This is a genomic window from Blastococcus sp. SYSU D00813 (assembly GCF_054050735.1).
The window spans coordinates 56,534-113,233 of record NZ_JBJGZX010000014.1; the positions used below are offsets into that span (position 1 = coordinate 56,534).

A 56,700-nucleotide genomic window follows, 5' to 3' on the forward strand; every position below is an offset into this window, starting at 1 on the left:
GCCGCGCCGCCGTCCACCGGTCCGGTGCCGATCGCCCACTGCGACCGGTGCTCCTGGCAGCCGCGCTGCGCCGACGAGCTGCGCACCGCCGACGACCTCAGCCTCGTCGCCGGCATGCGCCGCGACCAGCGCGCCGGCCTGCTCGCCGCGGGCGTCACCACCTTGGAGCAGCTCGCCGCCGCCGACGACGACACGCTCAAGACCACCGGCATCGGCCGCGGCAGCCGCGAACGGCTGCGCGACCAGGCACGCGAGCAGCTCCGCGGCCGCCAGGTTGGGGCGCCCACCCGCACCCTCCTCGACCCGCAGCCCGCGCAGGGTCTGCTCCGGCTGCCAGCCCCCAGCCCGGGTGACCTCTACCTGGACTTCGAGGGCGACCCGCTCTCCGGCGACGGCGCCGGCCTGGAGTACCTCGCCGGCCTCGGCGACCGCGCCGGCCGCTTCTCCGCCCTCTGGGCGCACGACGCCGCCGAGGAACGCCGGATGGTCGCGGACCTGCTCGACCGGATCGTCGACGCCTGGCGCGCCGATCCCGGCATGCACGTCTACCACTACGCCGCCTACGAGGTCAGCGCGCTCAAGCGGCTGACCGGCCGCTACGGCGTCCGCGAGGCCGAGCTCGACCAGCTGCTGCGCGCCGAGCGGTTCGTCGACCTCTATCCGGTCGTCCGCCAGTCGATGCGGATCAGCAAGGAGTCCTACTCGATCAAGAAGGTCGAGGCCTTCTACGGGCGCGAGCACACCGGCGACGTCGCCGACGCGATGTCCAGCGTCGTCGAGTACGAGAAGTGGCTCGCCGACCGCGACCCGGCCCGGCTGCAGGCCATCGAGAACTACAACAAGGACGACGTCGACTCCACCCGCGAGCTGCACGACTGGCTGGAGACCCAGCGCACCGAGCTGGAGACCGCGCACGGCGAGCTGCCCCGCCCGGTGCTGTCCGAGCTGGACGCCCCGGCGCCGCGGTCGGACGCCGAGGTCGCCGAGCTGGCCCTCGTCGAGCACCTGCAAACCGCCGGCCAGGCGCTGCTCGGCGACCTGGTGCAGTGGCACCGCCGCGAGGCCCGGCCCGGCTGGTGGGAGTTCTTCAGCCGCGGCGACCTGGAGGACGAGCAGCTCGTCGAGGACCGCACGGCGCTCGGCGGGCTCTCCGCGGCCGTCGAGATCGGCGCCGAGAAGCGCAGCAAGCTGTACGAGCTCACCTTCCCGGCGCAGGACACCAAGTTCTCGGTCGGATCGAAAGCGTTCGACGTCGACACCCGGGCGCGGGTCGGCGAGGTCCGCGAGATCGACCCGGTCGGCGGCCGGGTGGTCGTCAAGAGCACCAAGGCGCCGGAGTCCGTGCGCGGTCTCGGCCCGGAGGGGCCGCTGGACGACAAGCCGATGCGCGAGTCGATCGCGGCCACCGCCGACGACGTCCTCACCGGCCGGTCGTGCCTGCCGCGGGCGCTGCTCGACCGGGCCGTCCCGGCCGACTGCCGGCGGCTGCCGGGGGAGGAGGCCGGCGACGCCGTCGTCCGGCTCGGGGCCGCGCTGGACGGGCAGGTGCTCGCCGTGCAGGGCCCCCCGGGCAGCGGGAAGACGCGGGCGGCGTCCCGGCTGATCCGCGAGCTGCTGGACGCCGGCAAGAAGGTCGGCGTCACGGCCACCTCGCACGCGGTGATCGGCAACGTGCTGAAGGCCGTCGACCGGCCGGCGCTGCAGAAGTGCGACGAGCACCAGGCCTGCGGCGCGCCGGGCGTGGAGTGGTCGAAGGACGCCGCGGATGTGGCCTCCCGGCTGCTCGACGGGTCGGCGACCCTGGTCGGGGGGACGTCGTGGTTCTGGTGCCGGCCGGACCTGGCCGAGGCCGTCGACGTGCTGGTCATCGACGAGGCCGGGCAGTTCTCCCTGGCCAACGCCGTCGCCGTCGCGCGGTCGGCGAGGTCGCTGGTCCTGCTCGGCGACCCGCAGCAGCTCGCGCAGCCGACGCAGGCGGTGCACCCGGGGGAGTCGGGGGTGTCGGCGCTGGAGCACCTGCTCGAGGGGCACCCGACCGTGCCGGAGGACCGCGGCGTGTTCCTCGACCGCACCTACCGGATGCACCCGGCATTGACTGCGTTCGTCTCCGACCTGGCGTACGAGGGGCGGCTGGAGTCGGCGGCCGGCCGGGAGCGGATCGCGGTCGACGGCCGGGCCAGCGGGCTCGCCGTTCGGTTCGTCGCGCACACCAGGCCGGCCGCGGCCGCGTCGGACGACGAGGCGGCGGCGGTCGCCGAGCTGTGGCGGTCGCTGCAGGGCGTCGGCTGGGTCGACGCGGCGGGGAAGCGGGCGCTGATCGGGCCGGAGGACGTGCTCGTGGTCGCGCCGTACAACAACCAGGTGGCCCGCATCCGCGGCCTGCTGCCGGCCGGCGCCCGGGTTGGGACCGTGGACAAGTTCCAGGGGCAGGAGGCGCCGGTCGTCGTCTACTCGATGACCTCGACCAGCGCCGAGGACGCCCCGCGCGGGATCTCGTTCCTCTACGACCTGAACCGGCTCAACGTCGCCGTCTCCCGCGCCAAGGCGCTGGCCGTCGTGGTGATGAGCGAGGAGCTGCTCGACGCCGCTGTACGGACGCCGGAGCAGCTGCGCCAGGTCAACGCGCTGTGTCGACTCGTCGAGATGGCGACCGTCGTCCGCTGACGCCCGGGCTGCCAGAAGCCACATCGCATGAGCAGTCGCACGGTGAACGCTTCGACCGTCTTGTCACCCGGTCGGCGGTCCACCTGCTGACGCTCATGCGCGGAGTCGGGGCCCGTGCGGCGTGATGTCCGTGGGTCCGATGGTGGAGCGGAGGAATGCGTCGTCGGCCGGTTGGCGTGGCTGCCGTCCATCGTCGACGAACGTGTCTCACTGTGATGACGAGCCAATACGTCAACGGATAGTCGGTCAACGCATCTCGGAGGTGCAACGGTGGTCCTGCCTCTCATCCCGCTCGCCCTCATCGGCTTGGGCGCGAGCACGGGAATCGGTGGCGTGGTCACCGGCGTTCTCGGCGGACTCAAGATGAAGGATGCTCAGTCGATCGCTGAGGCGGCTCGGAAGCGCTACGACAAGTCGACATCCATGACCGAAGGCCGTGTGAGCGACACGAATGAGCGCATACAGCAGTACGGGCGCGAGCAGGACGACGCTCGGCGGTTGGTGGTCAACCGGATGGGTTCCTTCATCGAGCGGCACCATAAGCAGGTCAAGCAGAGCGCTGCGCAATTGCTGGACGGGATCGATGCCGAACAGCGGGACATCGAGGCCTTCGCCGGTGCGCTGACGGCAGACGTCAACTGGATCAAGGGCGCCGGGATCGCCGCCTTGACCGGCGCGGGCGCCTATGCCGGCATTCCAGGCGCCGTCACCGCCCTGGGGGCCGCGAGCACTGGGACGGCCATCAGTTCGCTGTCCGGAGCCGCTGCCCAGAGCGCCACCATGGCCTACCTCGGAGGGGGATCCCTGGCGGCCGGCGGGGGAGGTGTCGCCTTGGGAACCGCTGCTCTCGGCGTGGTGACCATAGGCCCGACGATGCTCATCGGCGGTCTCACTCTGAATGCGCAGGGTGAAAAGGCAATGACCAAGGCGAAGGAGTACGAGGCGAAGGTCGCCGTCGCGGTCGAGGAGCAGGTGGCCTTCCGTTCCTCTCTGGACACCCTCGACGCGCGACTCGCAGAAGTGAGCGGGGTCCTCACGGGGCTGGTGCAACGAGGTCAGGAGGCTCTGTCCACCTTGGAGCAACTGCACTTCGACCCGGCGCAGCACGCCGCCGAGTTCCAGCGCGCGATCTCTCTGACCTTCGCGGTCCGCGACATGTGCAAGGTGGCCCTGATCGGCGAGGACGGGCAGATCAACTCGGACGTGACCCGCGTAGTTCTCAAGTACAAGGAGCAGAAGTGACGGCAGCCAAGAAGCCGATCGAAGGTGACGTGCTACCGCCGGCGGGGAAGTCCGCGCCGCGCGCCATCGATGCACTAGGTGCCCTCAACGGTGTCATCGACGGAACGCTCGACTATCTCCGACTGCGTGAGGAGCAGCAGACCAAGCGCGCGACGATCGACGCCTACGCGACGGTCGAGGTCACTCGAATCCAGGAGTCGAGCTCGCTGCTCAGGCAGTACTTCGAGCAGGTCTTCGCGGAGCGGTCGAAGACCATCGACGGGCTCTTCCGGCATCTCGATGACGCCATGGCCGGCGGCGACGGGACGGCCGTCACCGCCGCGCTCCAGGGCATCGTGGACCTGGCCAAGTCGTCACCGCTCGCCGATGTCGGTGACCTGAGCCAGGTCCGTAAGGCGCTCGACGACCCGGACCACGTCTGGGAGCTGTAGCTGCTGCCGAGGGACGCTCAACCGGCGACTCGGCGAGGAAGTTCGGCTCGGGGCGCCGAGGACGTCGAAGTCAGCTGCGCGAGGTCAGCGTGTTGCCATCTCATCGAGATGGCAACAGGAACCAGCTGAAGCTGCAGAGGTCGCTCGGCTCGTTTGGCTGATCGGTCCGTGCCATGCTCGCTGCGCGCGCCGACGACTACCAAATCTGTCCTCTGAGGAGATCCAGTGGTGTCCCACCGAGCTGCTCCCGGACGACAGCGGCGATGTCCGGATTGAACTACGAACGGCCGTCCTACAAGGTGATGGCCGCGGGCGGTGGCGAACGAGTCCGGACGATCGCAGAAGAGCTCGAGTCGGCTCGCATGGAGTCCTCTCGGGATCAGAGGACGATGAACGGTCATTGTGGGCTCTGCGGATCGATGAAAAGGGTGACAGGGGAACCGCCGCGATGTGGGCAGTGCCGCGATCAGGTCCGGACGATCCGGGCCGCGCGGCAGCAGCACGCCCACTCCACCGACCGACAGGCGGCGACTGCTGCGCCCAGAGGTACTCGCCGAGGCTTCTGCTCCGGGTGCCACACCCAGCTGCCGGTCACAGGAGTGTGCGGAATCTGCGAGTAGGCGCTGGAGTGACGGCTGGGCGGGCATCATGCGCGCCCGCGGCCGCTTGATTTGGTCGAACGTCACGGCTTCGCGCGGGCAGCCGAGACGGCTGGTCCTGAGCGGTCCCCGCCAGAGGACGCCTGGCCACTTCGGCGCTCACCGTCGTCCGCAAGGCCCTCGAGTACATGGGGCAGCCACGACTGCGGCGTCGCCGCCCGGGCTTGACAAGGGCCCCTTAGAGGCCAGCGAAGTTGCAAAGGAGCAGGCGTAGCGATGCCGAAGAGACACGGCTCCTGTTTCAGCAGGCTCAGTCGCAGGTCGTCCAGGATGGCCTCCGTGACAGGTCACGTCTTCGTCGTCCCCGGAACGTTGCAGTCGCTCGTCTATGACGACGTTCTCATCTCAACCGACTACCACGGTGGGGTGGGGGCTCACTTCTGGCCCGTCTTCGGTTGGACCGAAGCTGAAGGAGCCGCTCGCCACCGGCAGCTCCCGCGGCTCACCGCTGATCACCGCGTCGAGCGCGTGCCTCCAATGGAGGGCGTCGATGACGGTGTCCGGCGCTGGCTCGTTGCCGTGGGTGCCGACTTCGGCGAGCCGGTGTCGTGGCTTCTCGACGGGGCGCGCCAGGCATTAGCCGCTGTTGCTGAAGCCGGGGCGACCGAGCCGCAACTGGGGCGCCCGCGCCGAGTGGCCATGCCGGTCATGGGCGTGGGGCGAGGTGGCTTCAATGGTGAACGTGGGCTGGTCATCCACGGGCTCCTTGAGGTCGCGCAGGACGCTGCCGATCGGCTCGGGCTCGACGTGGTGTTGGTCGCCGCCAACCCGTCGGACTACTCCGCGCTGCAATCGCTTCGGGCCGCCGACCACGGCCGGCCCCTCGAAGCGGCGCGCGAGACGCAGGCCGAGCGGCTCGGTCAATTGGCTCGCGCCGGACAGTTGGCGGTGTTCATGGGCGCCGGAACTGGAGTCGCGGCCGGGCTGCCCACCTGGTCTGGGCTGCTCACAGTGTTGGCCGAGCGCGTGGAGCTCGAGACCGGCACCGGATTTTCCGACCTCGGGCCGCTCGACGCTGCGGAGTTGCTGCGCCGAGCGGCAGAGCGCCGAGAGCAAGAGTTGCCCGAGTCGGAGCGGCGGAAGAACCCACTGGGAGCTCATGTAGCCGAGGCGATCGGGCGGCCCGCTCGATACGCGTTGAGCCACGCGCTGCTGGCGGCGCTGGACGCCGACCAGGTCATCACCACGAACTTCGACCGACTCTACGAGACCGCGGTCCGGGAGATCCGAAAGGAGGAGATGCTCGTCGTCCTGCCGGATTCCAAGTCCGACGAGCTCGGCAACGAGCTGGGACGTCGGCCGTGGCTTCTGAAGCTCCATGGCGACGTGGAGCGGCCGGAGTCGATCGTCCTCGACCGGCGTTCGTTCGTTCGCTACGACGCAACCCGCCGGCCGCTCGGAGGTGTGCTCCAGACGACTCTCCTGACCAAGCACTTGCTGGTCGTGGGTGCCTCCATGACGGATGACAACGTGATCCGGCTCGTACATGAGGTCGCCGAGCTGACGGAGGACCCCAGCGCGGCTCCTCGGGCTCTGGGTACGGTCCTCAGCCTTCGAGCGGATCCTGTCCGGGCTCAGCTGTGGGATCCAGAGTTCCAGTACGTGGACCTGGGCAACGACGTGGGCGACGTCATTGCCGCCGGACGCGAGCTCGAGATATTTCTCGACCGGGTCGCGATGCTCTCTGCCTCGCGTACCGCTCATCTACTGGACCCGCGCTATCGGGAGCTCTTGAGCACTGACGAAGAGCGCGAGGTCGCCGAGCGCTTCAGCAGTCTGGCAGCCGACCTCGCGAAGCTCCCTGCCGAAGCGCGACAGCGCGCGGGATGGGACGAGGCGATCCGCCTGCTGGGTCGCCTGGGCGCCTGACACGGGAGGGCGGCGCTCGTGGGCTCACTCCAGTGAGTCGTGGTCGCCGTCCACGTCGGACGGGCGTTCGAAGGTGATCCTCATCGACCGGCATCCGCAGAGTCGACCAGTTCGCCCACCGCTCGGCTGAGTGTCACAGCGATCGAGCTGTCGGGCAGCCGCCGTAAGACGACGTCTCGGACGCTTGTGTAGTACCAGACCAACGGCTCCCGGCCGGCGTTGAACGTCGACCAGAAGCCCTGGCCGTAGCGGCGGACGTCTGAGGCGATGCAGAGCGCGTTGTGCGTCTTGTCCGCCGCAGTGACCAGCAACGCCTCGCGCGACTTCGTGTCAAGCCCGGCGACGTAGGCCTCCTTGCGCTCCCGCCACGAGCCGCTGCGGTTGCCCGCCTCGTCGAGCCCGTCCGAGCACGCCCGCACGATGTCGGCGACGGCGTCACCGAAGCGCGCCCGGATCTCCGCGAGCACCGCCCCGTCCTGGCCGGTTGGGGCGTCCTCGACCGCGTCGTGCAGCAGGCCGGCGATCGACTGGTCCTCGGAACCGCCGTGCTCGAGCACCAGCGCGCTGACGCTCATCAGGTGCGACATGTACGGCACCTCCGACCCCTTGCGCAGTTGCTTCCTGTGGTGCCGCGCGGCGAACAGCAATGCGTCGTCGAACCGCTCGCTGAGCGGCCCCGCGCCCATGCGGGCGCGCTCCTCCAAGGTCGTCATGAGTTCTCCTTGCTGGTCTTGACGGCGGCGAGGATCGCCTCGACCTCCGCTGGCACCGTCGTCGTCCGTGAGGCCGCGCTGATGGCGGCCCACTGGCTGTACTCGTCGTCGCCCCCCGCGGCCCAGTCCGGGTCCGGGGCCCAGTAGCGGGTGACGCGCACGGTCGCCGCCTCCGGTGCGCGGGTCACCGTGGCCCAGTCGTCCGCGCTGAGCCGAAGCTTCAGCTCCTCGGGGCCGGCCACCCGGGTCAGTGAGCTGTCCACCGGGTCGGAGGCGGCGCTCAGCACGGACAGCAGCAGCGGATCGGACCCGATCCGGTCACCGCTGGCGCCCATCCACCGCAGCCGGACGACCGTTGTCCCGTTCCGGTCCTCCCGCGTCAGCACCCGGTACCGACCGCCCGTGACCAGTTCCTGCTCCTCGGCCTTGATCCCGGAGTGGACCCAGGCCGGGACGGCGGGGAACGGACCGTCCAGCTCGAACCGGAAGCGGGTCCCGAAGCCGGCCGCGACGGCGGGGGAGAGGGAGACGCCCCACAGCGGCATCTCGATCTGCCCCGTGCGCAGCCGCCGCTCGATCTGCGGGTCCTCGGCCGGCTTCGATGCGATGCCCCGACCGACGAAGCCACCCGCCGGCAGACCGACCACGGACGCCCAACCGTCGGCGTTCCGGAACGGCGCTGCGTTGACCGACCGCAGCAGCGCTATCCCGGCCGCTAGGACCTCCGGTGACGTCCGCGCCTGCTCGTCGTAGGCGCTGATGAACGGCGCGGAGAAGTAGTGGCGCACCCCGCTGAGCACCCGGGCGGCGGCGCGCACTGGCGAGGAGCCGACGTCCCGGCCGCCCTGCCACAGCGTGCACGCCTCGGCCAGGTCGTCGTCGGCAACCGGCGGCTGCTGCGCCGGTCGGGCACGGGCGGCCTGCCTGCCCTGCAACTCCCGCAAGTAGGAGAGGGCGTCCCTCACCTCGCGGACGACGAGCGCCACGGCCTCGTCGGTGGAGGTCGCCGTTCCCGCGGTCGTGCCCTTCGCGGCCGGCGAGGTGAAGCCGTCGTCGGGCGCCGGCAGGTGCACGGTGCCGTCGGCGCGCAGGTCCACCCACTGGGTGTAGTAGGTGCCCGGGTGCTTGCTGCTGATGGTCACGTGCAGCTCGCCGGCGGCGTGGTCGCCGACGCGGACGGCGACGTCCTCGTCGTCCTCCCCGCTGATGGCTTCGGCGACTCGACGCCGGGCCCCGGCGACGTCCACGGGGCTCACGCTGTCGCCGCGGTCGGCTGGTTCTTGGCCCACCACAGGAACGCTGAGGCGTGGCCGAGGTCGTCGAACGCCCCGGCCAGCAGGTCCACGAGGAGGTCGTTGCTCCAGGTGACCAGCCGGCCGATGGTCCAGGACACCTTCTCCCGGGCCGGCAGGTCGAGCCCGTAGACCAGCGCGGCGATCTCCTTCTTGCCGCCGGACGGCGTCGAGTACTTGAGGATCGGCAGGAAGCGGTCGGGCTCCACGATGCAGAGCACGCGGGTGAGCAGGGACTCCTTAAATCCGGTCATCCCCAGGCCCTTGCGCTCCTCGACCAGATCGGTGAACCGGTCCTCTAGCCTCGTGCCCTCCGGCCCGCGGAGCAGGTACTCGATGGTGCCGCGCAGCCGCGCTGCGGCCTTGCCCGGGCCCATCGCGTTCCAGGCGTCGTTGAAGACCGACATGTTGCCCGGGTGGGCGACGACGGAGTTGTTTGCGAAGGCCTTGAGGTCGTCCGGGTCGGCTTGGGGGAGTCCGTCGGCGCTGAAGATGGCCTGGTACTTCGCCCGGTAGGGCATGACCTGCGGGTCCAGCTCGGGTGTCTTCTGCAGGAAGGCGTCGACGAGCTGAACCACGCGGTCGCGGGCGTGGGGAAGGACGTCGTCCGGCTGCGGGAAGGCGACCTTGAGGCTCTCGTACGTGGCCGCGACCGCGGGCTGTCGCGGGGCGCGGCTCTCCCCGCGGATCCACTCGTGGTCGCAGACGAGGCACCGCACGACGAGTCGACCGTCCGCGAGCTTCTCGACGCCGTCGAGGTCGGAGCTGTCGCAGACGGGGCAGGTGATCAGGGCCATGACGTCTCCTCAGTCGTTCTTCTCGGCGAGGCGCTCGAGCGCGGCGGTGAAGCTGGCGTTCCACAGGCCCAGGTGCGGCCAGCGCTCGGCGACGTGCGCCGTCGCCTCCTCGACCGACATCCCCTGCTCCCGCACCAAGTAGCCGCGCAGCACCAGCCCGGTTCGCGAGGCGCCGCCGTGGCAGTGCACCAGGATCCGGTGCCCCTCGTCGTGCAGCGCCTTCATGTCGTCGAGCACGTCGGCGAGCATGACGTCGAGGTCGGCGTTGTAGTCGTTGTCGGCGATGTAGGCCATCCGGTGCACCGGGTGCGGGAACGGCTCGCCCAGCCGGCACAGGGAGATGACGGCGAAGTCGGTGTCGCTGTACCGCGCGCCGTCCAAGTTGCCGGCCCAGATGCCCGGCAGGACCTCCGTCGGACCGATCCGCGGGATGACCCCGGGGTCGTAACTCTGCTGCACCCCGGAGTCCAGCGCCGCGGCCAGCTGCTGCAGGTCGGCCAGCCGCCACACGCGATCGTCGTGGCCGGGCACCCGCCCGTGCACGGCCGACGCCCACCGGCTCGGGATGCCACCCATTCCGTACACCGCCCCGGCCAGGCCGCCGGCGACGCAGGCGACCGTGTCGGTGTCCCCGCCCAAATCGATCACCAGCCGCAGCACCTCGGCGAAGTCGCGTCCGGTGCGCAGCGCCCACACCGCCTGGCCGAGCGTCGGCCACACCGCGCCGTTGCGCTCGGTGGCCTGGTCCGGCGTCCAGCCGGGCGCGAGCACGGTCGCCCAGCGGTCGCGGTGGTCAGGGAGCATGAGCTCCAGCGCCGCCGGGATCGCCGCCAGCGGGTCGCCGCCGTCCAGCGCCACGCGCATCAGCTCGTGGAAGACCGCGCAGCCCTCACCGGCCGACGGGTCGCCGTGGGTGAGTGCCGAGATCCGCCGGGCGGCGTCCACGGTCGCCGCGGTGCCGTCCTTCGCGAACCGGATGGCCGCCGGCGTCGTCCGCATCAGGGAGCCGTTGCCGGCCGCGTGCCCGGACCGGGCGAAGTGCTCGGCCGCGGCGACGTCCCACGGCCGCCCGGAGCTCAGGACGGCGCGGGTCTGGTTGCCGATGTCCGGCGGGTTCGCCGCCGCCCACGCGCGGAACCGGTCGAAGACGTCGGCCTCGTCGAGTCCGTCGTGCTCGACCAGCGACTGCGCCACGAGCAGCGCCATCTGGGTGTCGTCGGTGAACTCACCCGGCTCCCAGCCGATCGCCCCGCCGCCGCACATCTCGGTCTTCGCGCCTCGGGCCGGGGTAGGGAAGCGGGCGCTGAACGCCCCGGGCTGGCCGAACTCGAACGGCGCGCCCAGGGCGTCGCCGACGGCCGAGCCGACGAGCGCGCCGGCGACGCGGGACGAGCGGTGGATCTTCGGGGTCATTCAGGCCTCCGAGGCGACGGCGGAGAGGTGGATGGTGCGGTCGTTCCAGCGGACGGCGTCCACGCTCACACGACGACCGCCGCGGACACGCGCACCGAGCCCGGCGGGTCCCGCATCGGTCAGGGAGGTCGCCTCGACCCGCTCGGCGAACGAGCGGGCCAGCGCCGCGGGGGTGCGGAACTCGGGTCGACCGAGAGCGTCCAGCGTCGCCGCGTGCAGCAGCGCCGACCAGTGCGCCGCGAGCGACCGGCCGCTGTCGAACAGCTCCAGGGACACGGGTCGACCGGCGATGCCGATCAGCACGCCTCGCTGACCGGCGAGCGGCCGGAGGCCCCGGGTGAGGTCCTCGGCCACCGCGGCCGTCACGTCGAGCCGGTCGGCGAGCGACTCGGTGGGGGAGGAGCCGGCCACCGCGGCGTACCCGCGGACCCGCCTCCACACCTCCTGCTGCGACTCCACGGCCCGGCGGACGCCGACCGGTGCCCGGCGAGCCCGGCGGACGTGCGCAGCGCCGCCGGCCCAGCGGCCCTGCTCGACGCAGACGACCGGCTGCACCGTCCGCTGCTCGGGTGCCAGCAGGGTGGTGGCGGCCAGCGCACGCGTCTGCCAGCCGCCCTCGAGCAGCTCGCCGGCGAGCAGGAGGGCGGGGCGGCCCGACCGGTTGGTGAGGACGAGCTCCTCGACGACGGGGCTGCCGGCGCGCTCGGCGACGTCCACCGCGGCGGCGGTCCCGGTGAGGTAGTCGGCCCGAGCCGACGGAGCGTCCGTCCACACGGGGAAGACGGTGAGGGCGCCACGCGAGGTGCCCTGACCGACGTGGAGCCGGCCGCTTAAGCGCAGATTCGAGCTAACTGGCATGAGGCGAAGTTAGACGGAGTCTGCGCTAACGTTAACCTCGTGCACACCGACTCGTCCGGAAAGGCCCTCACCGACTACCCGCGGCCGTCGCTCGCCGTCGACACCGCGGTGCTCACTGTGCCGGACGGCGAGCGGGAGCTGGGGGTCCTGCTCGTGCGCCGCGACGGCGCAGAGAACCACAACGGTTGGGCCCTGCCGGGGACCTTCCTGCACGAGGGGGAGACCCTCGCGGAGGCGGTCGGTCGGTCCCTGCGCGACAAGGTGGGGCTGCCCGCGGACGTCGTCCCCCAGCAGCTGCACGTCTTCGACCGGCCGGACCGCGACGACCGCGGGTGGGTGCTGTCCGTGGCGCACGTCGTCGCGCTGCCCTGGCAGGTGGTCGCGCCGGTGCTCGACGCGCGGCCGGACGAGCTCGACGTCCGCCCGGTGGACCGAGCCCACGGCCTCCTGTTCGACCACGACGACATCGTCCGGCGGGCCACCGAGTGGCTCCGCGACGCCTACGCCAAGCGCCCGGATCCGGCGCACCTCCTGCCGGACGAGCTGTTCCCCATGCGGCGGCTGCAGCACCTCCACGAGGCCGTGAGCGGGCGACCGGTGAGCTCCTCGGACACCTTCCGGCGGGCGATGGAACCGCACCTGGTCAAGACGGAGCGGCGCACGGCGGGCTCGATCGGCAAGCCGGCTCACCTCTACCGGCGGCGCTGAGCCGCTGGCAGGCGGGTGGTTGTGGCTCGTGTGCCCGTGCTGGTCGGTGAGCCGGGCGATGCCATGCGGACGCCTGTGCCGTGCGGCGGGCGTGGCGGTCCGGACCGAGCCGTATCCGTACCTACCGTCCGCTCATGGCTACCGATGACGGCCCCCGGGGCACCTGGCGACGGAGTGACGGCACACCCGTCCCCTTCTCCGAGGCCAAGCCGGCTTGGATCGCCGCGGCCCGCGAGGAGCTCGTGGCGACGGCCGGCCGGTACGGCGCATACGTCACCTACGGGCAGCTGGCCGAGCGGGTGTTCGAAGTGACCGACATCGAGACCGGGATGCAGCTCCGGAACCTGATGCCGCAGATCCTCGGCCCACTGGCGGAGGACGGCCACCAACGCGGCGAGCCGCCACTCACGGCTCTGTGTGTCCGGCAGACCGAGGAGGTCGGAGCCGGCTACGAGTACGTCCCGAAGCTGTACGGGGAGGAGGTCCCTGAGGATCTCGACCTGCACGCCGCCGAGGCTCGCCTGCGCTGCTACGAGTACTTCGGCGCTGAGCTGCCTCCGGACGGCGGGCGTCCTGCGCTCACCGAGAGGCTCGCCGCGTCGCGACGGCGGGAGGCCGAGCGCAAGCCGCGCCCCGTCGCGATCTGCCCGTCCTGCTACATGCAGCTGCCGCCCAGCGGCCGGTGCGGGAACTGCGTCGCATGAGCACCGACATCACCTACGTCGCGTCGGACGACGCGGTGACCCGCCGGGAGCGCCGGCGGCAGTCGGCCTACCGCGAGGAGGTGCTCCGCCTCCCCGCGGGGGAGGGGCACGGCCGGCCGCTCGGCAACTACCTGCCGGACGAGCACTGGCGGCGGAACTTCCTGAGCGATGAGGCGGCCGACTACGCGGACCTCCGCGCGGAGCAGGTGCGGCACGAGGGCGGTCAGCTCGAGAGGACGCGCCTGCGCACCAACATGCTCAGCTCGATGCCGCTGTGCTTCAGCGTCTTCGGCCACCTGCGCGCTCACCCGGACCTGGCCGCGCGGCTCCTCGGCGACCTGCTGGGGCTGGACATCACGACCCTGACCGCGGTCGAGGTCGGGAACCGGACCATCGACGGGATCGAGTGCGAGTGGGCGCCCGACCGCCGCGAGCACACCGGCGACCGCTCGGCGTTCGATGCGGTGGTCTCCGCGACGCTGGCGGACGGCCGGACCCTGCTGGTGGCCGTCGAGACCAAGTACGTCGACAGCTTCAGCCGCGATCCCGAGAACCTCGAGGCGGACCGGCGGTACGAAGGCTTCTGCAGCGACTTCGCCATGACGACCGGCGCCTTCGGCCGGCTCCGTGGGCACGCGACCCGGCAGCTGCTGCGCAACGTGCTGTTGACCGAGAGCGTGCGGCGCGGCGGTACCAGCGGGATGCCGACCTTCGACCGGGCGATCACGGTCGTCCTCGCCCGGGACGACGACGCGGGAGCCCGGTCCGCGGTCGAGGTCCTCGACGCCGACCGCGGCACGATGCCGACGGAGGTCCGCTTCCTCGGGCACGGTGTCCTCGCTGTGGCGGCGGAGCGCCTGCCCGGCCTCGCGGGCTGGGCGCAGGACTTCCGCCGCCGCTACTGCGGCTGACCGCGCCGGCCGGCTCGTCGCCCGTTGAGGTGATCGCTCCATTCGGTGCTCGGCAATCGAGCCGAACGTGCAGCCTGATCGGGTGAATCAGGCGGCGTCCGTTCCGGTTCCTGTCAGTGGCCGCTGCCACGCTGCGCCTCCGCCGTCACCGGGACGGCGCGGAGACACGGGAGTCGCATGAGCGGGTCGGTGGGGATCCAGGCGGGACGCATCTGTCCGGGGTGCGGGCGCGAGGAGTCGATCCCGATCGTGTGGGGGATGCCGTCGGGCGACCTCTTCGAGCTCGCCGAGCAGGGGCAGGTGGCCCTGGGGGGCTGCCTGCTGGACCCCGGGGGCAACCCCGAGTGGTCCTGCCGAGCATGCGGGCTGGACTGGGGTCGGCAGGGTGATCCGACCGCCGACGAGCAGGCCCTTGCCGACGCGCTCCGGGTCAGCTGGCCGACCGTGCTCCGGGCCCTCGGCGCCGGCTGGCGGCGGGAGGACGCCGGCCCGGACAGCGGCCTGGAGTGGTTCACGAGCGGTCAGCCGGCGCAGCTGTCGATCGGCGTCCATGGTGGCGGCTTCGTGCTGGCCCGCCCGATGGTCGACTGGGGGCCGCGGCAGGACGTCTACCCGCCGGGCGAGCACCGCTTGTCCCGCGAGGACCTGCAATGGTTCCCCTCCGAGGTCACCCGGGTCGCCGAGGACATCGCCTCCCGACGGCGCCGCTCGTTCCGCTGGTGCCGCACCTGCCGGCGGCCCGCCGCGCCGGAGGCCTTCCATGGTGCCGAGATGACGTGCACCGCATGCCTCGAGTCGTACGAACGATTCCACGAGTGACCGGCTGGCGTCCTGAGGCTGCAGTGACGGTTGCGGCCGCCACCGGTTCGGAACTCCTGGTCCCGCCGGCCGGCCGTGTCAGGGTCGGGATCCAACGGCCGCGACGGGGCGCGGTCGGGAGCACGAAGGAGCCGTCATGACCGCTCGCCGGTATCCGGACGACCCGAGGTTCGGCTCGGCGGCCGAGGAGCGCTTCGTCACCACGCTGCGGGAGCAGCTGCCCGACGACGCCGTCCTCTTCTGCAACCTGCGCTTCAGCGACCGTTCCCAGGACCGCGAGGCCGACGTCGTCGTCGCCTGGCCCGGCGTCGGCGTGGCCGTCGTCGAGGTGAAGGGCGGCAGCGTCTCCCTGGACCGCGGTGAGTGGCGCCAGCGGAACGACGGCGTCGACGAGGTCATCCAGCCCGTCGACCAGGCCGTGGCATGCAAGTACCTGCTCTGCGAGTACCTGGCCGACCACCCCCGCTGGACGGCGGGACGCCTCCGCACCGCCCACCTCGTCGCGCTGCCCGCGACGACGTTGCCCGACGCGTTCCGCGCCCCGGGGCTGGCGCGCTGGATGGCGGTCGACGCCACCGACGTGCCGCACGCCGCCGCACGGATCAGGACGGCGCTGCAGACGGTGCGCGACGAGCCCGACCCGCCGAGCGCTCAGGACGTGAAGGACCTCGTCGACTGCCTCGCCGGGGCGGCGATCCCGCAGCAGCACCTGCTGGCTGAGCTCGCCGAGCGCGAGGCTGCCTGCGACCTGCTGACCAGGGACCAGGCGAAGGTCCTCGACTACCTGAAGGCGTTCCCGCGAGTCGAGATCCAGGGCGGCGCCGGGTCGGGCAAGACGTGGCTGGCCGTGGAGAAGGCCCGCCGCCTCGCCGCGGACGGGCAGCGGGTCGCGCTGATGTGCTACTCGCGCGGCCTGGCGGAGTTCCTCCGGCGCCGTGTCGACGAGCTGCCCAAGCGGCAGCGGCCCGACTACGTCGGCACCTTCCACTCCCTCGGCATCGGCTGGGGTGTGCCCGCCGGCTCGGACGACGACAGCGCCTACTGGGAGGAGTTTCTGCCCTCGCGCATGGTCTCGCTCGCCGCGGACCTGCCCGACGAGCGGAAGTTCGACGCCATCGTCATCGACGAGGGGCAGGATTTCGCCCAGAGCTGGTGGGACGCGGTCCTCGCGGCGCTGCGCGACCCCGATCAGGGCTCGCTGTACGTCTTCTCGGACGAGGGGCAGCGCATCTTCGCGCGGCAGGGCCGTCCGACCGTCGACCTCCTGCCGATCCCGCTGACCGAGAACCTCCGGAACACCAAGCAGATCGCCGGGACCTTCTCCAGCCTGGCGCCGGAGCGGATGAAGGTCCGCGGTCGCTCGGGGCTGCCGGTCCGCTTCGTTCTGGCCAGCCCCGAGGAGGCGGTCGCAGCCGCCGACGACGTCGCCGAGGAGTTGCTCGAGCAGGGGTGGCCACCGGAGTCCCTCGCCCTGCTGACGACGCACCACCGGCACCCGGTGCAGGTCGAGCGTCAGGCCGAGGGGCAGGACGCCTACTGGGCCACCTACTGGCAGGACGAGGACCTCTTCTACGGGCACGTCCTCGGCTTCAAGGGCCTCGAGCGGCCGGCCGTCGTCCTCGCCGTCAACGGCTTCCGCAACGAGGAGAGGGCTCGGGAGATGCTCTACGTCGGTCTCTCGCGGGCCCGGGATCTGCTCGTCGTCTGCGGCGACTTGGACCTGATCCGCCGCGTGGGCGGCGAAGGCGTCGTCCGACGGCTCCTGCAAGCGGACGGCGCCCGATGAGCCGAGCGCCGGGCGTTCCGTGGGCCGAGGCGACGCGCCGGGCGGAGACCTCACCACCTCGAGTGGAGACGCCGTCCATCTCCTCGGTGAGGCTGATGGACCGGAGACGCCGCGGTCGGCAGGCGGCGCAGATCGGTAGGAGCTGGACGTGCCGCTGAACACCGCTGACGCCGTCACCAACCCCTACAGGGAGCGTCCTGACGCCGATGAGCGCGAGCTCTCGGCCATCAGGCTGGTGCAGGCTCTCCTGGCCGCGCCCGATCTGCTGCCGGTCCACCGGCAGGAGATGCTCCGTCTCGCGCTCTACAAGTACAGCGAGGCGCGCACCGGTAAGCATGGCCTCCGCTTCCGGACGGCCGCTGTCATGCGCTCCGGCGCTCCGGCGCGGGTCGAGCACGAGCACGTCCGGTCCCGCCTCGCGGTCGTAACCGACCTGCGGCTCGGTGGGCCGACGCTCGCGCCGCTCGTCCTGACCACGAGCGCGGCTTGCCTGGTGACGAGTGAGGAACACGTACGCTTGCGTGCCGTCCCGCCAGAGGTCGACGGATGGGCCCGCTACGCCGAGGCGGGTCTCGAGGTGGTGGATCACTTGACCGGGCAGTCATTGGATCCGCGAGACCTGGCGGTTGACGAGCCGACCGTCGAGCTCACGCCGGAGCTGGCCAGTCAGCTCCCGGGCGGTTCTGAGCGGATCTGCCTTCTGATGGCCTGTCGACTGGTGTCGCCGGGAACCAGCCTGTCGTGGGCGGTCACTGCCGCCGCGCGGGACTCGGACAGCATCGAGGGTCGATGGATCGAGAACCGGCTCAAGGGACTCGCCGTCGCCGGAGACGATGCGCCAGTCGAGGAGCTGGGCCGAGTACTCGACCTCGCAGGCCGGATCTTCGAGTCGGCAACCCTCCGCGGTGCGGCCGACGGGCTGAGGGACGGTCCTCGGGAGATCCACGCGTCCACGAGTCGGCGGGCGTCGCTGGCGGCCGACCTGGCCCGGCTCGCTGACCGTGGTTGGGGGACGGCGGCGTCGGAGCAGGCAGCGCCACTCGCCCTCGGAGCGATCGCTGCCGCGCGCCGCGGAACCCCACCGCTGTGGGACGACTGGCTGCGCGACCACGGACAGCACATTCCCCCGGGACTCCTCCGGTCGGAGGACACCGAGTCGGCAGCTCGAGCTCTGGTGGAGCACTTCTCGGACCCCGTGCTCGCCGTGGCGTTGACGATCTACGTCAAGCGACTCAGGGACGCGCTGGTCGCGCCGCCGCCGGACGCGGTCGTGCATTGGGTCGAGAGCCGATGCGCGGCGTCGACGAGGGCAGCATCGATGCCGCGCATCGAAGCTGTCCGAGGCGAGGACGACCTTCCGCCGGCCTCCGGGCAGGACACGCTGACCGACGACCTGCGGACGGCCGCCCGGAACCGCGCTGCCCGTGGCCTCCTCCTGGGCCTGGTGCTCGGCGATGCCGTGGACGCCTGCGGGGGCGCCGTCCCACCGGGAGCGGAAGCGCTGCGCGGGACGGTCGCCGGTCAACTGGCTCTCGTCACCACCGAGGGGCTCGTCCGGGCGTCCGTCCGGCACGCGCACAAGGGCATCTGCCACCCGCCGAGTGTCGTCTGGCATGCGCTCGTGAGGTGGGCGCACGGACAGGGGATCGAGGCGCCTGCGGTGTACGAGCGGTGGCGTGCTGGCGCCGGCACGCGCTGGCCTGACGGGTGGCTCGCAGATGTACCGGTCCTGCGGCAGCGACGCGGTTCCGCGCCGGCGACGGTGTCCGCACTCGTCGGTGGCAAGCAGGGGAGCAGGCAGGAGCCGACGACCTCCAGCAAGGGCGCGCACGGTCTCGTGCGGACGCTCCCGACGGCTCTCCTGGAATTCGAGACGGGGGAGGCGTTCAACTTCGCGTCTGACATCGCCGCCCTCACGCATGGTTCGCCGAGAGGCTACGAGGCCGCGGGCTCGGGTGCCGTCATCGTCTCGGCGCTGATCTCCACGGGAGGTCCGCCGTCGGGCCTCGAACAGGCTCTGGGCGCCCTCTCCGACACAGCCGCGACCGAGCACAGCCTGGACCTCTTGCATCGAGCGCTCGAAGACGGTCGGAGCCGTCCCCACGACGTGTCCGTGCTCCGCGGGTACGCCGTGGACAAGTCGGCTCCCGCGACGCTGAGCGCTGCCGTTTACGTGCTCTCGTCGTTCATGGGCAGCGATGACGTCGCCGGCGCCCTGCACTTCGCGGGCCGGGCGGGGGGCTCCGGCGTGGCCGCGGTCAGCGGGGCGATGCTCGGGGCCCTCCACGGCGTGGACGCCCTGCCCGTGGACCTGCTCAGCCGCGCGGAGCTGTCGTGGGTCGCCGACACGCTGGCCCGCGACCTCGTGTACGAGCTGACGGAGAGCCCGAGCGGCCAGCCAACGGCCACGCTGACGGCACCCGGCCACTACACCATGGGGTGGGAGGACGGGCTCGAGCCGAACTGGTGGGCCCGCTACCCCGGCTGGTGACCTCCCCGGTCCGCGTGGGTCCTCGCACGGGTGAGCAGGAGCCTCGGATGGAGAGCGGCAGGGACGCCATCGCCTTCGCCACCCCAGCTTTCGCGGCCCGCCGCGCCCCGCGCCACCCGCCTTGCAGGACCGCAGTTGCTGCAGCCGGCCTCAGCGCAGGAGCGCGTCCTCGTCGCCCTGCGTGGCTGCCTGCGCGACCCGGAGGGCAACCCCGTTTGGGAGTGCCGGGCGAACGCGGCACTCGACTCCGATGCGCCCAGCCCCCACAGCGGCTGGAACCCGTACGAGGTGTGCTGCGACGTGGCCAGCAGGGTCTTGATCGCGGGCACGGCTCCGCCCCGTTCTCTCACGAGCTGGGTGAACCGCGTCGGGTTGTAGCCGCCGCTCTTCAGGCGGTCCAGGCCGCCGAGCAGGTCCTCGAATTGCTGAGCGAGCACCTCATCGGGCTCGTCGGTCATGACGCCCCCTCCGGGGTCAGGGTGGCGACGGCGTTGCGCTGGGCCGTTGTGCGCCGACGCGGCGACACCCAGGACGCCGTCACGATCCGCAGACCGAGCCCGTCGAGGAAGTACGGGTGGCGCTTGGCCAGTCGGGCGTGCAGCCGGCGCATGTCCATGCTCTCCAAGACGTCGGGGAGCAGCGTGAAGTCGAACGCGGCCGACTCCTCCCAGCGGACCTGGCGGGTGTAGCCGATGACCGCCTTCGCCCCGGTCGTCTCGACGAAGGCGAGCAGGTCGTCGTCGGACGCGGCCAGCGTTTCGCAGGCGCCGAAGTAGACGACCCGCTCGGCGAGCTTGCCGGGCACGAGAGCGGCGACCTCGTCGAGGGTCATGACTCCGCCGCCGAGGTCGATCCCGCCCCGGTGGCCGTGGTAGGCCAGGTAGGCCAGGGGGAAGGCGTTGTAGCGCCGCATCGCCCACTTGCCGAAGTAGTGGGCGAACTCCTCCGGTGTGGCCGCGTTGCGGTGGATGAGCCGACCGCCGCGCAGAGTCATCAGCATGTCCAGGGCCGGCCGGACGCTGACCCGGTCGGTCAACCGGTCCTCCCACTCGCCCTCGAGGCAGAAGATCCCCTTGCTCGCCATGACCCCAGGATGCGGACTCCAGGACGGCATCCGGAGCAGGCGCCGCCGCTCCTGCGTCCGGAAGTGGCTGGCGGGACGGGCGAGGACGGGTGTCCGTCCGGAGCTGTCCGACCCGGCTGCCAACCTGCGCCCGTGCCACCGATCTCCGTGTCCCAACTCGTCAGGATCGTCGAGGCCCCGCGGGCGGTCGACGACGTGCGGACGTACTTCGAACCGGACCGGGCGCCTCGGTCGGCTCCCCGTCACCCGGGCAGCCGGTTCGAGTTCCTCGGCGGAGGCGGTGACCGCCCGGAGACGGCCAACCGGATCACCGCCGACGACCTGGTGGCGGTGACGCTGCGGTCGGGCGGTGTCCCCGGTGACGTGGCCCTCGACCTCCTCGAGGGCGACCTGGGGGAGGACGTGGCCTGGTACCTCGAACACATCCCCATGGACGTCGGGATCGAGCACCCCTCCGCCGGCGACTTCTTCGGCACCACGTCGTCCGCGAGGACGGCGTCCTACCTCCTCGAGGAACCCGACGGCATGGACTGGTTCCTCGCCTGCACCCTCCTGGCGCGGAAGCGGCCGCGGATGCTCCCGGTCCACGACCGGGTGGCCCGGTGTCTGCACGGCGGTCCGGACGAGCAGGTGGGGCGACTGCTCGAGGCTTTCGAGGACGACGACGCCCGGCTGCACGACAGGCTCGTCGCCGTTCGCGAGGCGGCCGGCGTCCCGGAGCAGGTCTCGGCTCTCCGCGTGCTCGACGTCATCACGTGGATGCGACACCGGCCGGATCACCTCGAGAACCACTGCCGGGGACTCGTCTGACCCGCTCCGGACCCGCCGGACGCGCGGGCTCCGTACTCTGAGCACAGGCGAGTAGGGGGAGGACCCATCGTGGCGAGGCACCTGAACGACGAGACGGCCGAGTTCAAGATGCCCCGGCCGGGACGTCACGCGGCCGAGGACGACGACGAGGCCCAGGAGCCCGAGGCCACCCAGCGCTTCGACCCGGGCTTCCGCGAGCGGCCCAAGCCCGCGCCGCCGGCACCGCAGGACCGCGACTCCCGGTAGCCCGCGCCCCTCACCGGGACGTCAACTCACGGTGCCGGAACTGTCGTACCGCCGCGGGAGACTCCCGTCGATGACGGGTCGCGGGTGTGTCGGAGGAGCTCAGCCAGCCTGGCGGCGGGTGCGCGTCCGTACGTCCCGGGAGGTCCCGCCGACCGCAGCGGCCGCGCCGCCCGTCGTCGCGGACCTGTCGGATCTGCTCGCGGCCACCGGAACGGCATCGGTCGAGGAGCTCGCCGAGCTCGTCGACGGTGACTGCGACGCCGACCTGTGGGTCGAGGAGATCGACGACGGGGTCGAGATCGGCGCAGGCACCGGCGCCATCGGTCTGCTGTACCCGTTCACCGTCGCCGACTTCTGGGCCACCGTGCAGGAGGTCGAGGACGACGAGATCCGCCGGTGGGAAGCGGCCGCCCTCGCCGACGAGTGACCCCGCCCCCGGGCCGGCTCCGGGTCCCTGACGCCGATCGGGTGAACCAGCCGACGGGTCCTCAAGCTCTGCTCGTCAGCGCTCGACGTCCGACCCATGAGCACCGGACCGGTCACGGCGTCGCAGGAGTCGTCGGACCCGGTCACCGACACCCCTGGCGCAGCTCCTGGCATCGCTCTCCGACGCCGTCGTCGCCCATCACTGGCTCGCCGTCCTCGTCGGGGTGGCCGTCGTCGGCAGGCTGGTCCGTGCCACCCGCGTCCTGGTCCACGGTGGACATCCCAAGGACCCGCAGCGGCTCTTCGTCGGTGCCGAGCGGCGCGCCGTCCTGGCGAGAGCCGGTCACCGCTGCGAGCACCACTCGTGGCTGTCCGGCCGCTGCTCGGCGACGGAACGACTGCAGGCCGATCACGTGCACCCGCACAGCCACGGCGGGGCCACCACGGTCGCGAACGGCCAGGCCCTGTGCGCGCGTCACAACGAGCGCAAGGGGAACCGCATCCCCTGGGCATGGGAGCTGGAGCGGCTCGCCCGGCGCCGCTCGCGCTACGCGCCCGCGGGGATGCTGACCGCGGTGGTGCGGCGAGGCTGACCGGGGGCGGTGGGTGGCTGTGACCTGCGCCATGCCGGTCTGCCCTCGCTAGAGCTGCCACACTTCCGTACCCTCCGTATCCGACCGACTACGGAAGGACGGCGTTCGTGGCCAAGCACCTGCTCGACGAGACGGCGGAGTTCGCCCTGCCCCGCGCCGGGCGGCACGCCCACCCGGACGACGCGGGCCTCGAGCCCACCCAGCGCTTCGACGCCGGGTTCCGCCCCTCGCAGCCCAAGCCGGACCTGCGCCCGGACGCCCGCGCCCGCTGAGGCGCGGGCCGGCTCACGCCGGCGGCTGACCGCCCACCACGCCGGCGACCACCCCGGCCGCCGCGTGGCCGGCCTCGACCGCCGCCAGCACCGGCAGCCCAGCCCGCCAGCCGGCGAGCACGCCGGCGGCGAAGGCGTCCCCGCATCCCGTGGTGTCCCGGAGGTGCGCGACCGGCGGCACCGGCACCTCCCAGGACGCCGACCGCGTCACCACCCGCGTCGGCCGGGCCCCCGCGTGCGCCAGCACGAGCCCGGGCGCCCAATCCGGTAGCGAGTCGCCCAGCCCCAGCACCCGCGCCTCGTCGGCATTGCAGAACAGCACGTCGGCCTCGAGCGCGGCCAGAAGCGCCACGTACTCCGCGACCCCGTGCCGGGCGATCCGGGTCGCCGCGGCGACGTCCGCGCTCACCGGCACCCCGGCCTCCCGCGCCAGCGCAGCGGCCACAGCCAGCGCCCGCGGTGAGCGCAGCAGGTCGTAGCCGTCCAGGTGCAGGACGGCGGCGTCGGCCACCCACGCGCGCAACACGTCACCCACCTCGAGGCCGCCCTCGCCGCGATCGGTGAGCATCGTGCGCTCGGCGTCCGGGTGCACCAGCACCGTTGTCAGCGGCGCCCGTCCCCGGCGCACCACCGCCAGCTCGACACCCCGTGCGGCCAGCCCGGCCAGCAGCCCGTCGGCCACCGGGTCCGCGCCGGCCCAGCCCGCCAGCCGCGCCGGCACCCCGGCCCGCGTCAGTCCTGCCGTCACGTTCGCCGCCGCGCCGCCGGCCGACGTCGACCGCACCACCCGCTGCTGCCCACCGACAACCAGGGGCCCGGACAGCTCCAGCACCTGATCGGCCACCAGCTTGCCCAGCGCCACCACCGGACCCGCCCCGGTCGGCCGCGGCCACGCCGGGCCAGGATCCGAAGTCACCCGCTCAGCCTGCCCGCCGCGCACGCGCAGTGACCAGCCGGGGTCGGCGTTCTCCTTCGGGTGAACGGAGTTCCGATCGACGGTCACGCACGGTAACAAGAGACGGTCCAGTTCCGTAGGGCGAGGAAGTACTCGTGCGGCGCGAGCCGCACGTCGGGGGAGAGATGTTCCGGGAACCGTTGCGCCGTGATCCGCTCGTGGTCGGCTGGGCGCTGTTCATGCTCACCGGCGCGATCGCCGCCCTGGCCGCCAACACCGAGTGGAGCGGCGACCTCGAGGGCGACCGCGTGGTCGGCTTCCTCAAGGACGTCACCGAGGTCTTCCTCTGGTCCTTCTTCGTGCTGCTCTTCCTGGCCTGGCTGCGCGCCAAGGGCTGGCGCGACCGCGGGCCGCGCTACGCGAAGCGGACGGACGACGGCGGACGCGAGAGCACCCTGCCCTGGACCGACCGCTGGATCAGCGACACCCGCCAGGCCGACGCCGAGCGCCGCGAGAACGTCACCGAGCCGGCCGAGCCGCCGGTGGTCACCTGCCGGCACGGCGTCCGCGCAGGGGAGCAGCCCCCGGTCGAGCAGGCGCCGGTGCTGCGGGCGCTGTCGGTCAGCCACAACATCGTCCGCCCGGGCTCCAGCATCAGCGTCACCTGGTGCTTCGAGCACGCCGCCGACGTCGTCGTCGACGGGCGGCGGGGCTACCCGGCCTGCGGCGAGGCCCTGGTGCGCATCGACCGCAGCCGGGCCGTCGAGGTGATCGGCCGCAACCGGCACGTCTCGACGCCGGTCGCGACGTCCACCGTGGTGGCCACGGCCGTGCCGCAGCTCGACCTGCCCACCGTGTCCGCGCCGCCGCCGGTCGCGCTGCACATGGACGTCGCCGCCACCGTCGGCGCCGGCGCCCCGATCGCCGCGCGCCTCGACGCGCTGTGGGCCGCCCAGGACCGGCTGCGGCCGAGGACCCCCGCGCCCGCCGGGCTCGTCGGCGTGCCCGCCTCGCTGCGCGCCCGCTTCCACCGGCCGGAGGAGACCCGATGAGGGCCCGGCTCGGCGAGTTCTTCCTGACCGTCTCCGGCGCCAACCGCGACGTCCTGCGGCAGGCGCCCAAGGAGCGCACCAAGCAGATCGCCATGGGCGCAGTGCTCGCGTCGACGGCGGCGATCGCGGTGGTCGCGGCGACCTACGCGCTGCAGATGGCGCTGGACCTCTGGCTGCCGTTCGCGCTGCTCGGCGGCCTCGCCTGGGGCCTGGTCATCCTCAACCTCGACCGCTGGCTCGTCGTCTCCACACCCCGGCTGAAGACCAAGTGGGGCATCGTCCTCATGGCGCTGCCCCGCGTGGGGCTCGCCCTGCTCATCGGCGCCGTCGTCTCGACCCCGCTCACCCTGGCCGTGTTCGAGTCCGAGATCGACACCGAGATCCAGGTGATGGCCGCCGAGGAGGAGGCGGCCTTCGACCAGCAGCTCGACGAGGACAGCCGGTTCGCCGACCTGCCCGTGAAGCGCCAGCAGATCGTCGACCTGCAGACGGACATCGCGGACGGCGTCACGCAGGCGGACGTCGACCAGGACCCGGCAGTGGTCGCCGTACAGCGTCGGCTGGACGAGGTGCTCGTTCGTTACGACGAGGCGGAGCGGGACTACCAGTGCGAGCTCGACGGCACCTGCGGCACAGGCGACCGGGGACTCGGCCCGGTGACCTCGGCGAAGCAGCAGCGGGTCCAGGAGCTGGCCGCGGAACGCGACCGGTTGGTGGCCGAGCTCGAGGCGCTCAAGGCGACGACGCTCACCGAGCTCACTGCCCAGGAGGCGCAGAACACCGCCGACCAGCAGGGCCGCCTCGAGGCGCTCCAGGCCGACGTCGCCGAGACCGAGGACGAGCTGGCCACGGAGATCGCCAACCACGAGGCGGCGGTCGATGACAGCGACGGCATCCTCGCCCGGCTCGCAGCCCTGGATCGGCTCGGCGAGCGCGACCCCGCGCTGCACACCGCGCACCTGCTGCTCTTCTGGTTCATGACCGCGCTGGAGTGCCTGCCGATCATCTTCAAGACGATGCTCGCGCTCGCCCCGCCGTCGCTCTACGAGCGGCTGGTCAAGCTCGACGAGGAGCAGACCGAGGAGCGCGTGCGGCTGCGGCTGCAGGCCGAGTACGAGGAGGCCGACGCCCTCGCCCGGTCCTCGATCGCCGCGGCCGAGGCGCGCGCCGCCCGCACGATCGAGGCGGAGTCCCGGGCGACCGGCATGGTGCTGGAGGCGCAGCTCGACGTCACCCGGCGCCAGGTCGACCGCTGGCGCGACGAGCAGCTCGGCTTCCCGGCCCCGCGGCACCCCGACGACTCGATGGCCGGCATGGCCTGAGGCGGGGGAGCGGTCAGCTCGGGACGACGACCGACCACGCGTGCCGGTGCACCGTCCACGTGCGGGCGGGCACGTCCTCGGTGATCTCCCCGTCGGCGTCGACGTCCACCGGCGGCCCGGAGTAGGAGACCCTCGACCCGCGCGCCACGGTGACGTCGTAGCGGGACAGGTGGTCCCCGCGCAGCAGCGCCAGCCCGAACGCCGCCCGCGCGACCGGCCCGGTGGCGGCCACGGTCACCACGTCGACCAGGCCGTCGTCGGGCGTCGCGTCCGGCGCCAGCGGACGGCCGCCGGCGATCGTGGGCCCGTTGCAGACGGCGACCATGAGGACGCCGGTGTCGCCGTCGGCGGCCCAGTGGCCCGACGACACGACGCTGCCGTCGACCTCGACGCGCAGCCCGGCGCCGCGGGAGGTCATCCCGGCCGCCACCGCGCCCAGCGGGAAGGACGCCGTCCCCAGCACCGGCTTGACGTGCATCGCCAGCGCCCCGGCCCGGGCTCCGACACCGGCGTGCACGGCGTTGACCACGATGCCTCCCGCGTCGTCGCGCACCAGGTCCATCGGCCGAGCCCGGCCGCTGCACACCACCCGCGCCGCCTCCACCGGGTCGTCGGGCAGGCCCAGCGACTGCGCGAGGTCGTTGCCCGTGCCGAGCGGGACGATCCCCAGCGGCCGCGCGGGGTCCAGCGCCCCGGTCCGGTCCAGCGCCCGGACGGCGGCGTGCACCGACCCGTCGCCGCCGATCGCCACCAGCCGCCGTCCGGCGTGCGCACGGACGGCCGCCTCCAGCTCCTCGGCGTCGGAGGTCTCGACGACCTCGACGTCGGCACCGGCGCGCAGCTCGAGCAGGGCCGCGGCGACCGCGTCGTCGTCGGCCGTCCCGGCCGCGGAGTTGACGGCGACCAGCAGGCCGCTGCTCACGGCACGACCGGCTCGACGTCGCGGGTGCAGAACATGCACACGGTGGCGTCGACGGGGATGAAGCTCTTGCAGTGGTCGCACTCCCGGTTGCCCTGGGCGCCGGCGGTCTCCCGGCCGGTGGCCTTCCGGACCGCCTGGACGAGGAACATGATCGTCAGCGCCAGCAGCAGGAACGACACCAGCGCGGTGAGGAACGACCCGTAGCGGATCACCGCGCCGTTGACCGTCAGCGTCAGGGCGTCGAAGTTCGGCTCCCCGAAGATCGCCGCGACCAGCGGGAGGATGACGTCCTCCACCAGCGAGGCGACGACGGTGGCGAACGCCGCGCCGATCGCCAGGCCCACCGCGAGGTCGACGAGGCTCCCGGAGAAGGCGAAGTTGCGGAAGTTGGTGAGCAGCGTGCGCACGGGTCCTCCTCCTGGCCGGTCCGACGGATGAGCGTAGGTCCGCGGGGGACGCCCAGCAGGTCGGGCCCTCAGGCGTCGACCTCCTCGTGGGTGTTCACGCCCGGGATGCGCCGCACCGATCCCCAGCCGAACCGGGCCCACGCCACCAGCAGCGCCGCGCCCACCAGCGAGCCGAGCGTGTCGCGCAGCAGGTCGCCGTTGGTGTCGTCGTTGCCCTCCGAGAGATCGGTGCCCAGCCAGGCGTCCGACCGCCACTCGTACAGCTCCCACAGCGCGCCGATCGCGATGCCCACGCACCAGGCGACGACGCCGATCCCGACGTAGTGCCGCAGGTGGGTCTCGTCGCGCGGATCGGGGACGACGTCGGCGCGGGCCAGCGCGATGTAGACGACCGGCGCGGTCAGCATCGGCAGCGTGAAGTGCACGAGGTCGTCGAAGCGGACCCACTGGTCGTACAGGCCCAGCGTCTCGCCGAACCCCTGCAGCGCCATGCCCAGGGTCAGCGACAGGTCGTAGAGCCGGGGCAGCTGGACCAGCCGCCCGACCAGCGTCACCCCGCCCAGGACCGCCAGCAGCGCCGCCGAACCCCAGTCCCCGGCGGCCGCGTAGGCGACCGCACCGCCCAGGACGACCAGCCGCAGCACGTCGATCCCGTCGCGCACCACCGGCGTCCAGTCGCCGAGGACGAGCGTCCGAGTGTCCATGCGCTCGCCATGCCCTCATGCTGGGGCCGAGACACCGGAGGGCCGGGGGAGCGCGATGGACGACGACGCCGACCTGGCCGCCCTCCTGCGGGTACCCCTCCCGAGGCTCCACCACCTGCTGGGCCGGGGCTGGCGGCACACCGACGTCCTCACCCCCACCGCCGGGCGACGGTGGTTCGGCTCGGGCCGGCCGGTGCAGGTGCTCATCGCCGCCGACGGGGACGAGGTCGTCCTGGCCCGGCCCCGCGGCACCTGGGACGGCGGAGCCGGCCTCCGCTACGAGCCCCTCGACCGGCGCACCTTCGCCTGCCACGACCTGCTGGCCCGCCCTGCGGCGCTCGCGGCCGCGGCGCGCGACATCACCACCCGCCGACGGCAGTCGTTCCGCTGGTGCCCGACCTGCCGCCGGCTGCGGGCGCCCGAGGAGTTCTCGTCGCGCTCCGCCCAGCGGTGCATGCCCTGCCGGGAGGTCGTGGACGGCGTCGTCCACTGATCCCGGTCAGTTCGACGCGGCCCGTACCTCGGCGTACATCCGGTCGGGTACCGGCACCGTCCAGTAGCGCCGCTCCCGGGCGTGCTCGAGGAGCTCCTGCAGCCGCTCCCCACCGATCCGGATCACCCGGAACGCCGCGGGGTCGCCCTGCGCGACGTTCTCGACGAGGTACAGCCACGAGCGCTCGGGGTCGTCCCGCGCGGCGACGAACTGGCTGCACTCCAGCAGCAGCTCCGCGCCGCACGAGGTGCCCCCGCACGCCTTGACCGCGATCACCCGGTCGCCGGTCACCACCCCGTCGGCGCCCTCCACCACGGAGGCCTCGCGGCCCTCCGCGCGCTCCAGCTCGACGACGTGCTCGATCGCCGCGTCGTCGATCTTCCTCGGTCCACGGATCTCGGTCGTCGTCATCGACGACCCCCCTCCGGTCGACGTCCCCCGGTCGGACCAGCGTGCACCCGCGCGCGGCGATCCGGAAGTTCTGGAACCGAAACGGCGCCGGTGGTCCGGCGGGACCACCAGCGCCGTCCGCCGGAGAGGAGACCGTCAGGCCGCGATCGCGCCCTCGGCCGGCAGGTCCTCCTTCTTGGCGTTGATCAGGGCGAAGGCCACGACCAGCGCGACCGCCAGGATCCCGGCCGCCGCCATGAACGCGACGTGGTAGCCGCTCACCATCGCCTCGGCCTGGGCCGTGGCCGCGAAGGCCGGGTCGGTGGCCAGCCGGGCGCCATTGTCCTCGAACCAGCCGGTCACCGACGAGGAGAAGATCGTCGTCAGGATCGCCAGGCCGAGGGAGCCGCCGACCTGCTGCGCGGTGTTGAGCACCGCCGAGGCGATGCCGGAGTCGCGCGGCTCGACGCCGACCAGCGCGGTGCTGGCCGTGGGCACGAACACCGCCGCGAGCCCGAGGCTCAGCAGCAGCATCGCCGGCAGCACCTGGGTGACGTAGGAGCTGTCGTCGCCGGCCTCGATGCGGGTCAGCGAGAACATCCCGACGACGGCCATGACCAGGCCGACGAGCATCAGCGGCCGCGGCCCGACCCGGGGCAGGATCTGCGACACCACACCCGCGCCGACGATGATGCCGCCGCTGAAGGGCAGGAACGCCCAGCCGGCCTCGAGCGGGGTGTAGCCCAGCGTCTCCTGGAAGTAGAGCGTCAGGAACAGGAACATCGCGAACAGCCCGGCGCCGACCAGCAGGAACAGCAGGTAGGAGCCACCGCGGACCCGGTCGAGGATCACGCGCGTGGGCAGCAGCGGGTGGCTGGTGCGCGTCTCCCAGACCGCGAAGGCGGCCAGCAGGACGGCGGCGACGACCAGCAGCGTGATCGTCACCGGGTCACCCCAGCCCACGCCCTCCTCGGCGGCCTTCGTGAAGCCGTACACCAGGCTGACCAGGCCGACCGCCGACAGCAGCACGCCGGGGATGTCGAAGTGCCGGTCGCCCTCGGCGCGGCTCTCCTTGACCAGCGGGATCGCCGCCGCAGCAGCGGCCAGCGCGATCGGCACGTTGACGCCCAGCGTCCAGCGCCACGAGGCGTACTCGGTGAGGACGCCGCCCAGGATCAGGCCGATCGCCGCGCCGCCGCCGGAGATCGCGCCGAAGACGCCGAACGCCCGCGCCCGCTCCTTGGGGTCGGTGAACGTGATGGTCAGCAGCGACAGCGCGGCCGGGGCCATGAGCGCGGCGAAGGCGCCCTGCAGCGCACGGGCGGTGTAGAGCAGCGCCTCGTTGGGCGCGATGCCGCCGAGCCCGGAGGCGACGGCGAAACCGAGGAGGGCGATGACGAACGCCCGCTTGCGGCCCATGAAGTCGGCGATCCGGCCGCCCAGCAGCAGCAGGCCGCCGAAGGCCAGCGTGTAGGCGGTGACCACCCACTGGAGGTTCGCCGCGGTGATGCCGAGATCGGCGGCGGCGTCGGGCAGCGCGATGTTCACGATCGACGCGTCGAGGATGATCATCAGCTGCGCGACCGCGATCACCGCGAGCGCGAGCCAGCGCTTGGGGTCGGGGCCGTCGACCGGCCGGGCCGGCGGCGGTTGCTCGGGCGCCAGGCCACCGGCGGTGGGGGTGACGAGTCCTTCGGGTGCGGACATGGGTGGAGCCGTCCTTCCTGCGCAGCGCGCAGTGCCTCTGAGTGCAGCGAGTGGTGCGGTGTGCGGGACGGCCGGGGGTGCGTCGTCCCGTGCGGTGGTGCGCCCGGCGGGGCAGTGCCGGGCCGGAGGTGCGGCGGTGGTGCTCAGCTCCGGGCGAGTCCTGCGCCGGCCCAGCGCAGGCAGTCCTCCAGGAGCTCGAGGAACCGGTCGTAGGGCTGATCGGGCTGCCATGCGTCGGCCGCCGTGGTGAACGCGGCCATCGCGGTGTTCAGGACCAGGGCGGTCCGCACGTCGTCGGCGTCCGGACGGCGCCGGGCCAGCCACTCGCGCAGCTCGGGCTCGAAGCCGTCACAGGCACCACGCGCCGACCGGCACAGCCCCGGCGACTGCTCGAGCAGCCGCTTCTGCAGGGGCAGCCGCTCGGCCAGGAGTCGCGCCAGGCCCAGCGCGACGTCGGTCAGCGCGTCCCAGAGTGGCGTGTCGGTACGACAGTTCTCCAGGAGATCCCGCCACTGGCGGACCTCGTCGGGGTCCAGGTCGAAGACGACGGCTTCCTTGCTGGGGAAGTAGCTGAAGAACGTCGTCCGGGAGACACCGGCCTCGGCGGCGATGTCCTCCACGCTCACCGCGTCGTACCCGCGCTGGTCGATCAGGCGCAGCGCGGTCGAGCGGATGGTGCGCCAGGCCGCGAGCTTCTTGCGCTCCCGCAGGCCCATCACGGCGGAGATGGGGCAGTGCTGCGCGTCCGCCGCACCCGGTGATCTCCGCATGGGCGGAAGGTAGACCCAAACCTGAACTGGGTACAAGTTCTTACTGCGTCCGGCTTTCTGCGTTTCACCTCACGTTCACCGGGCGCCGGTCGGACGGCGGCTGTCGTTGGCCTGGTCCACCATCTCCCGGTGACCGACGCGCAGACCTCCCCACCCGCACCATCCGGCGCCGCGCCCGACCCCGCCCGCTGGTGGACGCTCGCCGCGGTCTGCACCGGCGTCTTCATGCTGCTGCTCGACGTGACGATCGTGAACGTCGCGCTGCCCGACATCGCCACCGAGCTCGACGCCTCGCTGTCGGACCTGCAGTGGGTCATCGACGCCTACGCGCTGTCCCTCGCCGCGCTGCTGCTCACGGCCGGCTCCCTGGCCGACCTGTTCGGACGGCGCCGCGTGTTCGTGATCGGCCTGGCGCTGTTCACCGCCGGCTCGCTGGCCTGCGGCCTCGCGCAGGACATCCTCTTCCTCTGCCTGGCCCGCGCCTTCCAGGGCATCGGCGGCGCGGCCATGTTCGCCACCGCCCTGGCGCTGCTGTCCAACGCCTTCACCGGCCGCGAGCGGGGCACGGCCTTCGGCGCATTCGGGGCGACGACCGGCGTCGCCGTCGCCATCGGTCCGGTGCTGGGCGGCGTCCTCACCAGCGGCATCAACTGGCGGTGGATCTTCTTCGTCAACATCCCGATCTGCGTCGCCGCCGTGGCCATCTCGCTGCTGGAGGTCCGCGAGTCGCAGGACCCGCGCGCCGGCCGGCCCGACTGGCTCGGCTTCGCCACCTTCAGCCTCGCCCTCGGTGCGCTGGTCTACGGCCTGATCGAGGCGGGGCAGAGCAGCTGGGGCGAGACCCGCGTCGTCGTCTGCCTGCTCGCGGCGGCCGTGCTGCTGGCGGTCTTCGTGGTCAGCCAGGTGCGGCAGCGCCAGCCGATGTTCGACCTCGGGCTGCTGCGCAAGCCCACCTTCACCGGCGGGCTGATCGCCGCCTTCGCGATCTCCGCCTCGGCGTTCTCGCTGCTGACCTACCTGGTCATCTACCTGCAGAACGTGCTCGGCTACAGCGCGGTCGGCACCGGGGTGCGGCTGCTGTTCCTGTCGGCGGCGGCGTTCGTGGCCGCGGCCATCGCCGGCCGGCTCACCGCGTCGGTGCCGGCGAAGTGGCTGATCGGGCCCGGCTTCGTCGTCCTCGCCGGCGGGCTGTTCCTCATGACCGGCATCGAGCCCGACTCGGACTGGACCCACCTGGTCCCCGGGCTCGTCGTCACCGGGGTCGGCATCGGGCTGATCAACACGCCGCTGGCCTCGACCGCGGTCGGCGTGGTCGCGCCCGAGCGCTCCGGCATGGCCTCGGGCGTCAACTCGACGTTCCGCCAGGTCGGCGTCGCCACCGGCATCGCCGCCCTCGGCTCGATCTTCAGCCACGAGGTGGCCGACGCGGTGCGCTCGGGCGTGGCCGGCCAGGTGCCGGACGACGCCGTCGGCGGGCTGACCGAGGCGCTGTCCAACGGGCAGGTGCAGGGGGCCGCCGAGGGCGCCCGCGCGCTGGCCGCCGAGCAGGGCGGCGACGCGGCCGGGGGAGCGGCGTTCGACCTGGTCACCCGGGTCGGCACCTCGGCCGTGGTCGACGCGCTGAACCACATCGTGCTGATCGGCGCGGTGCTGGCGCTGGCCGCGGCGGTCGCCTGCTTCGCGCTCATCCGGCAGCGCGACTTCGTCGTCCACGCCGGCCCGACGCAGGGCGCGTCGGGCGGGGAGCCGCAGGCCGCCGGCGCGCGTCACTCCGCGTGAGGGCGTAGCCGGCCGGGCACCCGGCCGGGGGAGGGCGGTCACCCGTCGTCGTGGTGCGGGGCGTCCCCGGGGCGTGTCCTCGCCGATCACGGGGAGGAAGGACGGCGCAACGCCGCGCCGCCCGGGGGAGGAACCGTGACCAGCGTCGACCCACAGCCCAGCCCAGCTCCGACGGTCGAGCGGACCTGCACGCGCAGGACCGCCGGGCACACGCCCAACCGGACGACGATCCTGCTGTGCCACACCGGCGCGCTGTCGGAGTGGCGGTCGGTGTTCGTCCTCGGCGTGCACGACGACGTGGTCACGCTGGCCGACGGCGACGAGGTCGTCGGCTTCCGCAACCACGCCCCGGCGGAGCTGGCCCGCGCCGTGGCAGAGGCGGGCCCCGAGGCGCACCTCAACACCCGCTTCGGCTACCTGTTCCTCGCCTCGTGGCCGCGCGAGCCCGAGGCCGTGTTCTCCCTGGTCCCCGCGGACCGGCCGCATCCCCCCTGCGGCTGAGCGCCTCGGAGCCCCGGCCGCAGCGTGGCGGCCGGCGCTCCGAGGGGGTGCTCACCAGGCGGGGCGGGCCGACCCGACGTAGCCGGGCACGGAGCCGGCCCACACCACGGAGACGGGCTTCCCGTACGTGGAGGAGTGCACCATCATCCCGTTGCCCACGTACATGCCGACGTGGCCGACCGGGCTGTAGAAGAACAGCAGGTCACCGGGCTGCATGTCCCACAGGCCGATGGGCAGGCCGATCCGGGACTGCATCCGCGAGGAGTGCGGCAGGTTGACGCCCGCGGCGGCGTAGGCGTACTGGGTCAGGCCCGAGCAGTCGAAGCTGTTCGGGCCGCCACCGCCCCACGCGTAGGGCTTGCCGACCTGGGCCAGCGCGGTGTTCACCGCGATCTGCGCCGCCGGGGTCGGCGCGAAGGACGGGACGGCCGCCGGGACGGCGGCGGGCACCGCGGCGGGGACGGCAGCGGGCACCGAGGCCGAGGCGGTGCCGGGGGTGAGGGCGAGGCCCGCACCGGCGACCAGGGCGATCGCGGCCCCCTTGACGGAGCGGGGCAGGCGGCGGCGCGAGGACGTGCGTGTATCCGTCATGGACGACGGGTTCTCCTTGGGTCTCCGTGTTCCGCCTACCGGGTCAGCTGACGGGTTCGGACGCAGGAATCGCCCGGCCTGCCCGGGACGTCGTCGGCCCGGCGCAGCGCTTCACCCCAGTGGTTCGGTGGGTCCCCGGCCCGGGCGGCGACGGCTGCCGCGCGCCCGGTTCGGCGGGTCCGTCGAGTGTCGCCAGCTGTTCGGCGACGAGGTCGGGGGCTCGACGGACGGCATGACGGTAGGGCGGGTCCCGGCAGCCGGTTCCGGGGCCGGCGGCCGGACACGCCTCGGCCGGCGGCCGGGTCCCCGGGCGTGTCCGGATCCGGGATCCAGCGCGCCGACCAGCGCGGACGCGCCCCGGGCGGCACTCGGTGCCGCGGTCGATGTCCCACCGAACACTGTAATCGCCGGGCCCCGGCATGGCACCACGCAGCGTCGTCGCGCGTTGGCAGGACGTCGATGCGATGCGCCCGGCGGTTGACCCAGCGGCCGAGCGGGCAACGACGGGTCGACGACGACAGAGACCGACCCCGACTAGAGGAGGAAGACATGGCCGGGATGTTCCGGAAGCTGATCGCCTCGGGCGTTGCCGCGAAGCTCGTCCAGGAGGCGCGCAAGCCGCAGAACCAGGAGAAGATCCGCCAGATGGTCGCCAAGCTCGGCGAGCAGAACAAGAAGCGCGGCGGGGGCGCCGGGCGGGGCCGCGGCGCCGTCCACTGATCCGCGCCCGTACGTGAGCGACCCCCGTCCGGCAGCCGCCGGGCGGGGGTCGCTCGCGTGTGTCAGGCCGGGGTGCGGTCGAGCACGTAGAGGCCGGGCGCGGCGCACAGCACCGGGTGCCGCTCGCTGCCGAGGGTGGCCGGCGCGGGCACCCGCGGCCCGGAGCGCACCGCCGTCCACTCGGCCCACGTCTCCCACCAGCTGCCGGCGCGCTCCTCGGCGCCGGCCCGCCACTCCTCGGGGTCGGCGACCGCCTCGCCGCCCACCCAGTGCTTCGCCTTGGGGTTGCCGGGCGGGTTGACCAGGCTCTGGATGTGCCCGCCGTTGCTCAGCACGAACGTGCTCGGGCCCGACAGCAGCCGCGTCGTCCGGTAGCAGCCCCGCCACGGGGTCAGGTGGTCGGTCACCGCGCCGGTGACGAACGTCGGCACGGTGATCTCCCCGAGGTCCACCGGGGTGCCGAGCACGGTCGTCGCGCCGGGCTGCACCAGCGAGTTGTCCCGGAAGAACTCGAGGAACTGGCCGTGCAGCCGGGCCGGCAGGTTCGTGGCGTCGGCGTTCCAGGCGAGGACGTCGAACGCCGGCACCGGCTCGCCCTGCAGCCACTGCGAGACCAGCCCGTCGAACACCAGGTCGCCGGGCTTCATCAGGCTGAACACCGACCCCAGCGACTTCCCGCCCAGCACGCCGCGCGCCCGGGACAGCCGCCTCGACAGGCCGGTCACCCACCGCCCGGCGAAGGCGCCGATCGGCGCCCGCTCGCCGAAGTCCAGCAGCGTCACGCCGTACGCGGCGCTGTGCACGCTGGTGTCGTCCATCGCCGCGAGGTGGTTGAGCAGCAGCGTCTGCAGGATCCCGCCGGCGCAGAACCCGACCGTGTTGACGTCGGGGGAGCCGGTCACCTGCCGGACGACCGACACCGCCCGCCGCAGCCGCTCGGTGTAGGTGTCCAGGTCCCAGTGCGCGTGCTGCCTGCCCGGGTTGCGCCAGCTCACGATGAACGTCTGGAACCCGCGGCCGACGGCGTGCTCGACGAAGCTGCGCCCCTGCCGCAGGTCCAGCAGGTAGTACCGGTTGATCACCGGGGGGACGACGAGCAGCGGCCGCGCGTGCACCTCGGGCGTCGTCGGCGCGTACTGGATCACCTCGATCACGTCGTCGCGGTAGACGACGGCCCCGCGGGTGGTCGCCAGGTCCCGGCCGACGCCGAACGCGGTGGGGTCGCACAGCGCGGGAAGCCCGCCGTTGGACCGGACGTCCTCCAGCATCCGGCCCACGCCGCGGACGACGCTGGCGCCGCCGGTCTCCAGCGCCCGCTTCAGCGCGGCCGGGTTGCCGGCCAGCGTGTTGGTCGGCGCGGCGGCGGCGACCAGCGCGCGCACCGCGAACCGGGCCCGCTCGACCTCCCGCCAGCCGGCGCCCGAGGCCTCGTACCGGTCGACCAGCCGCTCCAGCGACGCCGACCACGCGAGGTAGCCCTGACCGAGCCGGCGGTAGCCGGGGTGGTCGCGCCAGGCCGGGTCGGCGAAGCGCTCGTCGGGGGCCGGCCGGTCGGCGAGCTCGCGCTCGAGGCCGAGGGTGATGGCGGCGAGCTCGCGGCTCAGCCGCACGGTCTCGCCGGCCACCGCGCGGGTGCCGGCGAGACCGGCCGCGGCCCCACGGGGGCGGGCGTCGACGGGTCCGGTCCGGACGGGTGGGGTCGGGGTGGGCGTGTGCGTCGGTGGGTGCTGGACAGCGGTCACGGCGCCTCCGTCTTCGTCGGTGCCGCCGACGCTAGGGACGCGCGAGTCCACCCGACCGGGTCCAAGGACCCGGTCGGGCGGGGGATGCGTCACACGTGTGGCGCGCGCCTCACGGCCGTCCGGCGTGGGCCACGCCCACCTCCGTCGCCAGCAGCACGGCCTCGCGCACCGGTGCCCGGGCGGCCTCGTAGAAGTCCGGCGCGCAGCACATGAGCAGCGTCCGGCCGTCGTCGCCGCCGAGCATGCAGGCGTACACGCCGAGGCCCTCCGGCGCGGGCACCGACTCGACGATGGACCCGGTCGGGGAGATCCGGGCGACCCGGCCGCCGACCGCGTCGGCCGACCAGATGTGGCCCTCGGCGTCGAGCGCGCAGCCGTCCGGGGCGACCGCGACCTGGCCGAGCACCTCCTCGGTGGAGCCCAGCGACACCTCCGGGCCCAGCGACGCCCACACCCGCCGGTTGGTCAGCGCGCCGTCCTCGCCGAGGTCGAAGGCGGTGTAGCGGTTGGCCAGCGTCTCGCCGACCACGAGGGTGCTGCCGTCCGGGGTGATGACCGCGCCGTTGGGGAACAGCAGCCCGTCGGCGACCACGTGCACCGAGCCGTCGGGGTCGACCCGCTTGAGCGTGGTGGTGCGCGCGTCGCCGCCGGCCATCAGGTCGAACCCGAAGTCGCCCACGTAGACCCGCCCCTGCGCGTCGACGACCAGGTCGTTGAGGTGCCCGCCGCAGTGCTCGGTCAGGTCGGCGTACGTGCTCAGCTCGCCGTCGGCCCAGCGGAGCAGGCGGTGGTCCTTCATGGAGACGACGACGAGCGACCCGTCCGGCAGCCAGCCCAGCCCGGAGGGCTGGTGCTCCACCTCGAACAGCACCGTCTCCTCGCCGTCGGCCGTCACCCGGCTGACCGTGTGCCGGTAGAAGTCCGACACCCACCAGGTGCCGTCGTGCCAGCGCGGGCCCTCGAAGAACCCGCCGCCCGTCAGGACCGTCCGCAGCTCGTGATCCGCCATGCCGCGGACCCTAGGTCCGCGCCGCCTCCGCGGCCTCCCGCACGCTGGTGAGCAGCCGTCTCACCGCCACGACGTGCCCGCCGGTGCCGACGACGGCCAGCCGGTACAGCGCCCCGTGCGGGCCGGGGAACGCCGCCCGGCTCTCCAGCCGCACGTCCGTCCCGCCGTCCGCCGGCTCGAGGCGGACGACGATGCCGTAGCGGGAGAACCGGTGCCGGCCGGCGACCACCAGCAGCCGCGGCTCCTCGGCGGTGATGACGCGGAAGCCGGGGACGGTGGCGCCGGGCCCCGGCCGGTCCCATCCGGACGTCGTCGCCGGCTCGCAGCCGAGGAGGCGGGCCGCGGACCGGGCGGCCGGCCCGGCGAAGGTGCCGTGCAGCGCGTCCAGCACTGCCAGCCAGGCGGCCGCGGGCGACGCGGCGACCCGCACGGCGTGCTCGTCGATGCACGGCAGGTCGTGCAGCGGCTCGGGCACCCGCCCACCGTAGGGCGGCTCCGGTCAGGCGGAGAACTGCTGCTCGCCGATGACCGACAGCAGCTGGAGCTTGTCCGCGGCCTCGGTCCCCGGGGCCGCGGTCAGCACCAGCAGCACCTGGCCCTGGTCCTCGGTGAACAGCGCCTGGCAGTCGACGTCGATCGGGCCGAGCTCGGGGTGCACGATCGTCTTGGCGTCCTCGAAGCGCCGGCCGACGTCGTGCCGGTCCCAGATCGCCGCGAACTCGGGGCTTCCCGCGCGCAGCCGGCGGACGATCTCCGCGGCCCGCGCCTGCGACGCCCCGCCGGTCAGGGCCGCGCGGAGCCCGGCGGCCTGCAGCCGGCTCTGCCGCTCGTGGTCGGCCTCGGGGTAGCGGCGCCGGTCGGCCGGGTCGGTGAACCAGCGGTAGTGGGCGCTGCGGGCCAGGCCGGTGTGGCGGGTCTCGTCGCCCAGCAGCGCGGTGGCCAGCCGGTTCTGCAGCAGCGTCTCGGCCAGGTCGGACAGCACCAGCGCCGGGGTGTCGGCCAGCCGGTCGAACACCCGCTGCAGCGCCGGGGCGACGTGCTCGGCCGGCCGCACCCGCAGCGGCGCGTTGTGCCCGGCCAGCCGGAAGAGGTGGTCGCGCTCGTCCAGCGTCAGCCGCAGCGCGCGGGCCAGCGCGCCGAGCATCTGCTCCGACGGCTGCGGGCCGCGCTGCTGCTCCAGCCGCGTGTAGTAGTCGGTCGACATGGTGGCCAGCGCCGCGACCTCCTCCCGGCGCAGGCCCGCGGTGCGCCGGCGCACCCCCTGAGGGAGGCCGACGTCGTCCGGCCGCAGCCGCTCGCGGCGGGTGCGCAGGAAGTCGGCCAGCTCCGCTCGGTCCACGCCGCCATCCTCTCCGGCGGCACGGGGCTCATCCAGGGACCGCCGATCCCCTGATGAACGCTCTCTGCCACCGCGCCGGACGCCGCCGCAGGGTCAGGTCATGGACATCAGCACCAGCACGGTCTTCGTCACCGGCGGCACCTCCGGCATCGGGCTCGGCCTCGCGCAGCGGCTGGCGGAGGCGGGCAGCACCGTCGTCGTCGGCGGACGGCGCACCGACGTGCTCGCCCGCATCACCGAGGAGCACCCCGGCATCGGCACCCAGGAGCTCGACGTCACCGACCCGGCGTCGATCGCCGCCGCGACCGCGGCCGTCACCGCCGCGTACCCGGACCTCGACGCCGTGATCACGACCGCCGGGATCATGCTGCCCGAGGACCTGACCGACCCCGCCCACCTCGACGTCGCCCAGCGGACGGTCGACACCAACCTGCTCGGCACCATCCGCAGCATCGACGCCTTCCTGCCCGCCCTGCTGCGCCGGCCGCGGGCCACGGTGATGACCGTGTCGTCCGGGCTGGGCTTCGTGCCGATGCCGCTCACGCCGACCTACAGCGCGACCAAGGCGGCGGTGCACTCGTACACGCAGGCGCTGCGGGTGCAGCTCGCCGGGACGCCCGTGCAGGTCACCGAGCTGGTGCCGCCGGCGGTGCGGACCGACCTCATGGGCCAGCGCGACTCCTCGCACGCCATGCCGCTGGAGGCCTACCTCGACGAGGTGATGGCTCTGCTGGCCGAGCGGCCCGACGCCGACGAGGTGCTGGTCGAGCGGGTGCGGTTCCTCCGCTTCGCCGAGGCCTACGGCCGGACCGGCGAGGTCCTCGACCAGCTCTCCCGCTTCGCCGCCTGAGGGTGTCCCGCGGCGCTCGTGCTCTGCCCGCAGGAGCGGGCAGAGCACGAGCTCCGCGGAGGGGACCTGCCGGGGCCGCGGCGGTCAGTCGCCCTTGACGTTGACGATCTGCCGCAGCGTGTGCCGGATCTCCACCAGGTCGGCGGCGTCCTCCATGATCCGGTCGATCGGCTTGTACGCGTCGGGGTGCTCGTCGAGGAACGCGTCGGAGTGGCCCCAGGCGATGCCGGCCATCCGCTTCTCCAGGTCCGCCCGGGTGAACAGCCGCCGCGCGGCGTTGCGCGAGTGGCTGCGCCCCGCCCCGTGCGGCGACGAGCACAGCGACTCCCGGTTGCCCCGGCCGACGACGACGTAGGACGCCGTCCCCATCGAGCCCGGGATCAGCCCCCACTGCCCCTCACGCGCGGAGATCGCGCCCTTGCGCGACAGCCACACCTCGCGGCCGTAGTGCTCCTCGCGCTCGGTGTAGTTGTGGTGGCAGTTGACCGTCTCGAGCCGCTCGACGTCCGTCTTCAGGTACCGGCCGAGCTGGTCGACGACGCGGTCCATCATCTCCTCGCGGTTGAGGAAGGCGAACCGCTGTGCCCACCGCAGCGCCTCGACGTACCGGTCGAACTCCGGCGTCCCCTCCTCCAGAAACGCGAGGTCGCGGTCGGCCAGCTCGATGCCGAGGTCGCGGCAGCGGGCCTGGGCGATGGCGATGTGCTTGGACGCCAGCTTGTTGCCGACCCCGCGCGAGCCGGAGTGCAGGAACAGCCAGACCCGGTCGGCCTCGTCGAGCGACACCTCGATGAAGTGGTTGCCCGAGCCCAGCGAGCCCAGCTGCAGCGGCCAGTTCGGCGCGGCGGCGTCGGCCTGACCGGCGCCGGGCATGGCCCGCAGCTCCTCGACCCGCGGCGCAGCGGTGTCGGTGAGCCGCTTGTTGTAGCGGCCGGCCGACAGCGGGATCGCCCGCGAGATCCACCCGTGCAGGACGGCGAGGTCGCCGCGCAGGTCGCCGGCGCCGAACTGGGTCCGCACGGCCATCATCCCGCAGCCGATGTCGACCCCGACGGCCGCCGGGATGATCGCCCGGTCGGTCGGGATCACCGAGCCGACGGTCGCGCCCTTGCCCAGGTGGGCGTCGGGCATCAGGGCCAGGTGCGGGTGGATGAACGGCATCGCCGCGGTGCGCTCGGCCTGCTCGCGGGTGCTGTCCTCGAGGATCGAGGCCCAGTTGAGCAGCCGGTCGTTGATCTTCTCCATCGTCCTCTCTCTTCGCTGCTGCTCCGGACGGCCGCCCGGGCAGGAGGAGCAGTGAACGCGGCCGCAGGCTCGGGCGCGACCGCATTACCCGGAGGCGCGGCCCGGCACCCGGATGCCAGGGTGGGAGGTGTGGGCAGGGAACCGGAGTGGGTCGAGCACGTCATCTGGTGGCACGTCTACCCGCTGGGTTTCGTCGGCGCCGAGCGCGAGCGCGACCCGGGTGCACCCGTCGTCCACCGGCTGGGGCACCTGACCGCCTGGCTCGACCACGTCACGCAGCTGGGCGCCAACGGCCTCGCGCTCGGCCCGGTCTTCGAGTCCCAGACGCACGGCTACGACACCACCGACCACCTGCGGGTCGACCCGCGGCTCGGGGACGACGCCGACCTCGACGCCCTGTTCGCCGCCGCCGCCGAGCGCGGCATCCGGGTGCTGCTGGACGGCGTCTTCAACCACGTCGGCCGCGGCCACCCGGCGTTCCGCGCGGTGCTCGAGCAGGGCCCGTCGGCGCCCACCGCCTCCTGGTTCCGGCTCCGCTGGCCGGGCGGTCCGGAGGCGTGGCGGCCCGGCGTCGAGCCCGGCTACGACGACTTCGAGGGCCACTCCTCCCTCGTGGCCCTGGACCACGGCAGCCCGGCGGTCGTCGACCACGTCGCCGACGTGATGTGCCACTGGCTCGACCGCGGGGCCTCGGGGTGGCGGCTGGACGCCGCCTACGCCGTCCCTCCGTCGTTCTGGGCGCAGGTCGCCCCGCGGGTGCGCGACCGGCACCCCGGCGCCTACCTCATGGGCGAGGTCATCCACGGCGACTACCCGCGCTTCGTCGCCGAGAGCCGGCTGGACTCGGTCACCCAGTACGAGCTGTGGAAGGCCGTCTGGAGCTCGTTCAACGACGCCAACCTGCACGAGCTGGCACACGCGCTGCGCCGGCACGACGGGTTCGCGGAGCGGTTCGTCCCGTACACGTTCCTCGGCAACCACGACGTCACCCGCATCGCCAGCCGGCTCACGGACCCGGCGCACCTCGACCACGCCCTCGTCGTGCTCGCCACCGTCGCCGGCACCCCGGCCGTCTACGCCGGCGACGAGCACGCCTTCCGCGGCGTCAAGGAGGACAGGGCGGGCGGGGACGACGCCGTCCGCCCGCCGTTCCCGGCCACCCCGGCCGGGCTCTCCCCGCTCGGGCTGCCCACCTTCGCCCGCCACCAGGAGCTGCTCGGTCTACGCCGCCGCCACCCGTGGCTGCACCGCGCGCGCACCGAGGTGCTCGACGTGGCCAACGAGACGCTGGTCTACGCGTCGTCGGGCGACAGCGGCCGGCTGGTCGTCGCCCTCTCCACCGCTGCGCAGCCGGGAACGCTGCGGGCGCCCGGCGCCCGCACGGTCCTGGCCGGCGAGGCCCGGCTGGACGGCGACCGGGTGCGGCTGCCGGCCGGTGGCTGGGCGGTGCTCGGCGCGTGAGCGGGCCGCCTCAGGACTCGAGCAGGGGGCGGGTGGCCGCGGCGATCGTCCCGAGGGAGACGCCGAGGCCCGCGGCCACCTGGTCGGCCACGCGGACGTCCTTGCGCACGTACGGCCCGGCGCCCTGCATCAGCGCCTCGGCCGAGCCCGTCGCGGCCACCAGGTCGAGGGCGTAGCTCTGCCCGCTCCCGGTGTGCAGGGTCCGCGCCAGCAGCCCGACGTCCAGGCCCCACGACCCGGCGATCCGCGCCGCCTCCACCGCCAGCTGGACGTGCGCGCCGAACAGCAGGTTGTTGATCAGCTTCACCAGCTGCCCGGAGCCGAGCGGGCCGAAGTGCACCGCGTGCGCCGCGTAGGCCTCGAGGACCGGGCGGAACCGCTCGACGTGCTCCGGCTCGCCACCCAGGAACACCGTGAGCGTGCCGGCGGCGACCTGCGCCGGCCCGCCGCTGGCCGCGGCGTCGACCACCGCGGGGTGCCGCTCGGCGATCGCCCGGACCGTCTCCGGGCTGCCGGTGGTGTGGACGACGACCAGCGCCTCGGGTGCCAGCGTGTCGAGCAGCCCGCTGCCGAGGGTCACCTCCCGCGCCTGCTCGTCGCTGTAGACGTAGACGAGGACGACGTCCCGGTCCCGGCCCAGCCCGGCCACGTCGGCCACGACCTCGACCCCGGCGGCGCGCAGCTCCTCGGCGGCCTCGGGCCGGCGGGCGTGGGCCGCCACCGCGTGGCCGGCGGCCAGCAGCCGGTCCACGACCGGGCGGCCCATCGCCCCGGTGCCGACGATGCCGACGCGGGCCATCAGGCCGCCCCGCCCGCGGTGGTGAGCCGGCCGCGGTCGAGGACGACGGTGTCGCCCACCCGGGTCTGGAACAGCCACCCGTCGCCGTCGTCCCACATGTGCACGGCCAGCTCCTGCCCCGGGAACACCGGCGCGGAGAAGCGGGCCGACATGCCGCCGAAGCGGGCGGGGTCGGAGCCGCACACCGTGTGCAGCAGCGCCCGGCCGGTGAACCCGTAGGTGCACAGCCCGTGCAGGATCGGCCGGTCGAAGCCGGCCTGGCGGGCCAGCCACGGGTCGGAGTGCAGCGGGTTGTGGTCGCCGGAGAGCCGGTAGAGCAGCGCCTGGTCGGTGCGGGTCGGGTAGGTGACCACGGAGTCGGCCGGCCGGTCGGGGACCGTCCACGGGGTGCTGGGCCCGCGGTCGCCGCCGAAGCCGCCCTCGCCGCGCACGAAGATCGTCGCCGACGTCTCGTACAGCGGGGCGCCGGTGGCGGCGTCCGCCGCGCGGCTCCGGGTGACGACCAGCGCGTCGCGGCCCTTGTCGTACACGCCGGCGACGGTCGAGGTGAGCCGGACGCTGCCCTCGGCCGGGAGCTCGCCGTGCAGGGTGATCGACTGCTCGGCGTGCAGGACCGCCTGGATCGGGAAGTCGCCCAGCGACGGCCCGGCCTCGCCGGTCCCGGTCCAGCCCCCGGCCACGACGGCGAAGGTGGGCAGCACGTGCTGCGTCACGCCGTGGGAGTTCTCGGTGGTGAACTCCAGCTCCGCGAGGGGGTCGGGGGCCCCGGCGCCGACGCCGAGCGCGTAGAGCAGGGCGTCCTTCGAGGTCCAGGTGCTCGTGCCGGCGTCCCACTCCTGGCCGACGGCGTCCAGGTTCAGCGGCACCTCAGTTCCCTCCCGGCTGCACGTAGCCGCTGAGGTCGGGGTTGGGCGCGGCCTTCCCGACCAGCCCGGAGACGACGTCGTCCAGCGCCGCGGCGTCCCAGGGCTCGTCGCGCAGCACCTCCGCGCCGATCCGCCACGACTCGACCAGCGCCAGCCGGTTGCCGCGGAGGTCGAACACCCGGCCGGTCACCGAGGCGCCGCCCGGGCCGGCGAGCCAGGCCACGAGCGGGGAGACGAAGGCGGGGTCGAACTGCGCGGCCACCTCCTCGGACATCAGGCCCGCGGTCAGCCGGGTGGCCGCCGTGGGCGCGATCGTGTTGACCGTGACGCCGTAGCGGGCCAGCTCCTGCGCGGCGCCGAGGGTGAACGAGGCGATGCCGCCCTTGGCGGCGATGTAGTTGGTCTGCCCGAAGTTGCCGTAGAGCCCGACCGGCGAGGTGGTGCAGACCAGCCGGCCGTCGACCCCGGCGCCGGTGGACTTGGCGCGGTCGCGCCAGTGCGCCGCGGCGGCCCGGGAGGGCGCGAAGGTGCCGCGCAGGTGCACGCGCACGACGGTGTCCCAGTCCTCGTCGCTCATCCCGGCCAGCGTGCGGTCGCGCAGGATGCCGGCGTTGGCGACCAGGACGTCGAGCCGGCCGAACGTGTCGAGGGCCAGCTGCACCAGGTCGCGGGCGCCGTCGGAGTCGGCGACGTCGTGCGGGCTGGCCACGGCCTCGCCACCGGCCGCGCGGATCTCCGCGGCCACCGCCTCGGCCACGGCCGGGTCGGCCCCGGTGCCGTCGGGACCGCCGCCCAGGTCGTTGACCACGACACGGGCGCCGCGCCGGGCCAGCTCCAGGGCGTGCGACCGGCCGAGGCCGCGCCCGGCTCCGGTGACGACGGCCACCCGGCCCTCGCAGAACTGCTCCACTCCGTGTCCTCCTCGCGGACGGGACGTGCCGGCGGCTCCGCTGCCGCCGGTCACGACGCGGGTACGTACAGGTCGCGGACCCGGCGGCGCTGCAGCTTGCCGGTCTCGGTGCGGGGGAGCCCGGCGACGACCTCGATCCGGCGGGGCCGCTTGTAGGCGGCGAGCCCGTCGCGACAGTGGGCGTCGAGCTGCGCGCGCAGCTCGTCCTCGCCCGGCGCACCGGCCGCCGGCTGGACGACGGCGAGCACCGACTGCCCCCACTCGGGGTCGGGCACGCCGACGACGGCGGCGTCGTGGACGGCCGGGTGGGTGAGCAGGTGCTGCTCGACCTCGGCCGGGTAGACGTTCACCCCGCCGGTGACGACCAGGTCGGTGCGCCGGTCGAGCAGGAACACGTAGCCGTCGTCGTCGACGTAGCCGGTGTCGCCGGCGGTGAAGAGGTCGCCCCGGCGGCCGGCGGCCGTCTTCTCCGGGTCGCCGAGGTACTCGAACGCCGGGGGCGCGCCCTCGACGCCGGAGTAGATGGTGCCGGGCTCGCCGGGAGCGGCCTCGGTGCCGTCGTCCCGGAGGACCCGGACGACGGTGCCGGGCAGCGGCCGCCCCACCGTGCCCGGCCGCGCCGCCCACTCCTGCGGGGACACCAGCGTCACGACGCCCTCGGTCGAGCCCAGGTACTCCCAGAGCACCGGCCCCCACTCCTCGAGCATGCGGCGCTTGACCGGGACCGGGCAGGGCGCGCCGGCGTGGGCGACGATCCGCAGGCTGGACGTGTCGTACCGGCGGCGGGTCGCCTCGGGCAGGGCGAGCAGCCGGTGGAGGTGCGTCGGCACCACGTGGGTGCTGGTGACCCGGTGCGCCTCGACGTCGGCCAGGAACCGCTCGGCGTCGAACGACGCCTCGACCACCACGGTGTGCCCCAGGTGCAGGAAGCCGAGCGCGTGCGTGCCCGGCGCGGCGTGGTAGAGCGGCGAGCGAACCAGGTGCACGCCCTCGCCGGGGCGGGCCCCGTAGCCCAGCAGCAGGGCCTGGCCGCGGAAGGGCACGGCCTCCGGCGGCACGCCGGGCAGCGCGCGCCGCACGCCCTTCGGCCGGCCGGTCGTCCCGGAGGTGTAGCCCATCACCGTGCCGGCGCGGCGGTCCTCCGGGGGCGTGGTGGGCTGGCCGGCGCCCAGCTCCGCGTAGGGCCGCCACCCGGGGACGGCGCCGCCGACCGCGAACCGGTGCGCGGGCAGCGCCCCGGGCGGCAGCGTCGGCGCGTGCGCGGCGTCGGCCACCAGCACGCGCGCGCGGCAGTCGGCCACGACGAACGCGGCCTCCGGCGGGGCCAGGTGCCAGTCGACGGGCACGAGGTGCATCCCGACCTGGCCGGTGGCCAGCACCAGCTCCACGTACTCCGGGCCGTTGTGCACGACGGCCGCGACGGCGTCCCCCTCGCCCAGCCCCAGCGCGCGCAGGTGGTGCGCGATCGCGTGGACCCGGGCGGCGAGCTCCCCGTAGGTGAGCTCCCGCCCGTCGGGGGCGACCAGCGCGCGCCGGCCGGGGTGCCGCTGCGCGAGGTCGTAGAAGCCGGAGGGACCGGTGCGGCCGGCGGCCATCGGTACCTCCTCGGCGGGCGGGGCGCGGTCGGCGCCATCGTGGCAGGCAGCCGGCGTCCGGGACACGGCCACCGCCGGCCGGCGTCAGGTCCCGGCCGGGGCGGCCGCGCCGGAGCGGATGTCCATCCCGCGCACGGTGAGGCAGGCGCCGTCCGACAGCCGCCACCGCCAGCCGTGGACGCCGCAGGTGAGCACGCCGTCCTCGACCGTCCCGACGGCGGTCAGGTCGGCCTGCTGGTGCGGGCACAGCCGCTGGAACGACCAGCCGTCCACGACGACGTCCTCCCCGCCGGCGTGCCGGCGGGTCAGCCAGGCCTCGAGCCGGTCGAGCCGGACGGGGTCGAGGTTGCCCAGGAAGAGGAAGACCAGCTCGTTCTCCCGGCCGCTGCGGCGGGCGGAGAACCGGCCGGACAGGAAGAGGCTGTGCACCCAGTCCGGCTCCCGGACGGCGACCAGGTGCTCGAGCACCGCCCGGTCGACGGTCAGCTCGTGGCGCACCCCGGTGCCGTCGTGGGGGCGGACGGTGCGGGCGGGGAAGTCGAGCAGCAGGTCGACGTCCCCGCGGACGGCGTCGGCACCCACCAGCCGCACCCCGGCCCCGATGCCGTCGGCGACCCCGGGCGCCCGGGCGAGCAGCGGCTCGAACCACGCCCGCAGCTCGCCGAGGAGGTCGAGGTCGCGGGCCGGCGGGGGAGTCCAGGCCGGCCGGCGCTCCCGGGCCGCCGCCAGGTGCGCCGCCTTGTCCGCGTACACCGCCTCGCCGTCGGGCAGGGCGTGGGTGACCGGCATCCCGGGCTCGCCCGGGTCGGCGACGGAGCCGGGCAGCAGCAGCCGCACGGTGTCGTAGCCGCGCTCGGCCATCCAGTCGCGGAAGCCGGTCGGGTCGGCGTACGCGCTGCCGCTGTCGGCGCCGAGCCGGTTGAGGTGCGCCAGGTCGTCGTCCAGGAACGCCGGCGGCCCGCCGACCGGGACGACGTACGCGGCGCCCAGGGCGCTCACCGAGCGCCGGGCGGCGAGGAAGGCGCGGGCGCGCAGGTCCTCGGCGATGGTCCGCTTCGCCTGCTCGGGCAGGTCGTAGGCCATCGGGGACCAGCCGGCCGGGACCACCTGGAGCAGGTGCACGTCGACCGGCCCGAGCCCGGTGAGCGGCTCCAGGCCGTCGTCGTGCGCGCTGCCCTGGTGCACGAGCGTGGCCGCGCCGTCCGACAGCCACAGCACGGCCTGCCCCGAGGGGCCGTCGGTCGGCCGGGTCAGCGTGGAGACGGCCAGGCGCAGGCCGCCGAGCGCCGTGACCTCGCCGGAGCGGGTCTCGACGAAGCGGGTGAAGCCGAGGGCGGTCAGGCGGTCGCGGAGCTCCGCCGTCGGCAGGTCGGGCAGCAGCACGGCGACGTCCCGGGGCACGTGCCCGGCCAGGAGGTCGGCGTCGAGGCGGTCGGGCGCCACGGAGGAGACGAACAGGACGTCGACCGCCGCCAGCCGGGCCCAGTCGAGGCCGGCGTTGTCCGGGAACGGCGTCCACGCGCCCAGGTACGCGGGCGTGGTCCACGGGTCGACCAGCACGCTGCCGGCGGCCGTGTCGATGCGCAGGCCGGCGTGGCCGAGCCCGGTGATCCGCACGGTCGGTGTCCTCCTCGCTCGCCGCGGCCGTCGGCCGAGCGGCGTCGAGCAGTGTGCACCGGAGCGGGTACGCGGGCGCCCCGCCGGTCGCCGACGGGACGGCGCGCACGCTCCTGCAGGTCGCCCGGGCGTACCTGTCGCACTGCCGGGACGCGCGCGACCTCGTGCACCTGGCGGTCGAGGTGCTGCAACACATGCTGCCGGGCCTCCCGCGGGCGCCGGACCGTGAGCCTGCTGCCGGCCGCTGCCGAGCCGGCTCCCGAGGCGGCTCAGCGAGGCGGCTCAGTGGCCGGCGCTCCCCTCGTCGAGCCACGCTCGGGCCGACGCGTAGTCCTCGGCCAGCCCCACCTCGGAGGGGCCGTCCTCCGTGTGCTCGATCAGGAGCCAGGCGTCGGCGAACGCCTCGAACACCGTGTCGTCGCACCTGTCGGGGAGGCCGAGCGGAAAGCGCGCCGACCGGATCTCCCGGTAGGGGAAGTGCCGCACACCCGTCACTGTGCCCGTTGGCCGCCTCCGGCACGAGAGGCGTGCGTCGACAGGGGGGTGCGCGGACGACGGGTCCCCACCCCCGGCGGAGGTGGCGCACGGCCGCGGGGACGCTCGTGACCGACGACCGCCGTCCTGCTCCCGCGCCCGTCCGGACGGCTCATCCGCACCCGCCGTCCCACCCGTCCCGGACACCTCCCGAGCGCGACCGGACCGGTCCGTCCCGCCCGTAGCGTCCCGGCCGTGACCGGGGACCCGCGCCCGACCCTGCCCGCCCGCCGCCGCCTGCGACGCGTGCGCGCCCTGCTCGTCGGCGTCCTCGCCACCGTGCTGCTCGGCACCGGCCTGCCGGTCGCCGCGGCCCAGGTCTACAGCTCGCCGGCGACGGGCAGCCACGACGTCGTCGGTGCGATCCTCGAGCGCTACCGCGCCTCCGGCGGTCCTGCGGGGGTGCACGGCTACCCGGTCACCGGCGAGAGGTCCACACCCGGCGGGCGCGGACGCTACAACCACTTCGAGACCGGCTCGATCTACTGGTCCCCGACCACGGGTGCGCACTCCGTCCTCGGTGCGATCCGTGACCGGTGGGCGCAGCTCGGCTGGGAGCGAGGGCCGCTGGGGTTCCCGGTCACCAGTGACCGGGCCACACCCCACCGCCCAGGCAGTTTCACCGTCTTCGAGGCAGGTTCCGTCTACTGGTCACGCGACACCGGTGCGCACGCGGTGGTCGGCGCCATCCGGGACGAGTGGGGCCGCCTCGGGTGGGAGGACGGGCTGCTCGGCTTCCCCCGTACCGACGAGAGGTCCACACCCGGCGGGCGCGGACGCTACAACCACTTCGAGACCGGCTCGATCTACTGGTCGCCGACCACGGGCGCGCACGCCGTCCTGGGTGTGATCCGTGACCGGTGGGCGCAGCTCGGCTGGGAGCGAGGGCTGCTCGGCTTCCCGGTCACCGGCGAACAGGTCACGCCCAATCGCCAGGGCATCGCGTCTCACTTCGAGCGCGGCTCGATCTACTGGTCGTCCCGCTCCGGCGCGCACGCGGTCCACGGCGCGATCCGCGAGCGCTGGAGGCAGCTCGGGTGGGAGAACAGCGCGCTGGGCTTCCCCGTCTCCGACGAGTACTCGGTCCCCGGCGGCCGCGCCCAGGACTTCCAGTACGGCTCCATCACCTGGACGCCCGGCGCCGGCGCCGTCGTGACCGGCGCGCCGCGGGCCGGCGGCGGCATCCTGCCCCTCGGCGTCCGCCCGCCGGGCACGCAGGCGGTCACGGTGACCGCCGCCCCGGGCGCCACGACCGGGACGCTGACCGCGTGGGAGCTGCGCGGGGGCACCTGGGCGCAGGTGCTGACGACCCAGGCCCGCCTCGGCGCGGCCGGCATCGGCGCGGCCAGCGAGAGCTCGACCCGCACGCCGCAGGGCACCTGGACGATGACCGAGGCCTTCGGCCGGCTGGCGAACCCCGGCACGGCGCTGCCCTACCGGCACGTCGACGGTGACGACTGGTGGATCAGCGACGTGCGCAGCCCGCGCTACAACGAGTACGCGCAGTGCGCCCGGGGGACCTGCCCGTTCGACGAGCGCGCCTCGGAGAACCTCGCCGCGGCGGGGCTGGTCTACGACCACGCGGTGGTCCTCGACTACAACCGCCCGGGCGTCCCCGGCGCCGGGTCGGCCTTCTTCCTGCACATCACGAACAACGCCCCCACCGCCGGCTGCGTCGCGATCGACCGCACCTCGCTGGTGACCCTGGTGCGCTGGCTGCGGCCCGAGGCGCAGCCGGTCATCTCCATCGGCATCGCCTGACCGGCACGTCCCCGGCGCCGGGTCCCGTACGGGTCCTCCGAGCGGCCCGGGGCCCCGGACGGGGGGAGCCGGGAGGCGGTCGACCCCCGGCCTCCCCGCCGCCGGCCCGTGCGGGACCGCGTGGCGGTCGTGCCCGGTGCCGTGACGACGGAACCGACCCGGGCGGGGCCGTGCCGGGCGGGGCCGTGCCGGGCGCTCCGTGTCCCGGCGGCGGCTGCCGGCCTCCTGACTCGCGGTGGTCGGCCGGCCGTCGGGGCCGCACCGGTCGGGCCGCCGTGCCCGCGTGCCCGGCGGATCCGCGTGGAGCCTTGCCGAGGCAGCGAGACGTGCGATACAGAAGCGGTACAAAGTGTCTCATCTGAGCTGCCCGCGAGGGTGGGGATCGAGAGGGAACCGTGCCCCGAGCCAGGCAGGCGGCCATCGCCGGCGTCTACACGACCAAGCAGGGCAAGCTGCCCGACCGCACCTCGTTCTCCCTGCAGCTGGAGGCCATCAAGGGCGCGCTCGACGACGCGGGGATCCCGATCGAGGAGGTCGACGGGATCATCCCGATGAGCATGTCCGACCACCTGCCGGGCACCACCGCGCACCAGTTCTGGGCCAACCAGCTCGGGGAGCGCCCGCTCGGGCTGATGGAGACCGGTGGCGCCTCCGGCGCGCTGGCCAAGGCCGCGCTGGCCATCGAGAACGGCATGTGCGAGGTCGTCGTCCTCTTCTACGGCAAGGCCGGGTCCCTGGTCGGCCCGCGCGGCACCGCCACCCCCGACCGCGCCCCGCGCGTGCCGGACTGGAGCTTCTCGCAGGCCGGCGCCTACATGACGACGTGGTACGCGCTGTGGGCGCAGCGGTACATGCACGAGTTCGGCGTCACGCACGCCGACCTGGCCGAGGTCGCCGTCTTCACCCGGCACCACGCCACGCTCAACCCGGACTCGATCATGGGCCGCAAGGGCGACATCACCGTCGAGGACGTCCTGGACAGCCGGCCGATATGCGAGCCGCTGAACCTGCTCGACTGCTCGCTGGACAACGACGGCGGCTACGCGATCGTCCTGACCTCGATCGAGCGGGCCCGGTCGGGGAGGAAGAAGCCGGTCCTCGTCCTCGGTGGAGCCGAGTCCACCTACACGGACTTCTACGTGACGATCAACGACCCGTGGTTCCCCGAGGAGGGCAAGGCGGTGCGCCGGGCCACCGAGCGGGCCTTCGGCATCGCCGGCATCCAGCACGACGACGTCGACGTGGCCGGTCTCTACGACTGCTTCACCATCACCACGATCCGCGACCTGGAGGAGATGGGCTTCTGCAAGCTCGGCGAGGGGGCGGACTTCGTCAAGGAGGGGCACTGCTCGCTCGGCGGCAAGATGCCGACCAACACCGACGGCGGCCTGCTCTCCAACAGCCACGCCGGCGACCCGGCGGGCATGCACACGATCGAGGTGGTCCGCCAGCTGCGAGGTGAGTGCGGCGAGCGGCAGGTGGAGAACGCGAGGCTCGGCGTCTCGCTGCAGCAGGGCTGGGCGGTGCACGGCATGGCCGGCGTCCTCGTCATGGCCACCGAGTGACCGGCTCCCGCCGCCCGCAGACCCGACCGACCAGCCCCGCCCCGCGAGGAGAGCGACGATGACCTACCTCAAGCCCCTGCCGCAGATCGAACCCCGCAACGAGCCCTTCTGGGAGGGGCTGGCGGCCGGGGAGTTCCGCGTGCCGAGGTGCGACGACTGCGGCCACTACAACTGGGTGCCCTATCCGGCCTGCCGCTCCTGCCTGTCGGAGAACCAGACGTGGACGCCGGTCAGCCGCGACGCGACCGTGTGGAGCTTCAGCCTCGTCCACCGCGGGCCGGGCGCGTTCAACGCCGAGGTCCCCTACGCGGTGGTGCTGGCCAAGCTGGCCGAGGAGCCGCGCGGCTGCATCGTGCTGGGGAACACGGTCGACATCGCGCCGGAGGAGCTGTACGTCGGGATGCCGCTGCGGATCGTGTTCGAGGACGTCCCGGGCGAGGACGTGACCGTCTTCCGGTTCGCCAGGGCCGACGCCGCGGAGCCCGACCCGGCCGACGCCGACGCGGACGCCGCGCTCGACGTCGCGAACCAGCCCGCGACGGTGGCCTGACGGTGGACCTCTCCCTCTCCGCGGACCAGGCCGACCTGCGGGAGTCGGTCGCCGAGCTGTTCGCGAAGGAGGCCTCGCCGGAGCGGGTCCGCGCCGCCGAGGGGACCGGGCACGACGCCGCGCTGTGGCGGGTGCTCGTGCAGTCCGGCGTCCCCACCATGGGTGTGGCCGAGGAGCTCGGCGGGGGCGGCGCGACCGTCGCCGACCTGGTCGTCGTGGCCGTCGAGGCCGGCCGCCGGGTCGCCCCGGTCGAGCTGCCCGGGGCGTGGGCGGCGGCGCACCTGCTCGCCGGCTCCGCGGAGGGGCGGGAGCTGCTGGCCGCGGTCGGCGAGGGGTCGGTCGTGCCGGCGCTCGCGCCGCGGCCGCTGCGGGGCGGGTCGGGCGGCCCGGTGCCGGGCGCGGCCGCCGCCGGCGTGGTCGTGGCCCTCGACGGCGACGAGCTGGTGGCGCTGTCGCGCCCGGAGGGGACGGCGGCCCCTTTGCTGCCCAACCTCGGTTCCGCGGCGCTGGCGGAGGTGACGACGGCGACCTGGTCGCGGCGGCGGGTGCTCGCCACCGGGGACGAGGCGCGGCGCGCGCACGCCGACGCCGTGTCGCTGTGGCGGCTGCTCACCGCCGCCGCGCTCGAGGGCCTGCGCCAGGAGGCCCTGCGGATCGGCGTCGACTACGTCAAGGAGCGGCACGCCTTCGGCGTCCCGATCGCCTGGTTCCAGACCGTGCAGCACCGGCTGGCCGACGTGGCCACCGCCGGGGACGGCGCGGAGCTGCTGGTGCACGAGGCGGCGTGGGCCCGCGACACCGGGGACGCCCGGGCGGCCGCGCTCGCGCGGATGGCGCTGCTCCTCGCCGCCGAGGTGGCCCAGGAGACGGCGGCGGCGAGCCTGCACTTCCACGGCGGCTACGGCTACACGCTCGAGTACGACGTCCAGCTGTACTACCGGCGCGCGAAGGCGTGGCCGCTGGCCCTGGGCGCCCCGCGGCACGAGCTGCGCGCCCTGGCCGCGGACCTGTTCACCGCGCCGGCCCCCGGGGAGGCGGTGGCCTGATGGACTTCACCGAGCACGACTCGCTGGCCGGGTTCCGCGAGGCGGCCACCGCCTGGGCCGACGAGCACGTCGACCCGGCCTGGGCGGAGCTGGAGCACGCCACCGGCACGCACCACAACCCCGAGCTGCACGCCCTGCTGGGGCGGCAGGGGCTGCTGGGCGCCGGCTGGCCGGCCGAGTACGGCGGCACCGATGTCGACCCGGGCTACGCGCTGGCGGTGTTCCAGGAGATCGGCGCCCGCGGCCTGCGGATGGACGGCTGGGTCACCACCGAGATGGTGACCCGCACGATCCTGGCGGTGGCCACCGAGGAGGCCAAGCAGGAGATCGTGCCCGCCGCGCTGCGCGGCGAGGTGGTCATCGTGCTGGGCTACACCGAGCCCGGCTCGGGATCCGACGTGGCCGCCGCCCGCATGCGCGCGGTCCGCGACGGCGACGAGTGGGTGGTGAACGGCTCGAAGATGTTCACCAGCACCGCGCACGAGGCCACGCACGTGTTCCTGCTGGCCCGCACGAACACCGAGGTGCCCAAGCACAAGGGGCTCACGCTGTTCCTGGCCCGGCTCGACGCCCCCGGCGTGGAGGTGCAGCCGGTGCACACCCTGGGCGGCCAGCGGACCAACGCCACCTTCTACTCCGACGTCCGCGTGCCCGACACGATGCGGATCGGGGACGTCGACGGCGGCTGGGGCGTCATGCGGGTCGCGCTCGTGCACGAGCGGGGCACCGCCGTCGCGCCGGGCGGCCCCACCCTCGTCGAGCAGGTGGCCGCCTGGGCGGCGGGGGAGACCGGCGCCGACGGCGAGCCGCTGCTGGCCGACCCCACGGTCGCCGAGCAGCTGGCCCGGCTGGCGATCGACGACGAGGTGTCGCGGCTGCTCGGCCTCAGGGTCCGCTGGGTCGCCTCGACCGGCGGGATGCCCGGTGTCGAGGGCTCGATGCAGAAGCTGTTCTCCAGCGAGGCCGAGCAGCGGCGGACCGCGGTGCTGGCCGACCTGCTGGGGGAGCAGGCGCTGCTGCGCGGCGACGCCGGCCCCCTGCACGGCGCGGTCGAGTGGGCGTTCCGCAAGGCCCCGGTCAGCACCATCTACGGCGGCACCAGCGAGGTGCAGCGGGAGATCGTGGCCGAGCGGCGGCTCGGTCTGCCGCGCAGCCGGCCGCTCGGCTGAGCGCCGGGCCCGCGGCCGACCGGCCGCGGGCCCGGGCGCGGACCCCGGGGTGCGGACCCGGCCGGGACGCCGAGTCCGCGGCCGAGGACCGGGCGCAGGACCGGGCGCTGGCGCTGGTGCGATCGTGCTGCTCGAGGCCCACAGGACTGGACGTTTCGAAAGATCCTGATCTATCTTCGTCCGGAGACGACCCCGTCGACGGGCGACGGGTCGGAGGAGGACCGCGTGACGACGACGCAGCAGCTGCTGACCGGCGGGACCGCCACCGGGATCGACGCGGAGCGCAGGCGTCTGGCCTGGCGTCGCGTCACGGTCCGCCAGCTCACCGCCCTCTGCCGGCGCGCCGCCGGCACGGACCCGGCCGCCCGCGACGCCGCCGCCCGCGCCGCGCGGCTGGCCGCGCAGCTCGAGCTCGACGAGATCGGCGTGCGGCCCGCGCGCTGACGCGCCCCCCGGCCGCTCAGTCGAGCAGGCGCAGGGACGGCCGGTGGGACAGCTGCTTCTCCAGCGTCACCCGGTGCCGGCCGTCGGGGTCGTGCCGGAAGTCGAGCGTGTCGACCAGCGCCTGCATGAGGAGCAGGCCGGTCCCGCCGTCGGCCCGCGCCCGGCCATTGCTCGTCGCCGGCGCCGCGTCGGGGTCGAGTCCCTCGCCGTCGTCCCACACCGTGATGCGGCACCGCCGGTCGTCGATCGAGACGCCGACCTCGTAGCGGGCCTTCCCGCCGCTGTGCTGGACGACGTTCGCGCACGCCTCGGTGAGTGCGAGCGTGACCTCGTCGACCACCGACCGCTGGATGCCCAGGTGCTCGAGCGCCTGGCGGCACAGGCCCCGGACGAACGGCACGCTGTCGGTGTCGACCGGCAGGGTCACGGTGAACGCGATGTCCATCCCGCCCCCCTCCCGTCGGCCGTGGGTCCCCAGCCTGCCAGGCGGTCGCGGCCCCCACGACCCCGCCCCGCCGGATGGCGCGCCACCGGACGAGACGCGCGGCGCGGGCGGGGCAAGGCTTTGCTCCTGACGTTTCGATCGATACTCTTCCATCGAACTGTGAACGCCGTCACGGGACGGCGCGGTCCGCGCCCGCAGGGGGCCGGACGCACAGAGCGGAGGAGCAGCCGTGAGCGTCGACGAGGCGAGCGCACCACCGGTCGAGGAGCGGGCACCGCGGGTCATCCGGCTGGAGCGGCACGGGGACGCCTACCGCACCGACTTCGAGCACCTGTCCGACGACCTGCACGCCACGGCGCCGATCGCCTGGAACGACACCGACGGCGGCTACTGGTTCGTCTCCGGGAACCAGCAGCTGTTCGACACGGCGCGCCGGGCGGACCTGCTCTCCAACGACAACGACCCGCACGGCGAGCGCAAGGGCTACCGGGGCATCAGCATCCCGTCGATGAACCCCGAGTCGGCCAAGGCGATGGCCGGCCCGCCCGGGTCGCTGGGCGGGAACTTCCTGCTGCTCGACCCGCCGGTGCAGCGGCACTACCGCAACGCGCTGAACCCCTACCTGTCCCCGGCGGCCGTGGCGCGGTGGCAGCCGGTGCTGGACGAGATCACCCGCGCGGCCCTCGACGAGGTCATCGAGACGGGCCGGATC

At 73.9% G+C, this 56,700-nt stretch carries 56 protein-coding genes (2 of these 56 only partly in view); 30 read left to right on the top strand and 26 right to left on the bottom strand.

Annotation, left to right across the window (positions count from 1 at the left end; translation table 11 throughout):
• From ACI8AX_RS12085 to ACI8AX_RS12100, 4 genes are all read left to right on the top strand, one after another.
• On the top strand, nt 1–2,664 hold the 3' portion of the coding sequence (locus tag ACI8AX_RS12085; protein WP_456550059.1) for a TM0106 family RecB-like putative nuclease. Its footprint begins 564 nt before the window's first position; the window shows 2,664 of its 3,228 coding nt (coding positions 565–3,228); its start codon lies off the left edge, out of view; its stop codon occupies nt 2,662–2,664.
• 270 nt (nt 2,665–2,934) lie between these two features.
• Nucleotides 2,935–3,906 (top strand): hypothetical protein, encoded by a 972-nt coding sequence (locus ACI8AX_RS12090; protein WP_456550060.1) that lies wholly within the window; start codon nt 2,935–2,937, stop codon nt 3,904–3,906.
• On the top strand, nt 3,903–4,337 hold the full coding sequence (locus ACI8AX_RS12095; protein WP_456550061.1) for a hypothetical protein: 435 nt from the start codon (nt 3,903–3,905) through the stop codon (nt 4,335–4,337). The genes ACI8AX_RS12090 and ACI8AX_RS12095 overlap by 4 nt, the downstream gene beginning before the upstream one ends.
• Before the next feature lie 938 nt (nt 4,338–5,275).
• The gene (locus tag ACI8AX_RS12100; RefSeq protein WP_456550062.1) at nt 5,276–6,865 is read left to right on the top strand and encodes an SIR2 family protein; all 1,590 of its coding nucleotides are present in this window, start codon (nt 5,276–5,278) and stop codon (nt 6,863–6,865) included.
• An 80-nt stretch (nt 6,866–6,945) separates the two neighbouring features.
• Here ACI8AX_RS12100 and ACI8AX_RS12105 read toward each other — a convergent pair whose 3' ends face one another.
• The 5 genes from ACI8AX_RS12105 to ACI8AX_RS12125 are packed head-to-tail and all read right to left on the bottom strand — an operon-like array spanning nt 6,946 to nt 11,938.
• Nucleotides 6,946–7,578: an HD domain-containing protein gene (locus ACI8AX_RS12105; RefSeq protein ID WP_456550063.1), complete on the bottom strand. Its 633-nt coding sequence runs from the start codon at nt 7,576–7,578 to the stop codon at nt 6,946–6,948.
• Entirely contained in the window at nt 7,575–8,825 is a 1,251-nt protein-coding gene (locus ACI8AX_RS12110) for a hypothetical protein (protein WP_456550064.1), read from the bottom strand. Before ACI8AX_RS12110 ends, ACI8AX_RS12105 begins: the two co-directional genes overlap by 4 nt.
• A 5-nt stretch (nt 8,826–8,830) precedes the next feature.
• Nucleotides 8,831–9,667 (bottom strand): hypothetical protein, encoded by an 837-nt coding sequence (locus ACI8AX_RS12115; protein ID WP_456550065.1) that lies wholly within the window; start codon nt 9,665–9,667, stop codon nt 8,831–8,833.
• 9 nt (nt 9,668–9,676) lie between these two features.
• Nucleotides 9,677–11,080: an ADP-ribosylglycohydrolase family protein gene (locus ACI8AX_RS12120; RefSeq protein ID WP_456550066.1), complete on the bottom strand. Its 1,404-nt coding sequence runs from the start codon at nt 11,078–11,080 to the stop codon at nt 9,677–9,679.
• Complete coding sequence (locus ACI8AX_RS12125; RefSeq protein WP_456550067.1) at nt 11,081–11,938, bottom strand: ARPP-1 family domain-containing protein; 858 nt, start codon at nt 11,936–11,938, stop codon at nt 11,081–11,083.
• Between the two features lie 39 nt (nt 11,939–11,977).
• On the opposite strand from ACI8AX_RS12125, the gene ACI8AX_RS12130 reads away from it, so the two are divergent.
• From ACI8AX_RS12130 to ACI8AX_RS12155, 6 genes are all read left to right on the top strand, one after another.
• Nucleotides 11,978–12,646, top strand: coding sequence for an NUDIX hydrolase (locus ACI8AX_RS12130; RefSeq protein WP_456550068.1), 669 nt, complete (start codon nt 11,978–11,980; stop codon nt 12,644–12,646).
• 134 nt (nt 12,647–12,780) lie between these two features.
• On the top strand, nt 12,781–13,350 hold the full coding sequence (locus tag ACI8AX_RS12135) for a hypothetical protein (protein WP_456550069.1): 570 nt from the start codon (nt 12,781–12,783) through the stop codon (nt 13,348–13,350).
• A complete protein-coding gene (locus ACI8AX_RS12140; protein ID WP_456550070.1) occupies nt 13,347–14,261 on the top strand; it encodes a PGN_0703 family putative restriction endonuclease in 915 nt (304 codons plus the stop codon). Before ACI8AX_RS12135 ends, ACI8AX_RS12140 begins: the two co-directional genes overlap by 4 nt.
• A gap of 177 nt (nt 14,262–14,438) precedes the next feature.
• Entirely contained in the window at nt 14,439–15,080 is a 642-nt protein-coding gene (locus tag ACI8AX_RS12145; protein ID WP_456550071.1) for a hypothetical protein, read from the top strand.
• Between the two features lie 136 nt (nt 15,081–15,216).
• Complete coding sequence (locus ACI8AX_RS12150; protein WP_456550072.1) at nt 15,217–16,866, top strand: NERD domain-containing protein; 1,650 nt, start codon at nt 15,217–15,219, stop codon at nt 16,864–16,866.
• A 148-nt stretch (nt 16,867–17,014) separates the two neighbouring features.
• On the top strand, nt 17,015–19,357 hold the full coding sequence (locus tag ACI8AX_RS12155; protein WP_456550073.1) for an ADP-ribosylglycohydrolase family protein: 2,343 nt from the start codon (nt 17,015–17,017) through the stop codon (nt 19,355–19,357).
• A gap of 454 nt (nt 19,358–19,811) precedes the next feature.
• Here ACI8AX_RS12155 and ACI8AX_RS12160 read toward each other — a convergent pair whose 3' ends face one another.
• Entirely contained in the window at nt 19,812–20,441 is a 630-nt protein-coding gene (locus ACI8AX_RS12160) for a DUF6642 family protein (RefSeq protein WP_456550074.1), read from the bottom strand.
• Nucleotides 20,442–20,573: 132 nt separating this feature from the next.
• Here ACI8AX_RS12160 and ACI8AX_RS12165 point away from each other — a divergent pair, with 132 nt between their 5' ends.
• From ACI8AX_RS12165 to ACI8AX_RS12185, 5 genes are all read left to right on the top strand, one after another.
• On the top strand, nt 20,574–21,251 hold the full coding sequence (locus ACI8AX_RS12165) for a DUF6308 family protein (RefSeq protein WP_456550075.1): 678 nt from the start codon (nt 20,574–20,576) through the stop codon (nt 21,249–21,251).
• A gap of 69 nt (nt 21,252–21,320) precedes the next feature.
• On the top strand, nt 21,321–21,497 hold the full coding sequence (locus tag ACI8AX_RS12170) for a hypothetical protein (RefSeq protein ID WP_456550076.1): 177 nt from the start codon (nt 21,321–21,323) through the stop codon (nt 21,495–21,497).
• Nucleotides 21,498–21,615: 118 nt separating this feature from the next.
• Nucleotides 21,616–21,924 (top strand): hypothetical protein, encoded by a 309-nt coding sequence (locus ACI8AX_RS12175; RefSeq protein ID WP_456550077.1) that lies wholly within the window; start codon nt 21,616–21,618, stop codon nt 21,922–21,924.
• 223 nt (nt 21,925–22,147) lie between these two features.
• On the top strand, nt 22,148–22,516 hold the full coding sequence (locus ACI8AX_RS12180) for an HNH endonuclease (protein ID WP_456550078.1): 369 nt from the start codon (nt 22,148–22,150) through the stop codon (nt 22,514–22,516).
• Nucleotides 22,517–22,623: 107 nt separating this feature from the next.
• Nucleotides 22,624–22,788, top strand: a complete 165-nt coding sequence (locus ACI8AX_RS12185) for a hypothetical protein (RefSeq protein WP_456550079.1) — start codon at nt 22,624–22,626, stop codon at nt 22,786–22,788.
• A 13-nt stretch (nt 22,789–22,801) separates the two neighbouring features.
• On the opposite strand, the gene ACI8AX_RS12190 is transcribed toward ACI8AX_RS12185, so the two are convergent.
• Complete coding sequence (locus tag ACI8AX_RS12190) at nt 22,802–23,704, bottom strand: carbohydrate kinase family protein (protein ID WP_456550080.1); 903 nt, start codon at nt 23,702–23,704, stop codon at nt 22,802–22,804.
• Nucleotides 23,705–23,838: 134 nt separating this feature from the next.
• Here ACI8AX_RS12190 and ACI8AX_RS12195 point away from each other — a divergent pair, with 134 nt between their 5' ends.
• Nucleotides 23,839–24,735 (top strand): hypothetical protein, encoded by an 897-nt coding sequence (locus ACI8AX_RS12195; RefSeq protein ID WP_456550081.1) that lies wholly within the window; start codon nt 23,839–23,841, stop codon nt 24,733–24,735.
• Nucleotides 24,732–26,057, top strand: a complete 1,326-nt coding sequence (locus tag ACI8AX_RS12200) for a DUF4407 domain-containing protein (RefSeq protein ID WP_456550082.1) — start codon at nt 24,732–24,734, stop codon at nt 26,055–26,057. Before ACI8AX_RS12195 ends, ACI8AX_RS12200 begins: the two co-directional genes overlap by 4 nt.
• Before the next feature lie 13 nt (nt 26,058–26,070).
• Here the strand turns inward: ACI8AX_RS12200 and ACI8AX_RS12205 are convergent, their stop codons facing one another.
• The 3 genes from ACI8AX_RS12205 to ACI8AX_RS12215 form a co-directional block, all read right to left on the bottom strand.
• Nucleotides 26,071–26,979 carry a diacylglycerol/lipid kinase family protein gene (locus tag ACI8AX_RS12205; protein WP_456550083.1) on the bottom strand — a complete coding sequence of 303 codons (909 nt, stop codon included), beginning with the start codon at nt 26,977–26,979 and terminating at the stop codon, nt 26,071–26,073.
• A complete protein-coding gene (gene mscL / locus ACI8AX_RS12210; protein WP_456550084.1) occupies nt 26,976–27,386 on the bottom strand; it encodes a large conductance mechanosensitive channel protein MscL in 411 nt (136 codons plus the stop codon). Before mscL ends, ACI8AX_RS12205 begins: the two co-directional genes overlap by 4 nt.
• 68 nt (nt 27,387–27,454) lie before the next feature.
• Entirely contained in the window at nt 27,455–28,090 is a 636-nt protein-coding gene (locus ACI8AX_RS12215; RefSeq protein ID WP_456550085.1) for a hypothetical protein, read from the bottom strand.
• 55 nt (nt 28,091–28,145) lie between these two features.
• Between ACI8AX_RS12215 and ACI8AX_RS12220 the strand changes: the two genes are divergently transcribed.
• The gene (locus tag ACI8AX_RS12220; protein ID WP_456550086.1) at nt 28,146–28,583 is read left to right on the top strand and encodes a hypothetical protein; all 438 of its coding nucleotides are present in this window, start codon (nt 28,146–28,148) and stop codon (nt 28,581–28,583) included.
• A 6-nt stretch (nt 28,584–28,589) separates the two neighbouring features.
• Here the strand turns inward: ACI8AX_RS12220 and ACI8AX_RS12225 are convergent, their stop codons facing one another.
• From ACI8AX_RS12225 to ACI8AX_RS12235, 3 genes are all read right to left on the bottom strand, one after another.
• Entirely contained in the window at nt 28,590–28,994 is a 405-nt protein-coding gene (locus ACI8AX_RS12225; protein WP_456550087.1) for a hypothetical protein, read from the bottom strand.
• Between the two features lie 135 nt (nt 28,995–29,129).
• Nucleotides 29,130–30,680, bottom strand: coding sequence for an MFS transporter (locus ACI8AX_RS12230; RefSeq protein WP_456550088.1), 1,551 nt, complete (start codon nt 30,678–30,680; stop codon nt 29,130–29,132).
• 143 nt (nt 30,681–30,823) lie between these two features.
• Nucleotides 30,824–31,450, bottom strand: coding sequence for a TetR/AcrR family transcriptional regulator (locus tag ACI8AX_RS12235; protein ID WP_456550089.1), 627 nt, complete (start codon nt 31,448–31,450; stop codon nt 30,824–30,826).
• Nucleotides 31,451–31,579: 129 nt separating this feature from the next.
• Between ACI8AX_RS12235 and ACI8AX_RS12240 the strand changes: the two genes are divergently transcribed.
• Both ACI8AX_RS12240 and ACI8AX_RS12245 read left to right on the top strand, forming a co-directional pair.
• Complete coding sequence (locus tag ACI8AX_RS12240; RefSeq protein ID WP_456550090.1) at nt 31,580–33,229, top strand: MFS transporter; 1,650 nt, start codon at nt 31,580–31,582, stop codon at nt 33,227–33,229.
• 135 nt (nt 33,230–33,364) lie between these two features.
• Nucleotides 33,365–33,730 (top strand): hypothetical protein, encoded by a 366-nt coding sequence (locus ACI8AX_RS12245; RefSeq protein WP_456550091.1) that lies wholly within the window; start codon nt 33,365–33,367, stop codon nt 33,728–33,730.
• Between the two features lie 51 nt (nt 33,731–33,781).
• Here the strand turns inward: ACI8AX_RS12245 and ACI8AX_RS12250 are convergent, their stop codons facing one another.
• The gene (locus tag ACI8AX_RS12250; protein ID WP_456550092.1) at nt 33,782–34,321 is read right to left on the bottom strand and encodes an NlpC/P60 family protein; all 540 of its coding nucleotides are present in this window, start codon (nt 34,319–34,321) and stop codon (nt 33,782–33,784) included.
• Nucleotides 34,322–34,870: 549 nt separating this feature from the next.
• Between ACI8AX_RS12250 and ACI8AX_RS12255 the strand changes: the two genes are divergently transcribed.
• Entirely contained in the window at nt 34,871–35,041 is a 171-nt protein-coding gene (locus ACI8AX_RS12255) for a hypothetical protein (protein WP_456550093.1), read from the top strand.
• A 62-nt stretch (nt 35,042–35,103) separates the two neighbouring features.
• On the opposite strand, the gene ACI8AX_RS12260 is transcribed toward ACI8AX_RS12255, so the two are convergent.
• From ACI8AX_RS12260 to ACI8AX_RS12275, 4 genes are all read right to left on the bottom strand, one after another.
• Nucleotides 35,104–36,783 (bottom strand): PHA/PHB synthase family protein, encoded by a 1,680-nt coding sequence (locus tag ACI8AX_RS12260; protein ID WP_456550094.1) that lies wholly within the window; start codon nt 36,781–36,783, stop codon nt 35,104–35,106.
• A 109-nt stretch (nt 36,784–36,892) separates the two neighbouring features.
• Complete coding sequence (locus ACI8AX_RS12265; protein ID WP_456550095.1) at nt 36,893–37,792, bottom strand: SMP-30/gluconolactonase/LRE family protein; 900 nt, start codon at nt 37,790–37,792, stop codon at nt 36,893–36,895.
• A 10-nt stretch (nt 37,793–37,802) separates the two neighbouring features.
• On the bottom strand, nt 37,803–38,267 hold the full coding sequence (locus ACI8AX_RS12270) for a hypothetical protein (protein ID WP_456550096.1): 465 nt from the start codon (nt 38,265–38,267) through the stop codon (nt 37,803–37,805).
• Nucleotides 38,268–38,291: 24 nt separating this feature from the next.
• A complete protein-coding gene (locus tag ACI8AX_RS12275) occupies nt 38,292–39,131 on the bottom strand; it encodes a helix-turn-helix transcriptional regulator (RefSeq protein WP_456550097.1) in 840 nt (279 codons plus the stop codon).
• A 100-nt stretch (nt 39,132–39,231) separates the two neighbouring features.
• Between ACI8AX_RS12275 and ACI8AX_RS12280 the strand changes: the two genes are divergently transcribed.
• Entirely contained in the window at nt 39,232–39,981 is a 750-nt protein-coding gene (locus ACI8AX_RS12280; RefSeq protein WP_456550098.1) for an SDR family oxidoreductase, read from the top strand.
• Nucleotides 39,982–40,065: 84 nt separating this feature from the next.
• Here ACI8AX_RS12280 and ACI8AX_RS12285 read toward each other — a convergent pair whose 3' ends face one another.
• Nucleotides 40,066–41,226 (bottom strand): RtcB family protein, encoded by a 1,161-nt coding sequence (locus ACI8AX_RS12285; protein ID WP_456550099.1) that lies wholly within the window; start codon nt 41,224–41,226, stop codon nt 40,066–40,068.
• 129 nt (nt 41,227–41,355) lie between these two features.
• Here ACI8AX_RS12285 and ACI8AX_RS12290 point away from each other — a divergent pair, with 129 nt between their 5' ends.
• Entirely contained in the window at nt 41,356–42,687 is a 1,332-nt protein-coding gene (locus ACI8AX_RS12290; RefSeq protein WP_456550100.1) for an alpha-amylase family protein, read from the top strand.
• Nucleotides 42,688–42,697: 10 nt separating this feature from the next.
• On the opposite strand, the gene ACI8AX_RS12295 is transcribed toward ACI8AX_RS12290, so the two are convergent.
• The 6 genes from ACI8AX_RS12295 to ACI8AX_RS12320 all read right to left on the bottom strand — a co-directional run bounded on the left by ACI8AX_RS12295 (nt 42,698) and on the right by ACI8AX_RS12320 (nt 48,960).
• Complete coding sequence (locus ACI8AX_RS12295) at nt 42,698–43,486, bottom strand: NAD(P)-dependent oxidoreductase (RefSeq protein WP_456550101.1); 789 nt, start codon at nt 43,484–43,486, stop codon at nt 42,698–42,700.
• Nucleotides 43,486–44,352, bottom strand: a complete 867-nt coding sequence (locus ACI8AX_RS12300; RefSeq protein ID WP_456550102.1) for a MaoC/PaaZ C-terminal domain-containing protein — start codon at nt 44,350–44,352, stop codon at nt 43,486–43,488. Before ACI8AX_RS12300 ends, ACI8AX_RS12295 begins: the two co-directional genes overlap by 1 nt.
• A gap of 1 nt (nt 44,353) precedes the next feature.
• Nucleotides 44,354–45,262: an SDR family NAD(P)-dependent oxidoreductase gene (locus ACI8AX_RS12305; protein ID WP_456550103.1), complete on the bottom strand. Its 909-nt coding sequence runs from the start codon at nt 45,260–45,262 to the stop codon at nt 44,354–44,356.
• Between the two features lie 50 nt (nt 45,263–45,312).
• On the bottom strand, nt 45,313–46,857 hold the full coding sequence (locus ACI8AX_RS12310) for an AMP-binding protein (protein ID WP_456550104.1): 1,545 nt from the start codon (nt 46,855–46,857) through the stop codon (nt 45,313–45,315).
• An 84-nt stretch (nt 46,858–46,941) separates the two neighbouring features.
• Nucleotides 46,942–48,474, bottom strand: a complete 1,533-nt coding sequence (locus ACI8AX_RS12315; protein ID WP_456550105.1) for a Rieske 2Fe-2S domain-containing protein — start codon at nt 48,472–48,474, stop codon at nt 46,942–46,944.
• 282 nt (nt 48,475–48,756) lie between these two features.
• Entirely contained in the window at nt 48,757–48,960 is a 204-nt protein-coding gene (locus tag ACI8AX_RS12320) for a hypothetical protein (RefSeq protein WP_456550106.1), read from the bottom strand.
• A gap of 243 nt (nt 48,961–49,203) precedes the next feature.
• Here ACI8AX_RS12320 and ACI8AX_RS12325 point away from each other — a divergent pair, with 243 nt between their 5' ends.
• The 6 genes from ACI8AX_RS12325 (at nt 49,204) to ACI8AX_RS12350 (ending at nt 55,543) form a co-directional block, all read left to right on the top strand.
• Nucleotides 49,204–50,769, top strand: a complete 1,566-nt coding sequence (locus tag ACI8AX_RS12325; protein ID WP_456550107.1) for a hypothetical protein — start codon at nt 49,204–49,206, stop codon at nt 50,767–50,769.
• 395 nt (nt 50,770–51,164) lie between these two features.
• Nucleotides 51,165–52,334, top strand: coding sequence for a thiolase family protein (locus tag ACI8AX_RS12330; protein WP_456550108.1), 1,170 nt, complete (start codon nt 51,165–51,167; stop codon nt 52,332–52,334).
• Nucleotides 52,335–52,392: 58 nt separating this feature from the next.
• Complete coding sequence (locus ACI8AX_RS12335) at nt 52,393–52,884, top strand: Zn-ribbon domain-containing OB-fold protein (RefSeq protein ID WP_456550109.1); 492 nt, start codon at nt 52,393–52,395, stop codon at nt 52,882–52,884.
• Nucleotides 52,885–52,886: 2 nt separating this feature from the next.
• Nucleotides 52,887–53,930: an acyl-CoA dehydrogenase family protein gene (locus ACI8AX_RS12340; protein WP_456550110.1), complete on the top strand. Its 1,044-nt coding sequence runs from the start codon at nt 52,887–52,889 to the stop codon at nt 53,928–53,930.
• Nucleotides 53,930–55,099: an acyl-CoA dehydrogenase family protein gene (locus ACI8AX_RS12345; protein ID WP_456550111.1), complete on the top strand. Its 1,170-nt coding sequence runs from the start codon at nt 53,930–53,932 to the stop codon at nt 55,097–55,099. Before ACI8AX_RS12340 ends, ACI8AX_RS12345 begins: the two co-directional genes overlap by 1 nt.
• 225 nt (nt 55,100–55,324) lie before the next feature.
• On the top strand, nt 55,325–55,543 hold the full coding sequence (locus ACI8AX_RS12350) for a hypothetical protein (RefSeq protein WP_456550112.1): 219 nt from the start codon (nt 55,325–55,327) through the stop codon (nt 55,541–55,543).
• A 16-nt stretch (nt 55,544–55,559) separates the two neighbouring features.
• Here the strand turns inward: ACI8AX_RS12350 and ACI8AX_RS12355 are convergent, their stop codons facing one another.
• Nucleotides 55,560–55,988: an ATP-binding protein gene (locus tag ACI8AX_RS12355; RefSeq protein WP_456550113.1), complete on the bottom strand. Its 429-nt coding sequence runs from the start codon at nt 55,986–55,988 to the stop codon at nt 55,560–55,562.
• A gap of 229 nt (nt 55,989–56,217) precedes the next feature.
• Between ACI8AX_RS12355 and ACI8AX_RS12360 the strand changes: the two genes are divergently transcribed.
• A protein-coding gene (locus ACI8AX_RS12360; RefSeq protein ID WP_456550114.1) for a cytochrome P450 crosses the window boundary here: on the top strand, nt 56,218–56,700 show its 5' portion. It continues 918 nt past the right edge of the window; 483 of the gene's 1,401 nt are visible here — the first part of the coding sequence; the start codon lies at nt 56,218–56,220; its stop codon lies off the right edge, out of view.

Coding starts and splice junctions, on each gene's coding strand:
- ACI8AX_RS12105 (WP_456550063.1), bottom strand. CDS start 7,578: ATGACGACCTTGGAGGAGCGCGCCCGCATGGGCGCGGGGCCGCTCAGC.
- ACI8AX_RS12115 (WP_456550065.1), bottom strand. CDS start 9,667: ATGGCCCTGATCACCTGCCCCGTCTGCGACAGCTCCGACCTCGACGGC.
- ACI8AX_RS12120 (WP_456550066.1), bottom strand. CDS start 11,080: ATGACCCCGAAGATCCACCGCTCGTCCCGCGTCGCCGGCGCGCTCGTC.
- ACI8AX_RS12125 (WP_456550067.1), bottom strand. CDS start 11,938: ATGCCAGTTAGCTCGAATCTGCGCTTAAGCGGCCGGCTCCACGTCGGT.
- ACI8AX_RS12135 (WP_456550069.1), top strand. CDS start 12,781: ATGGCTACCGATGACGGCCCCCGGGGCACCTGGCGACGGAGTGACGGC.
- ACI8AX_RS12140 (WP_456550070.1), top strand. CDS start 13,347: ATGAGCACCGACATCACCTACGTCGCGTCGGACGACGCGGTGACCCGC.
- ACI8AX_RS12145 (WP_456550071.1), top strand. CDS start 14,439: ATGAGCGGGTCGGTGGGGATCCAGGCGGGACGCATCTGTCCGGGGTGC.
- ACI8AX_RS12150 (WP_456550072.1), top strand. CDS start 15,217: ATGACCGCTCGCCGGTATCCGGACGACCCGAGGTTCGGCTCGGCGGCC.
- ACI8AX_RS12160 (WP_456550074.1), bottom strand. CDS start 20,441: ATGGCGAGCAAGGGGATCTTCTGCCTCGAGGGCGAGTGGGAGGACCGG.
- ACI8AX_RS12200 (WP_456550082.1), top strand. CDS start 24,732: ATGAGGGCCCGGCTCGGCGAGTTCTTCCTGACCGTCTCCGGCGCCAAC.
- ACI8AX_RS12215 (WP_456550085.1), bottom strand. CDS start 28,090: ATGGACACTCGGACGCTCGTCCTCGGCGACTGGACGCCGGTGGTGCGC.
- ACI8AX_RS12220 (WP_456550086.1), top strand. CDS start 28,146: ATGGACGACGACGCCGACCTGGCCGCCCTCCTGCGGGTACCCCTCCCG.
- ACI8AX_RS12225 (WP_456550087.1), bottom strand. CDS start 28,994: ATGACGACGACCGAGATCCGTGGACCGAGGAAGATCGACGACGCGGCG.
- ACI8AX_RS12230 (WP_456550088.1), bottom strand. CDS start 30,680: ATGTCCGCACCCGAAGGACTCGTCACCCCCACCGCCGGTGGCCTGGCG.
- ACI8AX_RS12235 (WP_456550089.1), bottom strand. CDS start 31,450: ATGCGGAGATCACCGGGTGCGGCGGACGCGCAGCACTGCCCCATCTCC.
- ACI8AX_RS12250 (WP_456550092.1), bottom strand. CDS start 34,321: ATGACGGATACACGCACGTCCTCGCGCCGCCGCCTGCCCCGCTCCGTC.
- ACI8AX_RS12255 (WP_456550093.1), top strand. CDS start 34,871: ATGGCCGGGATGTTCCGGAAGCTGATCGCCTCGGGCGTTGCCGCGAAG.
- ACI8AX_RS12265 (WP_456550095.1), bottom strand. CDS start 37,792: ATGGCGGATCACGAGCTGCGGACGGTCCTGACGGGCGGCGGGTTCTTC.
- ACI8AX_RS12280 (WP_456550098.1), top strand. CDS start 39,232: ATGGACATCAGCACCAGCACGGTCTTCGTCACCGGCGGCACCTCCGGC.
- ACI8AX_RS12285 (WP_456550099.1), bottom strand. CDS start 41,226: ATGGAGAAGATCAACGACCGGCTGCTCAACTGGGCCTCGATCCTCGAG.
- ACI8AX_RS12295 (WP_456550101.1), bottom strand. CDS start 43,486: ATGGCCCGCGTCGGCATCGTCGGCACCGGGGCGATGGGCCGCCCGGTC.
- ACI8AX_RS12310 (WP_456550104.1), bottom strand. CDS start 46,857: ATGGCCGCCGGCCGCACCGGTCCCTCCGGCTTCTACGACCTCGCGCAG.
- ACI8AX_RS12335 (WP_456550109.1), top strand. CDS start 52,393: ATGACCTACCTCAAGCCCCTGCCGCAGATCGAACCCCGCAACGAGCCC.
- ACI8AX_RS12345 (WP_456550111.1), top strand. CDS start 53,930: ATGGACTTCACCGAGCACGACTCGCTGGCCGGGTTCCGCGAGGCGGCC.
- ACI8AX_RS12355 (WP_456550113.1), bottom strand. CDS start 55,988: ATGGACATCGCGTTCACCGTGACCCTGCCGGTCGACACCGACAGCGTG.